At 67.0% G+C, this 56,634-nt stretch carries 51 protein-coding genes (1 of these 51 running past the window's edge); 26 read left to right on the top strand and 25 right to left on the bottom strand.

The window, feature by feature from the left end:
* Together EZH22_RS21425 and EZH22_RS21420 are read left to right on the top strand one after the other, a co-directional pair.
* On the top strand, window positions 1-1,879 hold the 3' portion of the coding sequence (locus EZH22_RS21425; RefSeq protein ID WP_210352027.1) for a hypothetical protein. It extends 20 nt beyond the left edge of the window; the window shows 1,879 of its 1,899 coding nt (coding positions 21-1,899); its start codon lies off the left edge, out of view; the stop codon is at window positions 1,877-1,879.
* A complete protein-coding gene (locus tag EZH22_RS21420; RefSeq protein ID WP_203192459.1) occupies window positions 1,876-3,507 on the top strand; it encodes a hypothetical protein in 1,632 nt (543 codons plus the stop codon). The genes EZH22_RS21425 and EZH22_RS21420 overlap by 4 nt, the downstream gene beginning before the upstream one ends.
* A 15-nt stretch (window positions 3,508-3,522) precedes the next feature.
* Here the strand turns inward: EZH22_RS21420 and EZH22_RS21415 are convergent, their stop codons facing one another.
* Complete coding sequence (locus tag EZH22_RS21415) at window positions 3,523-4,647, bottom strand: NAD(P)H-dependent flavin oxidoreductase (RefSeq protein ID WP_203192458.1); 1,125 nt, start codon at window positions 4,645-4,647, stop codon at window positions 3,523-3,525.
* Between the two features lie 140 nt (window positions 4,648-4,787).
* Between EZH22_RS21415 and EZH22_RS21410 the strand changes: the two genes are divergently transcribed.
* From EZH22_RS21410 to EZH22_RS21395, 4 genes are all read left to right on the top strand, one after another.
* Window positions 4,788-5,672, top strand: a complete 885-nt coding sequence (locus tag EZH22_RS21410; RefSeq protein ID WP_203192457.1) for a LysR family transcriptional regulator — start codon at window positions 4,788-4,790, stop codon at window positions 5,670-5,672.
* A gap of 117 nt (window positions 5,673-5,789) precedes the next feature.
* The gene (gene egtB / locus EZH22_RS21405; RefSeq protein ID WP_203192456.1) at window positions 5,790-7,070 is read left to right on the top strand and encodes an ergothioneine biosynthesis protein EgtB; all 1,281 of its coding nucleotides are present in this window, start codon (window positions 5,790-5,792) and stop codon (window positions 7,068-7,070) included.
* Window positions 7,067-8,038, top strand: a complete 972-nt coding sequence (gene egtD / locus EZH22_RS21400) for an L-histidine N(alpha)-methyltransferase (RefSeq protein WP_203192455.1) — start codon at window positions 7,067-7,069, stop codon at window positions 8,036-8,038. Before egtB ends, egtD begins: the two co-directional genes overlap by 4 nt.
* A gap of 105 nt (window positions 8,039-8,143) precedes the next feature.
* On the top strand, window positions 8,144-8,386 hold the full coding sequence (locus EZH22_RS21395; protein WP_203192454.1) for a hypothetical protein: 243 nt from the start codon (window positions 8,144-8,146) through the stop codon (window positions 8,384-8,386).
* A 302-nt stretch (window positions 8,387-8,688) separates the two neighbouring features.
* On the opposite strand, the gene EZH22_RS21390 is transcribed toward EZH22_RS21395, so the two are convergent.
* Window positions 8,689-8,997, bottom strand: coding sequence for a hypothetical protein (locus tag EZH22_RS21390; RefSeq protein ID WP_203192453.1), 309 nt, complete (start codon window positions 8,995-8,997; stop codon window positions 8,689-8,691).
* Between the two features lie 141 nt (window positions 8,998-9,138).
* Between EZH22_RS21390 and EZH22_RS21385 the strand changes: the two genes are divergently transcribed.
* The 6 genes from EZH22_RS21385 to EZH22_RS21360 all read left to right on the top strand — a co-directional run bounded on the left by EZH22_RS21385 (window position 9,139) and on the right by EZH22_RS21360 (window position 17,117).
* Window positions 9,139-10,914 (top strand): potassium/proton antiporter, encoded by a 1,776-nt coding sequence (locus EZH22_RS21385; RefSeq protein WP_203192452.1) that lies wholly within the window; start codon window positions 9,139-9,141, stop codon window positions 10,912-10,914.
* A 79-nt stretch (window positions 10,915-10,993) separates the two neighbouring features.
* Complete coding sequence (locus tag EZH22_RS21380; protein WP_203192451.1) at window positions 10,994-11,314, top strand: hypothetical protein; 321 nt, start codon at window positions 10,994-10,996, stop codon at window positions 11,312-11,314.
* A 63-nt stretch (window positions 11,315-11,377) separates the two neighbouring features.
* Window positions 11,378-12,565, top strand: coding sequence for an aminotransferase (locus tag EZH22_RS21375; RefSeq protein WP_203192450.1), 1,188 nt, complete (start codon window positions 11,378-11,380; stop codon window positions 12,563-12,565).
* Window positions 12,566-12,818: 253 nt separating this feature from the next.
* Window positions 12,819-13,436, top strand: a complete 618-nt coding sequence (locus EZH22_RS21370; protein WP_203192449.1) for an efflux RND transporter periplasmic adaptor subunit — start codon at window positions 12,819-12,821, stop codon at window positions 13,434-13,436.
* A complete protein-coding gene (locus EZH22_RS21365) occupies window positions 13,409-13,969 on the top strand; it encodes an efflux RND transporter periplasmic adaptor subunit (protein WP_203192448.1) in 561 nt (186 codons plus the stop codon). The genes EZH22_RS21370 and EZH22_RS21365 overlap by 28 nt, the downstream gene beginning before the upstream one ends.
* 4 nt (window positions 13,970-13,973) lie before the next feature.
* On the top strand, window positions 13,974-17,117 hold the full coding sequence (locus EZH22_RS21360) for an efflux RND transporter permease subunit (RefSeq protein WP_203192447.1): 3,144 nt from the start codon (window positions 13,974-13,976) through the stop codon (window positions 17,115-17,117).
* Window positions 17,118-17,215: 98 nt separating this feature from the next.
* Here the strand turns inward: EZH22_RS21360 and EZH22_RS21355 are convergent, their stop codons facing one another.
* The 3 genes from EZH22_RS21355 to cobS are packed head-to-tail and all read right to left on the bottom strand — an operon-like array spanning window position 17,216 to window position 19,038.
* The gene (locus EZH22_RS21355; RefSeq protein ID WP_203192446.1) at window positions 17,216-17,947 is read right to left on the bottom strand and encodes a TIGR02281 family clan AA aspartic protease; all 732 of its coding nucleotides are present in this window, start codon (window positions 17,945-17,947) and stop codon (window positions 17,216-17,218) included.
* A 4-nt stretch (window positions 17,948-17,951) separates the two neighbouring features.
* The gene (locus EZH22_RS21350; protein ID WP_408647622.1) at window positions 17,952-18,182 is read right to left on the bottom strand and encodes a DUF1289 domain-containing protein; all 231 of its coding nucleotides are present in this window, start codon (window positions 18,180-18,182) and stop codon (window positions 17,952-17,954) included.
* Between the two features lie 58 nt (window positions 18,183-18,240).
* Window positions 18,241-19,038, bottom strand: coding sequence for an adenosylcobinamide-GDP ribazoletransferase (cobS, locus tag EZH22_RS21345; RefSeq protein WP_203192445.1), 798 nt, complete (start codon window positions 19,036-19,038; stop codon window positions 18,241-18,243).
* Between the two features lie 209 nt (window positions 19,039-19,247).
* Here cobS and EZH22_RS21340 point away from each other — a divergent pair, with 209 nt between their 5' ends.
* A complete protein-coding gene (locus EZH22_RS21340) occupies window positions 19,248-19,763 on the top strand; it encodes a hypothetical protein (protein ID WP_203192444.1) in 516 nt (171 codons plus the stop codon).
* A gap of 10 nt (window positions 19,764-19,773) precedes the next feature.
* Here EZH22_RS21340 and EZH22_RS21335 read toward each other — a convergent pair whose 3' ends face one another.
* The 9 genes from EZH22_RS21335 to EZH22_RS21295 all read right to left on the bottom strand — a co-directional run bounded on the left by EZH22_RS21335 (window position 19,774) and on the right by EZH22_RS21295 (window position 31,557).
* Window positions 19,774-20,487, bottom strand: coding sequence for a GntR family transcriptional regulator (locus EZH22_RS21335; RefSeq protein ID WP_203192443.1), 714 nt, complete (start codon window positions 20,485-20,487; stop codon window positions 19,774-19,776).
* A gap of 143 nt (window positions 20,488-20,630) precedes the next feature.
* On the bottom strand, window positions 20,631-22,976 hold the full coding sequence (locus EZH22_RS21330; protein ID WP_203192442.1) for an amidase family protein: 2,346 nt from the start codon (window positions 22,974-22,976) through the stop codon (window positions 20,631-20,633).
* 41 nt (window positions 22,977-23,017) lie between these two features.
* Window positions 23,018-24,262 carry an MFS transporter gene (locus EZH22_RS21325; protein WP_203192441.1) on the bottom strand — a complete coding sequence of 415 codons (1,245 nt, stop codon included), beginning with the start codon at window positions 24,260-24,262 and terminating at the stop codon, window positions 23,018-23,020.
* Window positions 24,263-24,427: 165 nt separating this feature from the next.
* Window positions 24,428-26,020 carry an ABC transporter substrate-binding protein gene (locus tag EZH22_RS21320; RefSeq protein ID WP_203192440.1) on the bottom strand — a complete coding sequence of 531 codons (1,593 nt, stop codon included), beginning with the start codon at window positions 26,018-26,020 and terminating at the stop codon, window positions 24,428-24,430.
* A gap of 412 nt (window positions 26,021-26,432) precedes the next feature.
* The gene (locus EZH22_RS21315; RefSeq protein ID WP_203192439.1) at window positions 26,433-27,335 is read right to left on the bottom strand and encodes an ABC transporter permease; all 903 of its coding nucleotides are present in this window, start codon (window positions 27,333-27,335) and stop codon (window positions 26,433-26,435) included.
* On the bottom strand, window positions 27,332-28,276 hold the full coding sequence (locus EZH22_RS21310; RefSeq protein WP_203192438.1) for an ABC transporter permease: 945 nt from the start codon (window positions 28,274-28,276) through the stop codon (window positions 27,332-27,334). The genes EZH22_RS21315 and EZH22_RS21310 overlap by 4 nt, the downstream gene beginning before the upstream one ends.
* A gap of 139 nt (window positions 28,277-28,415) precedes the next feature.
* Window positions 28,416-29,390 carry an ABC transporter ATP-binding protein gene (locus EZH22_RS21305; protein WP_203192437.1) on the bottom strand — a complete coding sequence of 325 codons (975 nt, stop codon included), beginning with the start codon at window positions 29,388-29,390 and terminating at the stop codon, window positions 28,416-28,418.
* A complete protein-coding gene (locus tag EZH22_RS21300; RefSeq protein ID WP_408647743.1) occupies window positions 29,390-30,463 on the bottom strand; it encodes an ABC transporter ATP-binding protein in 1,074 nt (357 codons plus the stop codon). Before EZH22_RS21300 ends, EZH22_RS21305 begins: the two co-directional genes overlap by 1 nt.
* 479 nt (window positions 30,464-30,942) lie before the next feature.
* Window positions 30,943-31,557 carry a TetR/AcrR family transcriptional regulator gene (locus EZH22_RS21295; RefSeq protein WP_203192435.1) on the bottom strand — a complete coding sequence of 205 codons (615 nt, stop codon included), beginning with the start codon at window positions 31,555-31,557 and terminating at the stop codon, window positions 30,943-30,945.
* Between the two features lie 120 nt (window positions 31,558-31,677).
* On the opposite strand from EZH22_RS21295, the gene EZH22_RS21290 reads away from it, so the two are divergent.
* The 4 genes from EZH22_RS21290 to EZH22_RS21275 all read left to right on the top strand — a co-directional run bounded on the left by EZH22_RS21290 (window position 31,678) and on the right by EZH22_RS21275 (window position 34,908).
* Complete coding sequence (locus EZH22_RS21290; protein ID WP_203192434.1) at window positions 31,678-32,448, top strand: SDR family NAD(P)-dependent oxidoreductase; 771 nt, start codon at window positions 31,678-31,680, stop codon at window positions 32,446-32,448.
* 161 nt (window positions 32,449-32,609) lie between these two features.
* Window positions 32,610-32,993, top strand: coding sequence for a hypothetical protein (locus EZH22_RS21285; protein WP_231711087.1), 384 nt, complete (start codon window positions 32,610-32,612; stop codon window positions 32,991-32,993).
* Window positions 32,994-33,074: 81 nt separating this feature from the next.
* Window positions 33,075-33,995 carry a hypothetical protein gene (locus EZH22_RS21280; RefSeq protein WP_203192433.1) on the top strand — a complete coding sequence of 307 codons (921 nt, stop codon included), beginning with the start codon at window positions 33,075-33,077 and terminating at the stop codon, window positions 33,993-33,995.
* A gap of 106 nt (window positions 33,996-34,101) precedes the next feature.
* Entirely contained in the window at window positions 34,102-34,908 is an 807-nt protein-coding gene (locus tag EZH22_RS21275) for a response regulator (RefSeq protein WP_203192432.1), read from the top strand.
* Window positions 34,909-35,012: 104 nt separating this feature from the next.
* On the opposite strand, the gene EZH22_RS21270 is transcribed toward EZH22_RS21275, so the two are convergent.
* Both EZH22_RS21270 and EZH22_RS21265 read right to left on the bottom strand, forming a co-directional pair.
* Window positions 35,013-35,486, bottom strand: a complete 474-nt coding sequence (locus EZH22_RS21270; protein WP_231711086.1) for a globin family protein — start codon at window positions 35,484-35,486, stop codon at window positions 35,013-35,015.
* Window positions 35,487-35,533: 47 nt separating this feature from the next.
* The gene (locus tag EZH22_RS21265) at window positions 35,534-37,588 is read right to left on the bottom strand and encodes a PAS domain S-box protein (RefSeq protein ID WP_203192431.1); all 2,055 of its coding nucleotides are present in this window, start codon (window positions 37,586-37,588) and stop codon (window positions 35,534-35,536) included.
* A gap of 332 nt (window positions 37,589-37,920) precedes the next feature.
* Here EZH22_RS21265 and EZH22_RS21260 point away from each other — a divergent pair, with 332 nt between their 5' ends.
* Window positions 37,921-38,499, top strand: a complete 579-nt coding sequence (locus EZH22_RS21260) for a hypothetical protein (RefSeq protein ID WP_203192430.1) — start codon at window positions 37,921-37,923, stop codon at window positions 38,497-38,499.
* An 18-nt stretch (window positions 38,500-38,517) separates the two neighbouring features.
* Here EZH22_RS21260 and EZH22_RS21255 read toward each other — a convergent pair whose 3' ends face one another.
* From EZH22_RS21255 to EZH22_RS21230, 6 genes are read right to left on the bottom strand one after another with little or no spacing between them, the layout of a single operon-like run.
* Window positions 38,518-39,234, bottom strand: coding sequence for an SDR family oxidoreductase (locus tag EZH22_RS21255; protein ID WP_203192429.1), 717 nt, complete (start codon window positions 39,232-39,234; stop codon window positions 38,518-38,520).
* The gene (locus tag EZH22_RS21250) at window positions 39,234-39,959 is read right to left on the bottom strand and encodes an ABC transporter ATP-binding protein (RefSeq protein ID WP_203192428.1); all 726 of its coding nucleotides are present in this window, start codon (window positions 39,957-39,959) and stop codon (window positions 39,234-39,236) included. Before EZH22_RS21250 ends, EZH22_RS21255 begins: the two co-directional genes overlap by 1 nt.
* Window positions 39,956-40,732, bottom strand: a complete 777-nt coding sequence (locus EZH22_RS21245) for an ABC transporter ATP-binding protein (protein ID WP_203192427.1) — start codon at window positions 40,730-40,732, stop codon at window positions 39,956-39,958. The genes EZH22_RS21250 and EZH22_RS21245 overlap by 4 nt, the downstream gene beginning before the upstream one ends.
* Window positions 40,725-41,567 (bottom strand): branched-chain amino acid ABC transporter permease, encoded by an 843-nt coding sequence (locus EZH22_RS21240; protein ID WP_203192426.1) that lies wholly within the window; start codon window positions 41,565-41,567, stop codon window positions 40,725-40,727. The genes EZH22_RS21245 and EZH22_RS21240 overlap by 8 nt, the downstream gene beginning before the upstream one ends.
* Window positions 41,564-42,445: a branched-chain amino acid ABC transporter permease gene (locus EZH22_RS21235; protein WP_203192425.1), complete on the bottom strand. Its 882-nt coding sequence runs from the start codon at window positions 42,443-42,445 to the stop codon at window positions 41,564-41,566. The genes EZH22_RS21240 and EZH22_RS21235 overlap by 4 nt, the downstream gene beginning before the upstream one ends.
* A 39-nt stretch (window positions 42,446-42,484) precedes the next feature.
* Window positions 42,485-43,612, bottom strand: a complete 1,128-nt coding sequence (locus tag EZH22_RS21230) for an ABC transporter substrate-binding protein (RefSeq protein ID WP_203192424.1) — start codon at window positions 43,610-43,612, stop codon at window positions 42,485-42,487.
* 311 nt (window positions 43,613-43,923) lie between these two features.
* On the opposite strand from EZH22_RS21230, the gene EZH22_RS21225 reads away from it, so the two are divergent.
* The 5 genes from EZH22_RS21225 to EZH22_RS21205 are packed head-to-tail and all read left to right on the top strand — an operon-like array spanning window position 43,924 to window position 47,413.
* Window positions 43,924-44,493: a pyridoxamine 5'-phosphate oxidase family protein gene (locus tag EZH22_RS21225; RefSeq protein WP_203192423.1), complete on the top strand. Its 570-nt coding sequence runs from the start codon at window positions 43,924-43,926 to the stop codon at window positions 44,491-44,493.
* Window positions 44,494-44,495: 2 nt separating this feature from the next.
* Window positions 44,496-45,152, top strand: coding sequence for an RraA family protein (locus EZH22_RS21220; RefSeq protein WP_203192422.1), 657 nt, complete (start codon window positions 44,496-44,498; stop codon window positions 45,150-45,152).
* Entirely contained in the window at window positions 45,149-46,174 is a 1,026-nt protein-coding gene (locus EZH22_RS21215) for an FAD-binding oxidoreductase (protein WP_203192421.1), read from the top strand. Before EZH22_RS21220 ends, EZH22_RS21215 begins: the two co-directional genes overlap by 4 nt.
* Window positions 46,175-47,101 carry a carbon-nitrogen hydrolase family protein gene (locus tag EZH22_RS21210; RefSeq protein ID WP_203192420.1) on the top strand — a complete coding sequence of 309 codons (927 nt, stop codon included), beginning with the start codon at window positions 46,175-46,177 and terminating at the stop codon, window positions 47,099-47,101. It begins immediately after the preceding gene.
* A gap of 9 nt (window positions 47,102-47,110) precedes the next feature.
* Window positions 47,111-47,413: a YciI family protein gene (locus tag EZH22_RS21205; RefSeq protein ID WP_203192419.1), complete on the top strand. Its 303-nt coding sequence runs from the start codon at window positions 47,111-47,113 to the stop codon at window positions 47,411-47,413.
* 7 nt (window positions 47,414-47,420) lie between these two features.
* Here EZH22_RS21205 and EZH22_RS21200 read toward each other — a convergent pair whose 3' ends face one another.
* A complete protein-coding gene (locus tag EZH22_RS21200) occupies window positions 47,421-48,401 on the bottom strand; it encodes a LysR substrate-binding domain-containing protein (RefSeq protein ID WP_203192418.1) in 981 nt (326 codons plus the stop codon).
* A complete protein-coding gene (locus EZH22_RS21195) occupies window positions 48,398-49,195 on the bottom strand; it encodes a class I SAM-dependent methyltransferase (protein WP_203192417.1) in 798 nt (265 codons plus the stop codon). The genes EZH22_RS21200 and EZH22_RS21195 overlap by 4 nt, the downstream gene beginning before the upstream one ends.
* Before the next feature lie 253 nt (window positions 49,196-49,448).
* Between EZH22_RS21195 and EZH22_RS21190 the strand changes: the two genes are divergently transcribed.
* Window positions 49,449-50,141 carry an MSMEG_1061 family FMN-dependent PPOX-type flavoprotein gene (locus tag EZH22_RS21190; RefSeq protein ID WP_203192416.1) on the top strand — a complete coding sequence of 231 codons (693 nt, stop codon included), beginning with the start codon at window positions 49,449-49,451 and terminating at the stop codon, window positions 50,139-50,141.
* Window positions 50,142-50,165: 24 nt separating this feature from the next.
* On the opposite strand, the gene hglS is transcribed toward EZH22_RS21190, so the two are convergent.
* Window positions 50,166-51,527, bottom strand: a complete 1,362-nt coding sequence (gene hglS / locus EZH22_RS21185; protein WP_231711085.1) for a 2-oxoadipate dioxygenase/decarboxylase HglS — start codon at window positions 51,525-51,527, stop codon at window positions 50,166-50,168.
* Between the two features lie 285 nt (window positions 51,528-51,812).
* Here hglS and EZH22_RS21180 point away from each other — a divergent pair, with 285 nt between their 5' ends.
* Window positions 51,813-52,703: a DMT family transporter gene (locus tag EZH22_RS21180; protein WP_203192414.1), complete on the top strand. Its 891-nt coding sequence runs from the start codon at window positions 51,813-51,815 to the stop codon at window positions 52,701-52,703.
* A gap of 917 nt (window positions 52,704-53,620) precedes the next feature.
* Window positions 53,621-56,506: a VCBS domain-containing protein gene (locus EZH22_RS21175; RefSeq protein WP_203192413.1), complete on the top strand. Its 2,886-nt coding sequence runs from the start codon at window positions 53,621-53,623 to the stop codon at window positions 56,504-56,506.
* Window positions 56,507-56,634 lie beyond the last annotated feature (128 nt).

Here is a 56,634-nt window from a genome sequence, read left to right as displayed (position 1 = left end):
GCGGCGTCAGCCGCGCCGCTCGCGGTTCCGGGGCATCATGGGAGCGCTCGCGCCGCGCAGCCGCGCCGCGCGCATATTCAGCGCCATCTGCCTCGTGCTCATTGCCCTCGGGGGTGTTGCCGCCGTCACCCTCTACGCCCTCATCGCCACGGGCACCATCACCGCCGACATCGCCACCCCCTATATCGAGCGGGCGCTCGAGGATCGGATCGGCGGCGGTCACAAGGTGGACATCGGCAGCACCACCGTGGAGACCACCGGCGGCGGCGCGACGCAGGTGGTGGTGCATGACATCAAGGTTCTGGGTCCCGACGGGCAGCTGGTGGCGAGCGCCCCCAGCGCCGAGGTGGAGCTCGAGGGTTCGCTGCTCTCGCTGATGCCGAAGGCGCGGCGCATCGATCTCGTCGGCGCCGAGATGACTGTCCGCATCGCCGCTTCGGGGCACCTGGCGGTGACCACCGGCAAGGGCGCGAAACCCATCTCGGCTTCGTCGCTCCCGTCCGCGTCCGCACCGCGCGCCGATGCGCCCCAGGCGATGCCGCAGACGACCACGCCCGCCGCGGGCGGACCCGCGCCTTCAGTCCCCGGCGGGGCGTCGCAGCCGGCATCGGGCTCGCCGCCGACGGCGGTGGATATGGATCCGCTGAAACCCGTCTTCATTGCCCACTGGATGTCGGAACTGGAGGCCGCCGGCTTCGATGGCGGCGCGCTCGCCGATGTGGGCCTCAAGGACGGCACGCTGATCGTCGAGAACGAGAGTTCGGGCCGGCGCATCGTGTTCCAGCACATCAGCGTGCGCCTCGCGCGCCCACGGGACGGGGGGGCACAGCTCACCCTCACCACCCAGTCGCCGCAGGGCGTGGCCACCGCCGTGGCCCGGATCGGCGCCGCCAGGGATGGCGAGCGCGCCATCGACGTCTCCATCCGCAACGTCTCCACCCGCGACCTGCTCCAGGCCTTCACCCAGGATCACCGGCGCTTTTATATCGACACGCCCCTCAATGCCGCCGTCACCGCGCGGATCTCCCTGGAGGGCGACCTTCGGGCGGCGGACGCGAGCATCGACCTCGGCGCCGGCGCCCTGGGCAACGGCGAGGAGGTGGAGGAGCGCTTCGTCATCGACCGGGCGCGCGTCGCCGCCACCCTGGACCTCGCCCGCCGCGTCATCGTGCTCGCGCCGATCGAGGCCATCAAGAACGAGAACCGCGTCATCCTGCAGGGGGAGATGCCGGTGCCCGCCACGGCGCGGGCGCCATGGACCTTCCATATCCGGCAGAAAGAGGTGGTGCTGGCCGGCAAGGAAATGCCCGAGCCCGCGCTCGTCATCGACAAGGTGGACCTGGGCGGACGCTACGATCCGCCGAGCCGGCGGCTCATCGTCGACACCGGCTTCCTCGGCTCGGCCGCCGGTAGCTTTTCCTTCACCGCCATGTTCGATTTCGGGGTGGACGTGCCAACCCTGAAGTTCGACGGCACGGCCACGCCCATGCCGGTCGCGACCATCAAGCGCTTCTGGCCGGTGACCATCGCGCCCCCCGCACGCCAGTTCGCGCTGGAGAACGTTTCCGGCGGGACCGCCGACGGCATCACCGTCGCGGTGCTCCTGCCGCTCGACCTCATCGGGCAGAAGCAGGTGCCCATGCCGGAGGACGGCGTGCGCTTCACCATCAACGGAAACGGCGTCACGCTGCGTCCGGTCAAGGGCCTGCCGCCCATCGTCAACGCCAACCTCTCCATCCTCGTCACCGGCCGCTCGGTGCGGATCACCATGCCGGACGGCACTGCGGTGACGCCGCAGAACCGCAAGATCGCGGTGAGCGACGGGGTGATGCTGCTGCCGGACTACTTCCCCGCGAGCCCTCCGCGCAGATCCGCGTGAAGTTCGACGGTCCCGCCGACGCCGCCATCGAGGTGCTGGGCATGGAGCCGCTGAAGGGCCCCACCGGTACCGCCTTCGACCCGTCCACGACGCGCGGCAAGTTCTCCGCCCTGCTGCAGGTGAACATCCTTTTCCGCAAGGTGGGGCGGCCGGAGGATTTCGACTATTCGCTTGAGGCGACGCTCACCGATTTCGGCGTGGACAAGGTGTTCAAGGGTCAGCGCATGGAAGGGGCGACGGTGAAGGCCTTCGCCTCGCCGTCCGGCATCGTGCTGCGCGGCGACGGCAAGCTCGCCGGGGCGCCGGTGGCGTTCGAGTATGAAAAGAGGAAGGACGCGGCGGACTCCGACATCCGCATCTCCGCCACCCTCGACGATGCCGCGCGCGGGCGCCTCGGGGTCGACCTTCCCGGCGTGTCCGGCCCGGTCGGCGTGCGCATGGTGGGTACCACCAACAACAAGGACACCCGGGCCACCATCGAGACCGACCTGACCCAGGCGCGCATCGCCGACCTCATCCCCGGCCTCAGCAAGCCTGCCGGCAAGCCGATGAAGGCGCGGTTCGTGGTGAACGACAAGGGCAACACGATCCGCCTCGACGACATGGTGATGGATGGGTCGGGCACGCTGCTGAAGGGGGCGCTGGAGCTCTCCGACACCGGCGACCTCATCTCCGCCGTCTTCCCCACGTTCCAGCTTTCCGACGGCGACAAGGCCTCGCTCAAGGCCGACAGGGTCGGCGACGTGCTCAAGGTCCGCATCACCGGCGACGTGATGGACGCCCGGGGCATCATGAAGAGCCTCGTCTCCGCCCCGGCGGTGCAGCGCCGGACGCAGAAGACGCCCGACGTGGACCTGGAGGCGCGCATCGGCGCCCTCACCGGAAACAATGGCGAGGTGTTGCGCCAGATGGAGCTTTCCGTTGCCCGCCGGGGCGTGGAGACGCGGGATTTCACCCTTACCGCCAAGGTGGGCCGCGACGGCGCGGTGGCCGGCGAGATGCGCAACTGGCAGGGCCGCCAGCGGGCGCTGGTGGTGACCACCTCGGATGCGGGCGCGCTGCTGCGTTTCCTCGACATCTATCCCAAGGTGCAGGGCGGCGAGGCCTGGATCGTGGTGGATCCACCGCGCAGCGACAACACCCCGCAGGAGGGCGTGCTGCACGTGCGCGACTTCGCCATCAAGGGGGAGCCGGGGCTGGAGCGCCTGTCCAGCGCGGCGCGCGATGCCTCCGGCAAGATCGAGGACGGCACCGCCTCGTTCCAGAAGGCGCAGGCCCAGTTCGCCCGCACCACCGGCAAGATCGTGTTCAAGGAGGGCGCCATCTGGGGACCCTCGGTGGGCGCCACCTTCGACGGCACCCTCGATTTCGCCGGCGACCGGATCTCCATCCGCGGCACGTTCGTGCCGGCCTATGCCCTCAACAACATGTTCTCGAAGCTGCCGGTGATCGGCCTGTTCCTGGGCGGCGGGCCGAACGAGGGCCTCGTGGGCGTGACCTTCGAGATCGTCGGGCCTTTGGCGGGCGGGCCGACGCTGCGCATCAACCCCATCTCCGCGGTGGCGCCGGGCTTCCTGCGCAAGATCTTCGAGTTCAAGGATTCCAGCGACGCCCCGCCGACGCGGTGACCGCGGGCGTGCCGTTCAGGCGTGGCGGGTCATGCGGGCGAGGGCGTCGGCGGCAAGCTGCTGCGTGAGTTCGAATGCAGGAAGGCGCGGGGCGAGGCCGGCGGCCTGTCCGGACCAGAGGCTGGTGAAATCGCCCCGCCCTGCCGCCTCGGCCTTCTGCCTGAGCGGCACCAGCGCGCCACCGGCGAGCGGAAAGGCCGGCGCATCCGCCGACAGGGGACCCACCTCGCGCATCACCTTGTTCACCACGCCGCGCGCGGGCCGGCCGGTGAACAGGTTGGTGAGGGCGGTGTTCTCGTCGCCGGCCGTCTCCAGCGCGGCGCGGTGCACCGCCGGGATCTTCGCTTCCGGGCAGAAGAGATAGGCAGTGCCGACCTGCACCGCCGCGGCGCCGAGCATCAGGGCGGCGGCCACGCCCCGCCCGTCGGCGATGCCGCCGGCGGCGATGACGGGCACGTCCACCGCATCCGCCACCTGGGGCACCAGAGCGAAGGTGCCCACCTGCCGGGCGATGACGCCGGGCATGTCGCCGGCAATCTCTTCCGACAGGAACACGCCGCGATGCCCGCCGGCCTCGAAGCCCTGGGCGATGACGGCGTCGCAGCCGTGCGCGGCGAGCCAGCGGGCCTCCGCCACGGTGGTGGCGGAGGAAAGGACCTTCGCGCCGGTGGCCTTCACCCGGGCGAGCAGGTCGGCGGGCGGCAAGCCGAAATGGAAGCTCACCACCTCGGGCCGGCACGCCTCCACCAGGGCACAGAGCCCGGCATCGAACGGCGCGCGCCCGGCGACGGGGGGCGTCTCCTCCGGATCGAGGCCCATCTCCACGTAATAGGGCGCAAGGCGCGTGCGCCAGCCCATCGCCCGCGCCGGATCCCGCGCCGGCGGAGCGTGACAGAAGAAGTTCACGTTGAGCGGATGGCCGGGGGCTCCGGCGCGGAACGCCGCTATGGCCGCGTGCAGCTGGTCGGGCGTGTACATGGCGCCGGGCAGGGCGCCGAGGCCGCCGGCCCGCGCCACCTCGATGGCCAGTTCGGGCGTTCCGGCTCCCGCCATGGGGGCCAGCAATATGGGCGCCGCGATGCCGAACAGGTCGAGGATGCGCCGGTCCGTCCAGCGTGCGGGTTCGATCGGCTTGGTCATGGCGCCCACTCCTGTCTCGGGCCGGCGCGCCGGCGCGGCCCGCTCGCTCATAAGTCGAGAGACGGGCGGCAGTATGAGGGAAGACCATATTCATTGAAATTGAAACATATTGAATTTATTGTTCTCATCTGATGATGGAAATGCGCGACTTCCAATTCCTTCAGGCCGTGGCGGAGACGGGGAGCATCACCCGCGCCGCCCAGGTGCTGGGCTGTGTCCAGTCCAACGTCACCACCCGCCTCAAGAAGCTGGAGGCGCGGCTTGGCCAGCGGCTGGTGGAGCGGATCGACGGGCGCATGGTCCCCACCGCCCTCGGCAGCCTCGCCCTCGATTATGGAACCCGCATCTTCCGCCTGTCGCGGGAGGCGGAAGCGCTGTTGCAATCCGCCGGGGAGGCGTTGCCGCCCCTGCGGGTGGGAACCATGGAAACCACGGCCGCCGTCCGCCTTCCAGCCCTGCTGAAGCGGATGCGGACGGATCTGCCGAGTCTGCGCCTGCAACTGCGCAGTGGCACAAGCGGGGAACTGGTGGCCGAACTGAAGCGCGGCACCCTCGATCTCGTGCTCGTCGCCGAGGATGCGGCGGACGCTTCCTTCGCCTCCACGGTCCTGTGGCAGGAGGAACTGGTGGAAGTCCGCCCGGCCGGCGGCGAGGCGGACAGCGCGCTGGTGGTGTTCCGCGAGGGCTGCTGCTACCGCGAGCGGTGCCGCGCGGTCTTCGGCGAAGCACCCGTGCTGGAGCTGGGCACCCTCGACGGCATCATCGGCTGCGTCTCCGCCGGCCTGGGCCGCACCCTGCTGCCGGCCTCGGCGGTGGAGCGATGGCGGGCGCTGGGGGAGGTGGCCACCCGGCGCCTTACCCCCGGGCCGGTTTTGGTGTCGACCATCGCCTTGTGGCGCCCTCACAGCCCGTCCCGCGCGTCCATCGAGGCCGTCGTCGCGCTGGCGCGCGCCTCGGAAGATCGCGTCTCGGGGGATATGACCGGGAGCCTCCCGAGCCACGCGCCCGGACCCATGCCCTCGTAAAAATCCGGCGGTGACCGTAACCTTCGCCGCTCCAAATCCGGAAGTCGTCCGTAGAACCATGTGACCGGCGCAGCGTTGTCTGCGCAGGGGGCACATCCGCCGGCGTCGGGAGATGCGATGAGACTCAAGGATATGGATCGCCCGCGGGACGTGTCCCGCGCGGCGACGCAGGCGCGCTTCCACGTGGTGCGGCGCCTCACGGAAGATCTGGCCCACGATCTGCATCCCGAGGACCAGACCGTGCAGTCCATGCCGGACTGCAGTCCGACCAAGTGGCACCTCGCCCACGTTTCCTGGTTCTTCGAGACCTTCATCCTGGCGCCGCATCTGCCGGGCTACGCGGTGGCGGATCCTCGGTTCGCCTTTCTTTTCAACTCGTACTACGAGGCTGCGGGGCCGCGTCACGCCCGTTTCGCGCGCGGCCTGATCACCCGGCCGACAGTCGAGGAGGTGGCGGGGTATCGCGCGCGGGTGACGGCCGCCATGGATGGGCTGCTGTCGCGCGCGGACGACGGCGCGTTCGAGCGCCTCGCGCCGCTGCTGGAGATCGGCATCAACCACGAGCAACAGCATCAGGAACTGATCCTGATGGATATCCTGAACCTGTTCGCCGCCAATCCGTTGAGGCCCGCATACAGCCCGTTCCGGGCGCACGCCGCGCGGATTGCCGCGCCGGTGTCGTTCCACGAATTCCCCGGTGGCATCTTCGAGATCGGCCACGATGGGCCGGCCTTCGCCTACGACAATGAGAGCCCGCGCCATGCGGTGCTGCTGCGCCCCTATCGCCTGGCGTCGCGGCCGGTGACCAACGGCGAGTGGCTCGCCTTCATGGATGATGGCGGCTATCGCCGTCCCGAGCTGTGGCTCGCCGACGGTTGGGCCCGGGTGAAGGCCGGTGAATACGAGGCGCCGCTCTATTGGGAGAAGGACGAGGCGGGCTGGCAAGCCATGAGCCTCGGCGGGATGCATGCGCCGGACCCGGCGGCGCCCGTCGTCCATGTCAGCTATTTCGAGGCGGACGCCTACGCCCGCTGGGCCGGCCGGCGCCTGCCGAGCGAGGCGGAATGGGAGTTGGCCGCGCGGGGGCACCGCGTGGCGGGCAATTTCCTCGAAAGCGGTGCGCTGCGGCCCCTGGCGGCGGACCACGGGGAGGGGCTGGGCCAGCTCTTCGGGGATGTCTGGGAATGGACTGAGAGCCCCTACGTCGCCTATCCCGGCTACCGCCCGGCGCCGGGCGCCATCGGCGAGTACAACGGCAAGTTCATGTCGGGCCAGATGGTGCTGCGCGGCGGCAGCTGCGCCACGCCGGCCGACCATGCGCGCGCCACCTACCGCAACTTCTTCTATCCCCACCAGCGCTGGCCCTTTGCCGGCCTGAGGCTCGCGGAGGACGCATGACCGACCTTTCCACGCTCCCCCGCCCGCAGGCGCGACCTGCGGATGCCGTCGCCGGCTTCTGTGCCGACGTGCTGGCGGGCCTCGCGGGCCGACCCAAGGCCATTTCGCCCAAATATTTCTACGACGAGGCCGGCTCGCGCCTGTTCGACCGCATCTGCCGTCTGCCGGAATATTACCCGACCCGCACCGAGCTGGAGATCCTTTCGGCCCACGCCGGCGACATCGGTGCGTTCGCGGGGGCCGGTGCCGCCCTGGTCGAGTTCGGCTCCGGATCGAGCGAGAAGGTACGGCTGCTGCTCGACGCCATGCAGGCGCCGGCGGCCTACGTGCCCATCGACATTTCCGGCCCGCACATGCGCGCCGCCATCGCGCGCCTCGCCCGCGCCTATCCCGCGGTTGCCATGCAGCCGGTGGAAGCCGATTTCACCCGCCTCGCAGCGCTTCCGCCCATCGGCGCGCCGGGCCGCAAGGTGGGCTTCTTCCCCGGCTCCACCATCGGCAACTTCACCCCTGAGGCCGCAGCGGGCTTTCTCGCCGGAGCCGGCGCGATGCTGGGGGCGGGAGCGGCCTTCGTGGTGGGCTTCGACCTTGCCAAGGACGCTGAGATCCTCGACGCCGCCTACAACGACAACCAGGGCGTGACCGCCGCCTTCAACCTCAATCTGCTCGCCCGCATCAATCGGGAGCTCGGCGCCGACTTCGACCTCGCCGGCTTCCGCCACCGGGCCTTCTACGATCCGGCCGCTGGCCGGGTGGAGATGCATCTGGAAAGCCTCGCGGCGCAGACGGTGCGCATCGCCGGCACGCCCATCGCCTTCGCGCGGGGAGAGACCATCCACACGGAGAATTCCTACAAGTACGCGCCCGCTGCCTTCGCCGAGCTGGCGCGCGGCGCGGGTTGGCGGGAGCGGGCGCTGTGGACCGATGCGCGCGGCTGGTTTGCCGTCGCGCTGCTGGAGCGGGGATGAGGCGCGAGCCAACGCGCGTGTGCGGCAAGACGGGCCGGGCAAGGCGGGCGTGCATTCACGAAACCGGTCGAAACCAAACCCGACGGGCTACGTTGTCGGGATACCATGGCGCGATTTTGGAACAGCGATCTGCATCACCCCATCTGGCTCCACGACGGGACGTGGCTCGCCACGCTGGGGGACTGCGGCCGGCACCTGCTCCAGCGATTTGCACAAGGAGACGGCGGGCCGCAGCTCAATTCGGCGCTGAAGGCGCTGCTGGAGGCGGCGCAGGCCGGACGACCGGAGGACATTGCCTTTGCCGAAAGCCATGTGCGCCGGTTCTTTCACGCCAAGGCAATGCTGTGACCCGCTGCGCTGAGACAACCGCCTTGACGCCGACGTCTTTTGCGCGCCCGTTGCGGGGATGATCTGCGCCGAATGCAGCCGCTGCGGGCGGCGATCCATCCTTTCCGGCCATGCGCCGCAAAGCCTCGTCTCCGAAGCCCTCGTCTCCGAATCCGGGTCGGGTGTGCCCGACACGGCGGCGGCGCCACCGCGCTTGCGGTGCGACCTGTGCGGGAGCCGGCGGGTTCATGTGGTGGAGGTCGACTCGCCGCTCCAGGCCATATCGTTTGTGGCGCGACGGGGAGCCGGTCGATGAGGCCCGCTCAGCTGAAGGGCGGATACGGCCGCCATGCCGATGTCGCCTGCGCCTGCAGCGGCACCGCGTAGGCGTCCGTGGGCGCGATCAGAAGTCCGGAGAAGTAGATGGGCGCGCCGGTGATGCAGCGACCATTGGCATCGAGCGCATAGACGCCGACCCAATCGCAATGGCAGCAGTCTGCCTCCGCCATCTCGAAAGCGAGATCGCGGTCGTGACAGACCGTCTCGCCTTCCACCGTGAGAACGCCTAGCTCAGTACGCACCATAGACGTGACTAGATACGCGCACGGAATGCCGCTCAACGACATTTCCACGTCCCTTTCCGCCCCCCGGACCGGTCCGCTCGCGACACGTGCGCACGCCCCGCACACTCGCGACGTGACGGACCTTACGCCGCGAGGCCTTCGGACGCTACTGTTGAGTTGAGGTTGTCCAGTCTGGCGTGTCGGGGTGTTATGGGTTCGGTGGTGATTTCAAACGCGGTGCTGCTGGTGGTGGCGGCGCTGGTGGTGGTGGGCACGCTCTCAAGCCTGCTCGCGGCACGTTTCGGCGCGCCCATCCTCCTCGTCTTCCTCGTCATCGGCATGGCCGCGGGCGAGGGAGGGCCCGGCGGAATTCACTTCGATGACTACTGGGCCACCTACATGGTGGGCTCGGCGGCGCTGGCGGTCATTCTTTTCGACGGCGGCCTGCGGATGCGCGTCGCCAGCATGCGCGGTGCGATCCTGCCGGCGCTCGGCCTGTCCACCGTGGGCGTGGTGTTCACCGCGGGCCTCGTGGCGCTGGTCGCCGCGCCGCTTCTCCACCTGTCGCCGATGGAAAGCCTGCTGGTCGGCGCCATCGTGGCCTCGACCGACGCCGCGGCGGTGCTGTTCCTGGTCCGGGCGCAGGGGCTGCATCTCGGCCGCCGGGTCGGCTCGGTGATCGAGATCGAATCCGCCACCAACGATCCGGCGGCGGTGTTCCTCACCGTGCTCCTGGTGGAGCTTCTCACCAGCAACATGGCCGACCCCGGCTTCATGGTCGTGTTCGGCGTGCTGCGCGAGCTGGTGCTCGGTGCGGTGCTGGGTGTCGCCGGCGGCTTTGCCCTCGTTTCCCTGCTCAATCGTGTGGATCTGCCCGGCGGGCTGCATCCCGTCATGGTTGTGGGCGTCGCGGTCCTGCTGTTCGCCCTCACCTCGCTGCTGCACGGGTCCGGCTTTCTCGCCGTCTACCTCGCCGGCCTCGTGCTGGGAAACCGGCCGGTGCGGGCCATCGCCTCTATCACCTCGTTCCTCGACACCGTCACCTGGCTCTGCCAGATCGTCATGTTCGTGATGCTGGGCCTGCTGGTCTCGCCGCAGAAGATCATACACTACGGCCTGCCGGCGCTCGGGGTCGCGGCGTTCCTTATCGCGGTGGGGCGGCCGGCGGCGGTGTTCGCCTGCCTCGCGCCCTTCCGCTTCTCCTTCAAGGAGAAGCTGTTCATCTCCTGGGCAGGCCTGCGCGGAGCGGTCTCCATCTTCCTCGCCACCATCCCCATGCTGGCGCACCTGCCGCAGGCAGAGGTGTATTTCAACATCGCCTTCACGGTGGTGCTGGTCTCGCTCATCCTGCACGGCTGGACCATGGCGGCGGTGGCCCGCCGGCTCGACGTCGCCCTTTCCGACCCGAAGCCGGGCATCCGTCGGTTCGAGATCGACCTGCCGGGCCAGACCGACATGGAACTCGTCGCCTACCCGGTCACGGAGGGCACGCCCGTGGCCGGCCAGAGCACGCTGCCCAACTGGGCGCGGCTGGTGATGGTGGTGCGCGCCAACCAGACCCTGACCCCGGAGGCGGCCGGCGCGCTCAGGCCGGGCGACTATGGCTACGTGCTCGCGCCGCCCCGGCGCGTCCACCAGCTCGATCGCCTGTTTCGGCCCCAGGAGGCGACCGCCCTCGACGACAGCGCGGCCTTCCCCTTCGTCGGCGAGGTGAAGCTCGGCGACCTCGCCGTCTTCTATGGGCTGACGGTGCCGACCGGCGAACACGCCTTCACCATCGCCGAGGCCTTCGCCGACCGCTCCGACGACCATCCGGCGCCGGGCATGCGCATCGCCTACGGGCATGCGGTGATCGAGGTGCGCGAGGTGGTGGAGGGGCGGGTGACCTGGGCCGTCCTACGGCTCGAGGCAGGGCGGCTGAAGCGCGGCATTGCCCGGGCGCGCCGCCTGCTCGGCCTGTCGCAGCCGGACAGCGACGACGATTGATGCCGGCTTCGCCACGTTCCCGCCGCGCCGGGGCGGCAGACAGGCCGGCGCAAACGGGGCCGATCGCGGGAGGAACCACATGAGGCTGTTCATGCGCCGGCGCGGCGAGGCCGGGCCCGAGCGCGATGCCGCCCGCCGGCTCGCCGACCTGGTGCGCGAAACCCTCTCTCTGGAGGAAGCGGCCACGGTCTCTGTCTCGGAAATCTCCTGCGGCGATCCAGCCTGCGGCGGCGCGGAGACGGTGGTCCTCGTCATGCGGCCCGGCCGCCGCACCGAGGCCGCCAAGGTGCTGATGCCCATGGCGCAGGTGACGGCGGAGGCGCTGGTCGCTGCCCTCGCGCCGCTCGGGGCACCCGCCCCGGCAGGCGGCGGGCTTCCGCTGCCCAGCGATAAGGGCTAAAGGGCGCGAGCTTCGCGTTTCCGTCCGCGCCCGCGCGGCGCCTTGCCTTTGCGATCGACCGTCATGTCCCTGCCAGCCGCTCATCCCGCCCGCCCGCTCAACCCGATCTATGCCGAGCTGCCGACCACCATCTTCGAGGTGATGTCGCATCTTGCCCGCACCCATGATGCGGTCAATCTCGGTCAGGGCTTCCCCGACGATCCCGGCCCGCAGGATGTCCGGCGCAAGGCGGCGGAAGCCGTGGTGGATGGTTGGAACCAATATCCCCCCATGATGGGGCTGGTGGAGCTGCGCCGCGCCGCTGCGGCGCATTATCGCCGCTGGCAAGGGCTGGAGCTCGACCCGGACAGCGAGGTCATGGTCACCTCCGGCGCCACCGAGGCGATCGCCGGGGCGTTGCTCGCCCTGATCGAGCCCGGCGATGAGGTGGTGCTGTTCCAGCCGCTCTACGACGCCTATCTGCCGCTGGTGCGCCGCGCCGGCGGCATCGCGAAGCTGGTGCGGCTGGAGCCTCCGGCGTGGAACATCACGCGGGAGAAGCTTGCCGCCGCCTTCTCCGAGCGCACCAAGCTGGTCCTGTTCAACAATCCGCAGAACCCGACCGGGGTGGTGTACTCGCGGCAGGACCTGACGCTGCTCGCCGAATTCTGCGTCGCGTTCGATGCATATGCCGTGTGCGACGAAGTGTGGGAGCACGTCATCTTCGACGACCTCGCCTTCGTCCCGGTGATGGCCCTGCCCGGCATGCGCGAGCGGACGGTGAAGATCTCCTCCGCCGGCAAGATCTTCGGCATGACGGGGTGGAAGGTGGGCCTGGTGTTCGCAGCACCTGCGCTGATGAAGGTGCTGTCCAAGGCGCATCAGTTCCTCACCTTCACCACGCCGCCCAACCTCCAGGTGGCGGTGGCCTACGGGCTCGGTAAGTCGGACGACTATTTCACCGGCATGCGCGCCGGGCTCCAGCGCTCCCGTGATCGGCTGGCCCGGGGCCTTACGGATCTGGGGTTTTCCGTGCTTGCGTCGAGCGGCACCTACTTCCTGTCCATCGACCTCGCCCCGCTCACCAACGCGGCCGACGACGAGGCCTTCTGCCTCGATCTGGTGCGCACCCACGGGGTGGCGGCGATCCCGGTCTCGGCATTCTACGCGGAAGATGCGGTGCGCAGCGTGGTGCGCTTCTGCTTCGCCAAGCACGACACGACAATCGACCGGGCCCTCGAGCGCCTTGCCAAGGTTCCGGGCCTGCGGTGAGGCTCTCTGCCAAAAGTGACCTTTGGGAGTTCGGCGCAAGGTTGCAGCGGAATTGCCGGGTTTCGACTGCTCCGCTCACGAAATCGTCATCCCACCCTCCGGAAGGCCGCGTACAGGTGACCAAAGCTTAATTGGACGCGGCCGCCGATTTCATGTTGCATCGCCGCGCAGGTCTTTTCATTGCCATGCTGAAGCATGGAGAGGTCGTGGGACTGGGCCTCGTCGAAAGGCCCGGATTTCGGTGAGAGGTCGCATGACCGTCCAGAAGGCGTCGCGTTCCGGTCGTATCTTCCTTGCCTTGGCGGTGGTCGCCGCCGGAGCTGGCGGCTACTGGTTGTGGGAGCACAAGCCCTGGGTCGTCGCGGCGGCGAAGACGCAGGCTGCCCCCTCCGAGCGGGTGGTGGCCGTGCTCACCGGGCAGGCGGAACGCACCGCGCTGCCGGTGCGGGCGGAGGCCCTCGGCACGGTAGAATCCATGGTTACGGTCCCGGTCCGCTCGCGGGTCGCGGCGGCGGTGGAGAAGGTGGGATTCGCCGACGGCGCCTTCGTGAAGGCTGGCGATCCCCTTTACGTCCTCGATTCCCGGGTCATCGACGCGCAGATTCGCCAGGCGGATGCAACCCTCGCCCGCGACAAGGTGCAGCTCGAAAAGACCCGACGCGACGTGGACCGCTATACCGGCCTTGCCTCCCGCAATGCGGTGTCGCAGGTGCAGGTGGACGATGCCCGCACCACCGCCGACGTGCAGAAGGCGACGGTGGAGCAGGACGAGGCGAACCTGCAATCCCTGAAGGTCCAGCGCGGCTATTACGACATCACATCCCCGTCACGGGGCGCATCGGCGTGTCTTCGGTTCGGGCGGGCACGGTGATCCGTGTGGACGACACCCTCGCCACGGTCCGTCAGCTTAAGCCCATCTACGTCGCCTTCGGTCTTCCCGAACGCTATATCGGCGAGCTGCGCGCCGCCAAGGACGCCAAGGTCTCGATCACGCTGCAGGGCTCCGGGGAGGTCATCACCGGCGGCGCGGTGGCGGTGATCGACAACACCGTGGACCCCCAGACCGGCACGCTGACGGCCAGGGCCGTCTTCCCCAATGACGACGAACGGCTGTGGCCGGGCACCCTCGGCTCGGTCACGGTGACGCTGCGGGTAGAGCAGAACATCGTCGCCGTGCCGAGCGAGGCGGTGCAGGCCGGGCAGGATGGATCCTTCGTCTTCGTGGTCGCCGATGGCAGGGCGAAGGTGCAGCCGGTGAAGGTGGGACGCACCCTGGAGGGGCGGACAGTCGTCCTGACCGGGCTCGACGGGGGCGAGACGGTGGTGACGGACGGGCAGCTTTCGCTGCGCAACGGCAGCCGGGTGAACGTGCGCAACCGCGCCGCGCCCGCCACCGGGAGCTGAGCGCATGCTGGCTGAAACCTGCATCCGCCGCCCGGTAATGACGACGCTGCTGATGCTGTCGCTCGTCGTCGCCGGCCTGTTCGCCTACCGCCAGCTGCCGGTGGCGGCATTGCCGCGAGTGGACTTCCCCACCATCAACATCACCGCGACGCTGCCGGGCGCCAGCCCGGACACCATGGCAACGGCGGTGGCGACGCCCATCGAGCGCCAGCTGGCCACCATCGCCGGCATTTCCTCACTGACCTCGTCGTCGACGCAGGGTTCCACCTCCATCACGGTGCAGTTCGACCTCAATCGCAATATCGACGCGGCCGCCCTCGACGTGCAGTCGGCCCTCTCCGTGGCGCAGCGACAGCTGCCGCAGGAGATGACCACGCCGCCGAGCTACCGGAAGGTCAATCCGGCGGATGCCCCGGTGCTGCTCCTCTCCGTCTCGTCGGGCACCTTGCCGCTTTCGGCGGTGAACGAATATGCGGACACGCTGATCGGCCAGCAGATCTCCCAGCTTCCGGGCGTGGCGCAGGTGCAGATCTACGGCACGCAGAAATACGCCGTGCGCATCCGCGTCGATCCCGGCGCGGCCGGCGTGCGCAACATCTCGTCTGACGACATCCAGGGCGCGGTGGAGGCGGCCGCCTCCAACACGCCGCTCGGCATCGTCTCCGGCCCCAAGCAGGCCCAGACCATCGACATGGGCTCGTCCAAGGCCGACGCCACCCAGTTCCGCCGGACCATCGTCGCCTGGCGCAACGGCGCGCCGGTGCGGCTGGAGGAGATCGCCACCGTCTCCGACGGCGTCGAGAACGAGCGGGTTGCGAGCTGGTACAACGACACGCGCGGCATCGTGCTCGCCATCGTCCGCCAGCCGGATGCCAACACGGTGAGCGTGGTGGACGAGGTGCGCGCGCGCCTGCCGGAATTTCGCGCGCAGGTTCCGGGCGCGGTGAGCATCAATGTGATGTTCGACCGTTCCGTCTCCATCCGCGAGGCGGTGGCGGACGTGCAGAAGACCCTGTTCGAGGCCATCGTCCTCGTGGTGCTGGTGATCTTCCTGTTCCTGCGCAACGTGCGCGCAACCATCATCCCGTCCCTGGCGCTGCCGCTCTCTATCATCGCCACCTTCGCGGTGATGTGGCTGTTTGGCTATTCCATCAACAACATGACGCTGCTGGCGCTCACCCTGTGCGTCGGCTTCGTGGTGGACGACGCCATCGTCGTGCTGGAAAATATCTACCGCCACGTGGAGAACGGGGAAAAGCCCTTCCGCGCCGCCATCCTCGGATCGCGGGAGATCGGCTTCACCATCATCTCCATGACTCTGTCGCTGGTGGCGGTGTTCATTCCCGTGCTGTTCATGGGCGGCGTGGTCGGGCGCGTGTTCCGCGAATTCGCGGTGACCATCTCGGTGGCGATCCTCGTCTCCGGCCTCGTCTCCCTCACGCTCACGCCCATGCTGTGCGCGCGGGTGATGAAGGCGCCGAACCATCACAAGAAGCCGTCAGCCTTCTTCCGCATCACCGAGAGCATGTTCGACGCCTGGCTCGCCGGATACCGGGTGAGCCTCGATTTCGTGCTGAGGCATAGGCCGGTCATGCTGGTCGTGACGCTCATCACCATCGGCCTGTCGGTCTACCTCTACATCATCATCCCCAAGGGCTTCTTCCCGCAGGAGGACAACGGCTTCCTCATCGGCACGGTCGAGGCAGCCACCGACAGCTCCTTCGACGCCATGGTGGAGCGCCAGAAGCAGGTGGCGGCGGCGGTGCGGGCGGATCCCGACGTGGACTACCTGGTCTCCACGGCCGGCGCCACCGGCAGCAGCCGCACCACCAATTCGGGACGCCTGTTCATCGCGCTCAAGCCCAAGGGGCACGGCGCCGGCGAGCGCACGCTCACCGCCAACGAGGTGATCCAGAACCTGCGCCGCCGCATGACGCAGGTGCCCGGGGTCAACGTCTTCTTCCAACCGGTGCAGAACATCTCGGTGGGCGCCGTCGCCTCCAAGAGCCAGTTCCAGTACACCCTGCAAAGTTCGGACACGCAGGCGCTCTACCCGGCCGCCGCCACCATGGAGCAGCGCCTTGGCAAGCTGCCCGGCCTCAGGGACGTGACTTCGGACCTGCAGATCACCAATCCGCAGCTCACCATCGTGCTCGACAAGGACAAGGCGGCGGCCCTCGGCATCACCGAGCAGAAGCTGCGCGACGCCCTCTACACCCAGTTCGGCACGCGGCAGATCGCGACCCTGTTCACCTCCACCAACCAGTACGCCATCATCGCCGAGGTGCAGCCCCGCTTCCAGCGCGAGCCGGGCGACCTCGGTCGCGTCTACCTGCGCACCGCATCGGGTGCCGTGGTGCCGTTGGAGACCATCGCCGACATCCGCCGCACGGTGGGACCGCTTTCGATCCAGCACCAGCAGCAGCAGCCGTCCGTCACCATCTCCTTCAACCTCGCGCCGGGGACCTCCCTGGGCCAGGCGGTGGAGGAGATCGAGGCGGCCGCGCGCGAGGCCGGGCTGCCGGCCAGCATCGTCACCGGCTTCCAGGGCACCGCCCAGGTGTTCCAGGATTCGCTGTCCAACCAGCCGCTGCTCATCCTCGCGGCGGTGGTGGTGATCTATATCGTGCTGGGCATCCTCTACGAGAGCTTCATCCACCCAATCACCATCCTGTCCGGCCTTCCCGCGGCGGGCATCGGGGCGCTGCTGACGCTGATGGCGGCAGGGATGGAACTGTCCGTCATCGCCATCATCGGCATCATCATGCTGGTGGGCATCGTCAAGAAGAACGCGATCATGATGATCGACGTTGCGCTTGAACGACGACGCGGCGGCGCGGCGCCCCTCGACGCCATCCGCGAGGCGGCGCTGCTGCGCTTCCGGCCGATCATGATGACGACGCTGGCCGCCATCTTCGGCGTGCTGCCCATCGCCATCGGCGCCGGGGCGGGATCCGAGCTGCGCCAGCCCCTCGGCGTCGCGGTGGTGGGCGGGCTGCTGTTCTCGCAGCTCCTCACCCTGTACATCACGCCGGTGATCTATCTCTACCTCGACCGGCTCGATGCGATCGTGCACCACGCCGTGTCCGGACGCCACGACGAGCCCGTCAAGCCCGCCGCCGTGCCGGATCGCCTGGCGGCCGAGTAGGGCGTTCCAGCAGGATCGCACAAGGGTGGGGAGGGTTGAGCACATGCTCCGCCCGTCCCGGCTTCTTTCTGGCGGCTTTAAAGAGCAGGGCGCTTTCGTCAGCGCCCGGCAACCGCCGCGCCGCGCATCACCAGCCGGTCGCCGCGAAACTCGAAGGCCTCCAGGCGAGACAGGAAGCTCATCCCCAGGAGGCTGGTGCGCAACATGCCGGGCGGAGAGACCAGCGCCGGCACCCGCCGTTCCACGATGTTGCCCACCACCACGCTGTCCAGCACCACCGAGGCGGCCCGGGTGCGCCCGCCGGCGGTATCCACGGGCACGTCATATTTGAGGAAGTCCACCGGCAGGCCCGCAGCCTGGGCCGCCTCGTGGGTGAGCACCACGGAGGTTGCCCCGGTGTCCACCAGCATGTTGAGACCGGTGCCGTTGACGGCGGCGCGGACGCCGAAATCGCCGGACGCCGCGCGCGTCACCTCCACCGAGGCGATGCCGGGGCTGCGGGCGACGTTCACCGCATAGCCGGGGGCGATCTCCGCGAGTACCCGCTGGCCCACCTGGGTGAGGGGCTCGCGATAGGTGTAGCCGAGGGCCAGGACCGCCGCGAGCACCAGCCAGAACAGGGCGGCCAGAAGGGATTCGGCGATGCGCCCGCGCGCCACCGACCACAAGGCGGCGCCGACGAATATGGCGATGGAGAGCTGTCCCACCAGGGCGCCGAACTGGTTGAGGTCGAGGCCGGCCACCTGGCCCTGCTCGTGGTGCACGGCCAGCACTACCACGCCGCCAAAGAGGCCGACGAGCAGGATCCAGAGGAGGAGGTCGCTGCGCATTGGCTCAGTCCGTGAACGCGTCCGGCGCGCTCGCCTTCAGGCGGTCGAGGCGCTCGGGCAGGGCGGACATGATGGCGGCGCGCGTGGCGTGGGAATAGGACGCCCAGGAGCCGATCTCGCGCAGGGTTCGCCCGCAGCCGATGCACAGGCTGCTCGCCGGCTCCACGACACACACGCGCACGCATGGCGTGGCGATGGCGTCCTGGCAGGGCGCGGGCTCCGGCGGCATGGACATCGGGTCGTGGCACCCCTCGTTGCGGGTTTCCGGCGCGGGCCCGGCGACTCGCGCCGGTTCACCTGCCCCGAAAGATAAGCACCCCAATGAGGAAGACAATCTCTGCCACTTGTTGCGTCGCACCCGCCACGTCCCCCGTCTGGCCGCCGATGAGGCGGCCGGAGAGGCGCACCATGAAGAACAGAGCGAGGAGGGGCCCCACCAGCCCGGCGAAGGCCGCGCCTATTCCGAAGCTCGGCACGAGGACGACCGCCGCCACCAGGGCGGCGACGAGGCCGCAGGAGAGCGCCGCTTCCGCCGACGGCTGTCCGAAGGCAGCGCCGGACCCGTCGGCGCGGGCCGGGGGGAGGGCGAGCAGCAGAAGGATGCCGGCGGCCCGCGAGACCGCCGACGCGGCGACCAGCGTGAGAGCCGTGCGCAGTGGTCCGCTCGCCGTCACCAGCGCCTCGAGCGCGCCGATGCGCAGGAGCAGGGAGAGGCCCAGGGCGGCCGTGCCGTAGGTGCCGATGCGGCTGTCGCGCATGATGGCGAGCTTCTGCGCCCGGTCCCGACCCCCGCCGAGGCCATCGGCCGTGTCGGCGAGGCCGTCCTCGTGAAAGGCGCCGGTGGCGAGCACGAGCGCGGTCACCGCCAGCGCGGCGGCGAGGAAGGCGGGCAGCTTCAGCGCCACCGCGGCAACGAGCACGACGCCGCCCACGAGACCGATCACCACGCCCGCGAGGGGAATGGCGTAGGCGATGCGGTCGAGGTCCGGCGCCGCATGGGCCTCCGCCGGATGCCCCCCGGCGGGGAGCGGAATCCGGGAATAGAAGCGCAGGGCGGCGGCGAGGTCCTTGGCGATCCGATGGGTCGGCATGGTGTTCCGGCAGGCCGTGGCAGGGGGCGCCGGACCCCACGCCCGCCGCCCGCCCTTGGGAGCCTTATTCGTCGCCGCGGTCAAGTGCGGCGGAGATCGGCAGACGACCGCGCCGGGAACGCATGCCGGTTTTGTTGCATTTGCCGGCCGCGGGATGGGGCCCTTCGATCGTGATAGGCGGAGCGCGGTTTCCCCGGCATCATCCGCGGATGGCAGATCCCTCGTCCCCCTCCCGCCGCCGCCCGGCGAATCCATTCCTGGCCGGGGTGCGCCTCGCCTTCCGGATCGTGTGCGGGATCGTCATCCTGCTCGACGAACTGGTGCGGCCGCTCTACCGGCCGCTCCTGCGCTGGCTCGCCGGGCTCGAGTTGATGCAGGCGCTGGAACGGCAGGTCAGCCGCCTCTCGCCCTACCTGATCCTGATCCTGATCGCGGTGCCCTATCTTATCATCGAGCCGCTCAAGTTCGTGGCTCTGCTGTGGATCGCCGATGGGCACGTGCGCACCGGCACGGCGCTTTTCCTGATTGCCTACCTGGTGAGCTTCGTGCTCATCGAGCGGATCTATTCCGCGGGGCGCGAAAAGCTGATGACCCTGCCGTGGATGGCCTGGCTCATCGAAACCATCGGGGCGGTGCGGCGGTCCATCGTGTCCTGGCTGAGGCTCGCCGAACTCAAGCTGAAGGCCCGTGCCCTCTGGCGGTGGATGCGTCTGCAGATGAGGTGACGCGGCGGCGTCAGCGAACCGCCGCCTTGCGTTGCCGGGCGGGCAGGCGCGGCGGCGCGGCGAGCATGGACACCTCCATCTTCGACAGGGCCTCGCGCACCCGCTCCTTGGAGCGATGCACGTGGGAGCGGATCAGCTCGTCCGCCAGCGCCGCGTCGCGCTGCTGCAGGGCGTCCACCATGGCCATGTGGCCCTTTTCCAGGTCCTTGATGCGCACGATGCGCAGCTGCGACAGGCTGAGGACGATCATGCGGTCGAACTGGGAGATGACCCGGATGCTCGCCTCGGCCAGCTGCTTGCGGCCGGAGGTGCGGGCCAGGGCGATATGGAAGCGCCGGTTGTAGCCGAGGAAGTCCGCCGCATCGCTCGGACGGATCCGCGCGGCGAGGCGCAGGGCCTCGAAATCCGCATCGCCGGCACGGGCGATGGCGACGCGGGCGCATTCGCGCTCCAGGAGGTCGCGCATGTCGTAGAGTTCTTCCGCGTCTTCCCACACCAGCGGGCGCACGCGGTAGCCACGGCGGGGCAACACCTCCACCAGGCCCTCGAATTCCAGCTTGAGGAGCGCGTCGCGGATTGGCGACTTGCTGATGCTGAACTGGTCCGCGAGCTCGTTCTCGCGCAGTTCCTGGCCGGGCAGCAGCGCGCAGGTGACGATGTCGTGGTGCAGCCGACGGTAGATTTCGTGGCGCAGCAGCTTCTGTTCTCTCGTCACGTCGAACACGGCCGGCTCCACTGGTCGGGTGTCATGATGCCTGCCGCTGGGCCGTTGTGGCACACGGCCTCTACGGCATGCCACCCAAAGGGGTCCGCTGCAATACTGCCGAAGGGCCGGAGCCGTCCCCGGTCCTTCGGCGGGCGGCCACCTCAGGCGGTGGCTTTGGTGGTCACATTCATGGGGATCGGCCCGAAGGCCGGCGGTGGCACGCGCCGCCGGGAGGCGGCCTCGTAGGCGGAAGCGACCTTGAGCTGAATGTCCTCCTTGCCGGGCTCGGCGCGGAACACGAGGGAGAAGGGCAGGCCGGGTTCCGGGATGGTGGTGGGCGTCGAGGATGGCGCCGACACGTAGCGCGTGCCGTCGGCGGTGAGCTTGAACACCGGGTCGTAGACCGTGGTCACGAAGCCGGCCGGCACCAGCATCTCGCTCAGCCCTGCATTGGGGCCGCTGAGGGATTCCGGTCTCAGGTTGCTCGGGATGTCGTACTGGTAGGCGTGGCCGATGAGGCCCGGAGCCCACGGCGTGTGCAGCCGCACCAGGCAGTCGAGCTTGTTCTCCAGGATCACCATCATGTCCACCCGGCGCAGCAGCTCGCGCAGCATGATGCGCTCGTTGACGCCCTGCCGGCCGCCGAGCGGATTGCGCGGATCGGCGATCTCCTCCCAGTTCCTGAAGGCGGAGCGCTGGTCGTCGCCCCAGAACTTGGAGCGCGCATTGAGGCTGGCGAAGTCGGTGATGGTCTCGCTGAAGCCCTTCTGTGCCCAGTCCGCCGCGCGGCGGGTGAGATACTGGGGAATGTGGAAGCGGAAGGTGTTGGCCAGCTCCTGGTGCTGGATGGTGCCGAGGTCGAGGTTGACAGGCGGCGTGATCCGGCCGTCCGCCAGCGCGACGCAATAATCGATGGGCGTCATGGTGCCGGAGCCGAACACCTTGCCGGGCATGAACTCGGTGGGCTGGATCGCCGCAACGAATTCCTTGAACACCGGCTGGCCGTCCCGACCGAGGCGGAACAGCAGGTCCGGCATGAACACCGGCACCAGCCGCGCCAAAGCGGTGCGGAAGTCCACGCTCATCTGCTCGATTTCGGGATCGGGGGTCCACAGGGGATCGGAGGATTCCACCAGGGTGGCGCCGAGCGTCTTGCCCAGCACCTCCTTGATCTCCTGCGTGGCGGCCGAGACGATGGGCTCCTCGGTCCTGGAGTCCCTCGGATAGGTCATGGACTCGCGGATGACGCCGATGCGCACGCCGTCCAGCGCGCCGGGCGGGGCCGAGGTGGCCACATGGCTCACGTAGGGCGTGGCCAGCACCGAGGAGCGCGGCACCGTGGTGAAGGGGTCGCGTGGATCGTAATAGCCCTTCTCGGGGTCCTTAAGCGCGTCGAGGATCTTGGCGCAGTCGCCGATGGTGCGGGCGTGAATGCCGGTGCGGTCGCAATAGATGTCGGCGCCGATGGCGCCGCCGTCGAAGCCGAGCATGGCCTTGTGGGGCAGGATCAGTGCCACCGCATTGTGGTTCGACGGCCCGCGGCAGGAGGCGCGGGTTTCCTCGCCCAGGCTCGCCATCACCAGGTTGGTGGACACCGAAAGGGCCGAGCCGGAGCTCGATCCCAGCGAGGCGGCGCGGGTGGTGTCGTAGGGGTTGGAGGGGTTGCCGCCCCAGGTGGAGCGCTGGTAACCGAGGGTGGAGGGCAGCACTTGGTCTGGCGCGTGCCGGCCGCCGGGATCGCCGGCACGGCCGTTATATTCGGTGTTGATCGCCTTGGCGAAGATGATGGCGCCCTTGTTGCGCAGCTGCTCCACCAGCACGTGGTCGCGCGCCGGGAAGTCCATGTCGTAGGCCGCATCGCCGCCGCCGGTGGACCGCATGTCCTTGGTGTCGAAGGGATCCTTGAAGGAGAAGACGACGCCGTACATGGGCATCTTCTCGAGGTCCGGATCGGTGCCATACGTAGCGTCCAGCTCGGCGGCGCGCTCCAGCGCGTCGGGCAGCTGGCGGAAGAACTGGCACACCGGCGGCGCGCCGGGGGGCAGATCACCGAGGGAGGGGTGCAGGTCGAACGCGCCCTTGCAGGTCACCGAGCGCTCGCCGCGGATATTCAGCGTGCCGATGGCGTTCACCTGGCCGGCATTGGGGATGCCGACGATCATGCCGAACTGCTGCATCACCTCCGGGTCGGAGGCGGTGGCTTCCATGCGGCCGAACTCCAGCGGCGGCCCCTTGTACTTGTAGAGGTCAGGCAGGATGTCGGAGACCTTCACCGTCTGCGTGGGAAAGGTGAGGGGCTGCGTGGCGCGGACGGTGCCGGTGGCCTCGGCCACGGGCGCGCCGTCCGCCGTCACCAGCATGCTGGCGACGCCGTTATAGGCGCGGCAGCGGTCGATATAGTGTTGCACGATGGCGACCACAGTGGTCTCGCCGGCCTGGATGGCCGCCTGCATCTCCGCGATGGTCGCTTCTTCCAGGCGGAAGGGCACGCCGAGGGATTTGGTCATGACTTCGGTCCTCTTCTTTGCACGATCCATTGCGCGGGCACTCAAGCCGCTTCCTTGGCGAGCGGCCGGGTGACCGCCTCCAGATTCAGTTTCCACAGGAGCGGCGCCCGCAGGGCGACGGCGCCGACCACGAACAAGGTGACCACGCCGCCGAGGCACAGGGTGGCGCTGGCGCCGATGAGGCTTGCGGTCATGCCGCTCTGGAACGCGCCCAGCTCGTTGGACGAGCCCACGAATACCGACTTCACCGCGGCGATCCGCCCGCGCATGGCCTCCGGGGAGGCAAGGCGCAGGATGGCATGGCGGATCACCATGCTCACCCCGTCGCAGAGCCCGGCGAGGAAGAGGGCCGCGAGCGAAAGATAGAACGTTCGGGACAGGCCGAACACGATCACGCTTAGCCCGAACACGGCGATGATGCAGTGGAGCGCCACCCCGGCGCGGCGGGCCGGCAGCAGCCGGGTGGCCGCCAGCGCCGCGGTCAGGGCTCCTGCTGCGCTCGCCGAACGCAGGATGCCGAAGCCGATCGGGCCCACGTGCAGGACGTCGGTGGCGATGGCTGGAAGCAGCGCGTTGGCGCCGGCGAAGAACACCGCGAACAGATCGAGCACCATGGAGCCCACCAGCACCTGGCTGGCGAAGACGAAGCGCACGCCTTCGCCGATGCGTTGCAGGGCGCGCGCGTCCGAGGTCCTGGGCGGGGGCGCGTGGCTCTTCACTCCGGTGAGGATGGTGAGGCAGGAGACGGCGAACAGGGCCGCGATGAGGCCATAGGTGACGGCCGGCCCGAAGGCCGCCCAGGCCAAGCCCGCCGCCGCCGGTCCCGCCACCTCCGCGGTGCGCCCCGCCGAGGCGAGGATGGGCACGCCGCGCAGCACCATGTGCCGGGGCAGAACCTGCGCCTCCAGCCCGACCGAGGCCGGGTCCTCGAAAGCGCGGATGGCCGATGCGAGGAAGGCCACGGCATAGATGACCGGCAGCAGGGCGCCTTGCTCCATCTGGGAGATCAAGGCGAGGACCCCCGCCAGCAGAGTGAACAGCCCCAGGGTGGTGAGGACGAGGGTGCGCCGGTTGTGGCGGTCGGCCACGTCGCCGCCGTAGAGCACCAGGGAGATGCCGGGCACCGCCGCGGTCAAACCGAGGAGGCCGAGATTGAAGGGGTTGCGCGTCAGTTCGTAGACTTGGAAGCCGAGCAGCACCGTCAGCCCCGACATGCACAGGCGCGAGAGGGTGTTGCCGGCCAGGAAGGAACGGAACTCCGCGTTCCGCAGCAGCTGGATGATCACGATGGGACTTTCGCTTCGCGGGACAGGCCCGGGCCGGGCGCCACGCCCGGCCGTGGCGGGGCATCCCCCGGACCGGTGCGGACCGGACCGCACCACCGTCCGGTCGGCACCGGGATCTTGGCCTGGGGTGGGAGCCGCCGGGACCGACGTCGAGTGCCCTGCCGTTCAAGGCTCCACCGTCACCTGGGTGAAGTCCTGGTACCAGCTCTGGGCCTGCCTGAAGCCCTTGACCTTCGGGCTCAGCGCGCGTGGGTTGAGGTCGTGCACCACGAACACCCATGGGGCGTCGTCGACGATGAGCGCATGGGCCTGGGCGATGAGGGCGTCGCGTTCCTTCGGCTCGAAGGTCGCGAACGCCTTGTCCATCAACTCGTCCACCTTCGGGTTCTTGTACAGGCTCCAGTTGGACCCGTTGGGCGGGAAGGCGGCCGAGTGGAAATTCAGGAACAGCTGGGAAGGGTCGGAAATGGGCAGTCCGTGATTGATGGCGTCGTAGCGGGACGACCCGGGCTGGTCCACGCGCTGGCGCATGGCGCCGAGCATGGTGCCCCAGTCCACCACCTCGTATTCCACGTCGATGCCCAGTTCCTTGTAGCTCTGCTGGACGAACTCGGCCATGGGCAGGGGCACCATGTTGCCGGAGCCGGCGGTGGGGACCTGCACCTTCAGTTTTAGCGGCTTGCCGCCCGGGCCGTAGCCGGCTTCCTTCAGCAGGGCCTTGGCCTTTTCGGGGTCATACTTGTAGGTCGCCTCCGGCTGGCCGAACAGTCTGAACGTGTCCGGCCAGGGGCCTCGGGCCGGGATCGCCGTTCCGGCCAGCATTTCCACCAGGGCATCCCGATCGAGGCCGTAATTGAGCGCGAGCCGCACCCTTTTGTCGTGGATGGGGGAATTGTCGCTGTTGTTGGCGTGCCATGCCCAGATGTGCGGATAGGGCTTGGTGACGATCTGAAAGCCCGCGCCCTTCAGGCCGGGAATGCTGTCGGGGGCGGGATATTCGATCCAGTCCACCTGGCCCGAGCGCAGGGCCGCGACGCGGGTGTTGGCGTCGGGGATCGGCATCAGCACCAGCTTGGCGATCTTGGGGATGCGGGTCTTGTCCCAGTAGTCCGCGTTGCGCGCCAGCTCGATGGAGGTGCGGGGCGTGACGCGTTCCACCTTGAACGGCCCAGTGCCGGCGGGGCGAATGCGGAAGTCCACCCAGTTGCCAACCTTGGCGTATTGCGTGGGGCTTACCATGAACACGCGCGAGATCAGGTACGGCAGCATGGAGAAGGGCTTGGCCGTGTAGAGCGCGACGTGCGTGTCGTCGATCTTCTCGTACTTCACCACCGAAGAGGTGTAGGTGCGGTAGCTGCGCGACTGGGCCTGGTCGAACTGCGGCGCCTTGTCGTTGAGGTGCCGGTCGAAGTTCCAGATGACGTCGTCGGCCTTGAAGTCCGTGCCGTCATGGAACTTCACGCCCTCGCGCAGGGTGAAGATCCAGCGTGTGTGGTCGTTGGGGTCGATGTGCCACTCGGTGGCAAGCCCCGGCGTGAGATCGGCGAACTGGTCGGTCTTGGTGAAGTCCCAGTTCACCAGCGCGTCATAGATGGGATAGCCGGCGAAGCGGCCGCCCTCGCTGCCGTTGTCCGGGATGCCCCCGGTGGTGGGGACGTCCGACGTGGTCATGCCGACGCGCAGCGTCTGAGCGCCGAGTGGCCCCACGGTGAGGCCGAGCGCGAGCGCAGCGGCCAGGAAAACTGACTTCGATCGCATGAACACCTCTGAGATGTGCGGGCAACGCTTCCTCCCGGCGGATGCTTCAGGCGCCGGGGAGGCCCGGACCTGCGCATGCCGTGCGACACGGCGGCCTTGCGCCGTTCTTTGGGGTTGGATCACCACCGGGAGAGGATGGCTGGTCGGCCATGCGGTGGAATAATATGAAGATCTGTTTCCGGATCGGACGGTTGAATTTCCGCATACATGGTCAATATGGGGCATGTCAGCGCTCGCTCATGTCAGGTGTATCTGATTGAGGTGCGCCGTTTCACTGCCTCACTGCTGATCGTATCAGCTCAGACACAAACGGGCGTGCGAATTAAAGCAATTCATGTCCGCTTCCGCAATGAAAAAATACTATACCCATTCGTTTTGTGACCGCGGCGGCGGGTGAGCCGCAGCCATCCCGTCAGTTCTTCACGTCCATGGCGGTGCGTAGGCCGTCGCTCGCCATGTTGAAGCAGATGCTGGTCACGAAAATGCAGATGCCGGGCAGCGTCGCCAGCAACGGCTGCGAATAGATGGCGGTGCGCAGAGTGTTGAGCATCAGGCCCCATTCCGGCTCCGGCGGCTTCACGCCGAGGCCGATGAAGGAGAGGCCGGAGGCCAGGATCATGGACACGCTCACCAGCGCCGTCGCATAGACGAAGATCGGCCCGAGCACGTTGGGCAGCACGTGCACGCGCACCACGGTGAGCGGGTTCGCCCCGGTGGCCCGTGCCGCCTCCACGTAATCGAGGTTGCGCGTGCTGGTGGTGACGGTCTCCGAGATGCGGATCATCATCGGGATGAAGACCATGGTCATGGCGACGATGGCGTTGCCGATGCCCGGCCCCAGCGCCCCGCTGATGGCGACTGCCAGCAGCACCGAGGGAAAGGCATAGAACACGTCGGTGGTGCGCATGATCAGCATGTTGACGCGCCCGCCCGCATAGCCCGCGGTGATGCCGAGGGCGCCGCCGACGACGAAGGCGATGACCACGGGGGTCAGGCCCACGAACCAGGACAGCCGCCCCCCGTAGATCAGGCGGGTGAGCATGTCGCGACCGAGCTCGTCGGTGCCCAGGATGTGGCCGGGATAGCCCACCGGCTTCAGCCGCCGCGCCATGCTGCCCTGGAGCGGATTGTAGGGGGCGATCAGCGGCGCGAGCACGATGACCAGCGCCATGAGCAGGAGGACGGCGAGGCAGGCCATCGTCAGCCTGTCGCGCAGCAGCCTCTTGCCGACCTCCCGCCAGTAGCTGGATCGCGGCGGAGCGGCGGCGCGACGGGATACGGCAAGCTTGGTCGAAACGGAGGAAGCGTCTGTCATATCCGGCGCATCCTTGGGTCGAGGGCGGTCTGGATCAGGTCGACGACGAGATTGAGGGCGACGAAGATCATGGCCAGCACCAGGGTCGCGCCCTGGAGCACGGGGATGTCGCGCTGGAAGATGGCCTGGTTCAGCATCATGCCGGTGCCCGGCCAGGCGAAGACCGTCTCCACCAAGATCGAGCCGCCCATGAGGTAGCCGAGCTGAAGGCCCATGACCGCCAGCGCATTCGGAGCGGCGTTCTTCACCACATGGAGCAGGATCATGCGGCGGCTGAGGCCCTTGCCCCTCAGCGTGGTGATGAAGTCCTGGCCGAGAATCTCCACCACGACCCCGCGCACGGTGCGCGTCACGAGGCCCGCCGGAATGACCGAAAGGGTCACAGCCGGCAGGATGAGGTGGCGGATGTGGGTCCAGTCCCACGCCCAGTCCCCTGGGCCGGCGCCGATGGACGGCAGCCAGCCCAGCAGCACCGAGAAGACGATGACGAGGACCATGCCCAGCCAGTAATGGGGGACCGACACGCCGGCGACGGCGAAGCCCACCGCCGTACGGTCGATCCAGGTGCCCCGGAAGACGGCGGCGAGCCCGCCGAGCACACAGCCGATCACGAAGCCCAGCCCCGCCGCCGAGGCGGCGAGGATGAAGGTCTTGCCCGCCGCGCTGGCCAGCTCGTCGCCGACAAGGCGGCGGTTGGCAATGGAGCGCCCGAAGTCGCCCTGCACCACGTGGGCGAGCCACAGGCCGAACTGGATCGGCAGCGGCTTGTCCAGCCCGTAGTCCTTGCGCACCAAGGCCACAGTCTCGGCCGAGGCGTCGGGCGGCAGGATGGCGTCGATGGGATCGCCGGGGGCGATGTGCACCAGCATGAAGCAGACAAGGCTCACCGCCAGCGCGATGGGAATGGCGTAGAGCACGCGATGGATGGTGTAACGCAACATGCAGGGACTCCCGTGCGGTGGCCGCCAGCCGATGACGGGGGCAGGAGCCGGGTCCCGTCGGTCCCGGCCCCCGCTTCATGGCATCGGGGCGCATGCCGTGTCTTCGAGCGGACGCACCTTGTTTGCGCCTGAAGCCCCCTCAAGCGCGGTGTTCCACATGGATGCAGCGGGCGGCGCGGCCCGGCTCCGGCGCGCGCAGTTGCGGCAATTCGGACAGGCACAGCCCTTCCGCCTCGCCGCAGCGGGGGGCGAAGGCGCAGCCATCCGGAAGATCGCGCAGGTCCGGCGGCGCGCCGGGAATGGTGGTGAGCCGGGTGCCACGCGAGCCCTCGCGCACAGTGGCGCCGAGCAGGCCGCGGGAATAGGGGTGGAGCGGGGCGGTCATCATCTCCAGCACCGGCCCTTCCTCGACGAAGCGGCCGGCATACATGACCGCGATGCGGTCCGCGATCTCTCCCGCAACGCCGAGATCGTGGGTGACGAAGATCATGCCCATGCCCATCTCCTGCTGGATCTCGCGCAGGAGCATCAGGATCTGGATCTGCACCGAGGCGTCGAGGGCGGTGGTGGGCTCGTCGGCCAGAAGCAGCTTCGGGCGGCAGGAGAGGGCGATGGCGATCATCGCCCGCTGCCGCAGGCCCCCGGACAGCTCGTGGGGGTAGGCCGCCAGCCGCCGCCTCGCCGATGGCACCTGCACCATCTCCAGCAGTTCCAGCGCCCGCTGCTTCGCATCCCGGCGGGAGACGCCCTCATGGCGGACGATGGTCTCGGTGATCTGGTGGCCGATGGTGAACACCGGGTCCAGTGCCGTCATCGGCTCCTGAAATATCATGGAGACGAATGGCCCCCGCAGCGCCGCCATCTGCTCCTCGGAGGCGGTGACCACGTCGTGTCCGCCCACCTCGAGGGCGCCGGACATGATCGTCTTCGAAGCCGGGTTGAGGCGCATCAGGGCGCGCAGCGTCACCGACTTGCCCGAGCCGCTCTCGCCGAGGATGCACAGCACCTCGCCGGCATCGAGATCGAAATCGACCCCGTTGACCGCGTTCACGGCGCTGGCGTTCTGGACAAACCGCACCTTGAGCTGGCGGGCCTTCACAAGGGTTCCGGACATCACGCCACCATGCGGCTTGCGAGGCTGTGCCCGCTGGAGGGGAGGATTGAGAGGCAGGCGGCCGCGTGGCGGTTCCGGCCAGTCGCGGACCCCATGCCGGTCAGCTCGGGCAGGCAGGTCGCGCACACCGGCTCGGCGAGGGGGCAGCGGCTGATGAAGCGGCAGCCGGGAGGCGGATCCACCGGATTCGGCGGGTCGCCCAGGAGCGGCGGGGCGGTGCGCCGGCGGCGCGGGTCCATGGACGGCCGGCTGGCCAGCAGCGCGCGCGTATAGGGATGCGCCGGCGCCCTGAAGACCTCGTCCACCGGGCCGATCTCGGCGACGCGGCCGAGATACATGACCAGCACCCGGTCGGCCATGTGGTGGACCACGTTCAGGTCGTGGCTGATGAAGAGATAGGTGAGGCCGAACTGTTCCTTAAGGTCGATGAGCAGGTTCAGCACCTGCGCCTCCACCGACTTGTCGAGGGCGGACACCGGCTCGTCCAGGATGACGAGGCGCGGCCTCAGCGCGAGGGCGCGGGCAATGTTCACCCGCTGGCGCTGGCCGCCGGACAGCTCGTGGGGATAGCGCCGGGCATACTGGGCGGAGGCGAGGCCCACCGCCTCGAGCAGTTCGTGGGCGCGGGCGACGGCCTTGCCGCGGGAGAGCCCGTGCACCATGGGCGGAAAGGCGATGGATTCCTCGATGGAGAGGCGCGAGTTGAGTGATGCGTAGCTGTCCTGGAAGACCATCTGCGCCTGGCGACGAAAGTCGTTGATGGCGAGCGCCGAGGAGCCCACGAGCTCACCGTCGAACACCACCTCGCCGGACGTCGGCGGCATCAGCCCCATCAGCAGGCGCGAGACCGTGGACTTGCCGCAGCCGGATTCCCCGACGATGGCCAGGGTCTCGCCCTTGATGATCTCGAAGTCCACGCCGTCCGCCGCCTTCACCTTGGCATCGCCGCCGAAGAAGCCGCGCTTCAGGGGAAAGTGCTTGGTCAGTCCGCGGGCGATGACGAGCGGCTGAGCCGGGCCGCCGCGATCGCGTGCCTGCTCCATGTCCTGCAAATCCGCGTCCCCTTCGGTAATATTTCACGAAAGGTGCAATGCAACGGATGTGCCATTCCGGTGGAGGCTCGAAAGCGCATCGGCGCGCCGGCGGCGGAACAGCCCGGGGCCGGGATCGATGCCGGTTCAGCTCCCGCTTGCCGCCCGGCCGCGAAGACCTGAGGCCACAGGCAAAGAGCGGCTCCAGTATCCGTTCGCTGCCCAAATTGAGGACGGCATGCCGTCCGCATGGGCAAGTGGCGGGAATTTGGACTTCAGCCGGAACAGTCGCCGTCGACGCTTTCCGCGAATGTTGTGGAACCTTCAACCGCGGCGATCAATGCGCGTGCCCACGCCAAAAATACACCGGCGGCAGGTGCTTCATCTGAACGTAACAACGACACACGGCTTTTCCCACAGGGCGTGCATCGCCTTTTCCGCGCCCGCAATTTTCGGCGCGGCAGTCCTCGGTCCGTTGCAGGTCTCGTTCGGCCCGGCTTTGGGAGCTTCTCGCTACAGGTTCAGCCGCCGCCAGAGGGGTTCGGCTCGACCCCGACATCACCATCGCCTTCCCGAAGTCCCTGCCTCGTCAACCAGGCATGGGTGGCGTCAAGCACCTCCTGCGCGAACGCCCTGTCGTCACTGAGGCGCGACAGGACGAGCGCACCGACCATGGCCGCCCAGGTGCCGATGGCGGCCTCGCGCCGCTCAGCGTCGTTCCGGCCGGGGGCCGTGGGAGCGAAGGCCTCGATGGTGCGCTGGATGGCTTCGGTCGTGACGTGCCGCGCCGGCGCCGATCCGCGCGCGAGCTCCGGCCCGAGGGAGGCGAACACGCAGCCGCTTCCGGCATTGTCCCGGTGTTTTTCGGTCAGGTAGGAGGCGGCAAAAGCAGCGAGATTCTGGCCGGCGGAACCGGCATTCCCCTCGCGCCCGTCTTCCAGCGCGCTGGCAACCGCCCGCGCGACGAGATCGTCTTTGTCGGCGAAATGGCGATAGAAGCCGCCATGGGTCAGCTTCGCCGCCTGCATGACCTCGGCCACGGTCACGCCATCGACGCCGCGCTCGCGAAAGAGCCGCGCCGCCGCAGCCAGGATCTGGCGCCGGCTTTCATCCTTCTCGGTTCGGCTCCGCCTCATCGCTGCTCTCCGTTCCAATCAAAAATAGATGATCACAAACCTCTATTCAAGATGATGATTATCATCTAAATGAGTCGGGATACGGCGCACCCCGGGGCGCCCTGGAACGGGAGACAGATGATGACGACTGCATTGATCACCGGCGCGTCCAGCGGCATCGGCGCCGTCTACGCGGATCGGCTGGCCGCCCGAGGGCTTGACCTGGTGCTGGTGGCGCGTGCCGCCGACAAGCTCGAGGAACGCGCCGCCCGCCTGCGACAGGCATATGCGGTCGCGGTGGAGGTGCTGCCGGCGGACCTCACCGAGCCGACGCAGCTGGCGCAGGTCGAGGCTCGGCTCGGGGGCGCTCCCATCGGGCTGCTCATCAACAATGCCGGCGCCAACCTGCCGGGGACCTTCGACACGGCCGATGCCGCAGATCTGGACTGGCTGATCCGTCTCAATGTCACCGCGCCCACCCGGCTGGCTCGCGCCGCGATCCCTGGGATGGTGGCACGAGGGGAGGGGGCGATCGTGAACATCGGGTCCGTCGTCGGGCTCGCCCCCGACATCTTCCCCGACACCTACAGCGCCACCAAATCCTTCCTGCTGACCCTTTCGCAGGCGCTGGCGACCCAGTTCGGCCCCAAGGGCATCTATGTGCAGGCCGTCCTGCCGGCTGCGACGCGGACGGACATCTGGGCGCGTTCCGGGCGCAATGTGGACGACCTGCCCGCGGTCATGGAGGTGGAGGATCTCGTGGATGCCGCCCTGAACGGCTTCGATCGCCGGGAGCCCGTCAGCATCCCGGTACTGCCTGACGCGGCCCAGTGGGAGGCATTCGAAGCGGCGCGCCGGGCGATGCTGCCGGGCTTTTCACATGCCAAGCCAGCCGCGCGCTACGCCTCCTGATCGCTCGTGGCCGTGGCCCCGGTGCGGCGGGAATGCCGCACCGCATCGGGGCCTCGCGGGCAAATGTTTCAGCCGCGTGGCGCGGCCTCGGGTCGGGGGCGAAAACGGCGCGAAACACGCGGGCGCTAGGGTGGCCGCATCAATGGAGCTGGGAGCTCACCATGCGGACCCTCACGACCCTCGCCTTTGCGCGCGCCACGCGCCGCCTCACCGCGACCCTGGTTGCAGCCGGCGCCATTCTCGCTTTCGCCTTCAGCGCAGCCGCGGAGCCGGGCGTGAACCTTTTCAAGATCATCACCGTGCGGGACGAGATCGTGGTCGGCGTGGGGCCGAAGGAGGCGGAGGCCATCGGCGGAAATGACGTGACCGCCCTGGGCCGCGCCCTCAAGGGCAGCGGCGAGCTCACCGTGTGGCAATATGCGGTGCGCAAGGGCGCGGACGGCGAGCTGGAGCAGGCACCCCTGCGCCGCATCAGCATCCTCGGCCACGACAGCCTCAGGGTCGAACCCTACGCGACGCGCCTGCGCGTCGTCGCGCCCAAGTGAGACTCGCCCAAGTGAGGTGTGCCGGATGAAATCCATCATGGGGGCAGACCCCCATATCCTGCGCGGCGCGGCGCGGCGCAGGTGGCCCTCGTCTCCGGCGTCGCGCTGTGGCTCCTGGCGCCGCTCTCGGCATGGGCGGAAGAGGCGGCCTGGGTGGCCGAGACGAAGGCGAAGCTACCACCCGGCATCGTCCTGGGTCGCATCCCGCCGCTGGACGCGGGCACGCAGACGGCTTCTATCCCCGCCTATCCCGCAGCGGCGGATCAGCCCGCCAGCGCGGGCAGTGCGTTCGATCCCGGGCAGATGCTGGATGTGACGCTGAAGACCGAGGGCGGCATCTTGTCCGTCGTCGCAGCAACCCTCAGGCCACGCCGTCAGGACGAGCGGCCGAATGACGACGTGGACGACAGCGAGATGGAGCTGCTGCGCACCCTCGCCGCCATGAAGAAGGCCGAGCCGGAGGTGGAGCCGTGCCACATCTTCGGCTGGGCGATGCACAACGGGCGCAAGGGCATCGCCGTGCGGGCGGCGCCGTCCGGCAAGGCGAAGGCCGTCGGCCGCCTCGCGCCCCTGCACCGTACCGCCGAGTCCGACCAGGGCTCGGAGCCGGGATGGCGCGTCGAGTTCGAGATCACCGGCTACAAGGACGGCTGGTTTCGCATTTCTCACGCGACACCGCCCGGCGCGCCCTATGGCGACCCGCCGCCGAAACGCTATCCGAAGACCTATTCGGGCACCGGCTGGATCCGGACATCGGAAGCCGGCGGCGCCTACGCCAACACGCAGATGCCGGTGCAGCATCTGTTGCAGGCACCCCATGTGGACGCGCAGGATTTTGTTCCGGGATCAGATGTGGCCGGACCGGACGGAAATCTCTCCATCGACGGCACGCTCATGCGCCTTCATGCCTGCTCGGCCAACTGGGCGCTGACCACGAGCCGGGACGGACGGCGCGGATGGTGGCGCGGCATCTGCTCCAACCAGGTGACGAACTGTAGTTGACCCAGGCCTGCCGGACGGGCCTCAAGCATCTTCCGTCCCGTGGCATCGAACACTAAAATGCCCGCTTGCGGGCATTGGGGCAGGGGGAGCGCCTTCGGCGCGGGGCATGGCAGAGGATGAAAAAGGCTGGCGCGTTGTCGTCGTGGACGACGAGGAGGCGCTCCGGGAAACCGTTTGCGAGTACCTGACGGGGCAGGGATTTTCGGTGCGCTCCGCTTCGGGGGGGCGGGAACTTGATGTGCTGCTCGCAGCCGAGGCCGCCGACCTTATCCTGATGGACGTGCACATGCCGCGGGAAGACGGGCTTTCCCTCGCCCGCCGCATCCGCTCCGGCGGGCCGACGCCGATCATCATGCTGACCGCTGCGGACGACATCGTGGACCGGGTCGCCGGCCTGGAAGTGGGCGCGGACGACTACGTGGTGAAGCCGTTCGACCTGCGCGAGCTCAAGGCCCGCATCCGGGCGGTGCTGCGTCGCCATGCCCTCGTGCCTGCCGCTCTCGCACCTTCCACTCCCGCGCCACCAGCGTCGGAACCCCGGCCGAACGGCGGGGCGCCGGCGGCGGATCTCGGGACGGAGACTGCAGAATCGGCAAACCTCGTGCCGTGCGGCGTGGCCTTTCTCGATCTCGACGCCCACTGCCTGGTGCGACGGGACGGGGTGCGGGAGATGCTGACCGCGATGGAATTCGATCTCTTGAAGGTGTTCACGCAGAACCCGAACCGGGTTCTCACCCGCGACCGGCTGCTCGACCTCGCGCACGCCCGCGACAATGACCCCTTTGACCGCAGCATCGACGTGCGGGTGACGCGCCTGCGCAAGAAGATCGAATCCGATCCGGCAAAACCCCAGGCCATCAAGACCGTGCGGGGCGTCGGCTATCTGTTCGTCCCCGGGCCCCGAGGCGCCTGACGAACGCCTCCGGCCGATCGGTGCGACCGGCCGGAGGGCTCGACACAAGACGGCGTTGCGGGGATATCGCCGTCCAGCGTTCGAAGGGAAAAGGCTGCGGCGCGCTACACGGCGACGGCGCGTTGGTGCTCGGCGGCCCGGTCGGCCGCTCCGGTCATGACCGAGGCGACGGTCCCGTAGGCATCGGTCCAGGCCGCGCGCAGCTCGGGTGTGAAACGGGCGCCGAAATAGAGCGACAGGGTCTCGATCAGCGCCACGCCGACGGTATCATAATGAGTGTTACGGACGCCGTAGGCGGTGTGGCGCACGGCCAGATCTTCCAGCACCGGCACCACGGCCGGCAGGTTCCGGAGCGAGTTCACCACCAGGCGCAGGGCGGCAAAAAGCTTCTGACCCTGCTGCGTCATGTCGGTGTCGCCGAACAGTCGCCTGAGGGACGGGTCGTGAACGAACAGCCGCTCGTAGAACAATGCGGCCGCTGCCTCTCCAACGGAGTGGACCTCGGCGAAGCTGGTCTCGAGAAGGAGGATCTGGTCGTTGTGCATGGGCCGTCCCTGTGGCGTGAACACCGGCACCATGGACGGCTTGTGTTGCGGGAGGCGTTCCGGCGCCTGTCCGCCGTGTTTCAAGTGTTGCCGGCGCCCGCCGCGGCCTTGGAGCCGGAGAGGTCGCGCAGGAAGGCGCGTACGTCTTCGGGCGTGAAGGGCTTCTCGATGAGCGGGCAGCCGGAGCGGGCCAGAAAGCGGCCGGCCGACGGCCCCAGCGTGTCGCCGGAAATGAAGCCGATGCGGGTGGTCAGCTCGGGGTGGTGGGCCAGGAGCCAGTTGTGGAGGCTGGGCCCGTCCCCGTCCGGCATGCGGATGTCGCACAGGATGGCGACGAACGGCGTGGGCGCGGTCCCCTGGTGCGCCCCCGAGATGCGCCTTTGGGCCTCGCGCCCGCTGTTCACCACCTCGGGCCGGTAGCCCGCATCGTCGGCGATCTCGGCCAGCAGCGCCGCGATGTCGGGCTCGTCGTCGACGATGAGCACGGATCCGAGGGAACCGGCGGCAATGGCTGCCGCCGTCGCCGGCGTGGCGGTCGCCGCCTCGGGGAGCGCCACGTCGAGGGGCAGCCGCACGGTGAAGCAGCCGCCGCCGCCCGGCGCCTCGGTGAGCTCCAGCGTCCCGCCGTGCGCCTCGATCAGGCCGCGCGAGACGGCGAGGCCGATGCCGGTGCCGGCACCTTGCGGCTTGGTCGTGAAGAAGGGGTCGAAGATGCGCGATCGGATGCCTTCGGGAATGCCGGGGCCATTGTCCGCAACCTGGATCGAAATGACCCTGCGCGTCGCGTCGGCGGCGACCGAGATGGTGATGCGACGCTCGCCCGACTGTTCCTCCAGGGCCTGCTGGGCGTTGACCAGCAGGTTGAGCAGCACCTGGTGGATCTGCCCGGCGTCCAGCATCAGCAGCGGCAGGCCGGGCGCGATGGCGACGGAGACCTTCACCCCCGAGGCGCGCATGTTGTAGCCGAGCAGGTCCACCGCCTCCTTCACGACATCGGCGAGGTTGGTGGCGCGCCGCTCGGCTTCCCGCTGGCGGGCCATGTCGAGAAAGCTGCGGACGATCCGGGCGCAGCGGTGGGCGGCGGCCTCGATGCGGTCGCAACGCTGCAACACCTTTTCGAAGCCGGGCAGGCCGTTTGCTTCCCTGATCACCTGCTCGCGCAGCAGCATGGTCTGGCCGGTCACCACCGAGAGCGGATTGTTGAGCTCGTGGGCGACGCCTGCCAGCAGCGAGCCGAGGGCGGCGAGTTTTTCCTTCTGGTGCAGGGCGTTGCGCTGGCGCTTGATCTCCTCCTCCGCCGACTTGGCGGCGCTGAGGTCTCGCATGTGGGCGGCGAACAGGCGACGCTCGCCCCGGGTCACGTCGGTGATGGCCAATTCGATGGTGATTTGCCGGCCGTCGGACAGCAGCGCCGGCAGCTCCAGCCGCCGTCCGACGACGCGGCTGTCTCCCGAGGCCAGATAATGCCGCATGCCTTCGGCATGCGCCGCACGGAAGTCGGGCGGGATGATGAGGTCGGCGATGGGGCGGCCGACCGTCTCGTCGCGCCGGTAGCCGAAGATCTGCTCGGCCGCCGGGTTGAAATCGACCACGAGGCCGGCTTCGTCGACCACCACGATGCCGTCGATGGCATTTCCCACGATGGTGGCATGGTAAGCATCCGCCTCGATCTGCTGCTCGATGCGCCGGGCGATCTCGATTTCCTGGTGCTTCAGGTCGGTGAGGTCGCGGGCGACGCCGAAGCAGCCCACCACCGGTCCCTGCGGATCGGCACGGTAGGGGGTGATGACCTCGTCCAGGAACCGCCGCCCGAGGGCGCCGTAGTCGACCCAGCCCTGGCGGCGCACCGGTTCGCCGGCAAACACGCGGGCCATCAGCGGCTCATAGGTCGTGAGGGTCTCCGGCGCGAGGAACTCCTGTACATGCCGGCCGATCACCGCTTCTCGCGGGCGGCGGACGAAATCCACGAACTCGTCGTTGGCGAACCGGCACGTCCCGTCCGTGTCCACCAGCACGGCGCGGCCCGGAATGGATTGGAACAGCGCGGTGAAGAGGTGCAGGTCCGCCGGCTGGACCAGGCCTTCCACATTGGCGGCGGCTGCCGCCGCTGCATCGCCCCAGGTCGTAGATGCCATCGCCGCCCCCTGCGCTGCCCGCCCGTCGCGGGCGGTCGTGTAAGGCATCATTGTTTCGCGACGGTTTCAACTTGGCTGTACCGGATGGGGCGGCATTCGGCAGGCGGTTGCCGGCCAGCGGGCAGGGCAGGGGAGGGGCGGGCCGCTTCGGTCCATCGGCGCTGCCTGTCGCAGCGGCTTCCTTCGCAACCGCGCCAGGCTTTGATGGTGCCGCCAATTTCCATATGGCAGGGAGTTCGCGCCGGCAGCGGGATCCGGCGAGCCTCAGCGGATGGAGACCGGCATGATATAAGACCTGTAGCCATCCATTTCTGCTATAGCGAATTGCTGCGATGATCCTCACGCCTGCTCATGAAATACCCTTGGCCGTCAGACGAAAGGCGACCGCCATTCATGAGGCCGGGCACGCCCTGGTGGCAACCTTCCTGATGAAGAATGTGACCGAGGTGGTGCTTCGACCACCGCATGGGCTAAGTGGAGAGACGCGGTTCGAGAGCGAGCCCACAGTGTTTTTGGATTTGAATGTCAAGGCTGACCGGCGCTTCGCCGAGGACGCCTTCGTCATTCTTCTGGCTGGACAACTCGCTGAAGCAGAATACTGGAAGAAGCTGGCCCCGCTCTATATCCCGCTCGTGGACTCCCATCGCGCCGATGACGCCGAGATCAACAAGCTGCGGTCGCAACTCGATCTGAGCCCCGACCACGATGCAATGTTCGTCGGTTACTGCACGGACAAGGCCAAACGGATCGTATCGCACGAAAATTCACAAGCCGCGATCGAAGAGATCGCTACGAGGCTTGCCGAGACCCTTTCGATCGGGAGAGGCGAATTGAATGAGGTCCTGGCTCGACACGATGTCGTCCAAGGGAAATTGCGGTTCGTGCTGCACCCCTGGCAGAGGCGCACGTAATAGCAACGGGCCGATGCCTCAATTCGGCATTTTGCCGACCGTCAGGCCGCCGCATACATAAAGCAGTTGCCCCGTCACGTAGCTTGACGTTTCGGATGCAAAAAAGGCCACCGCCGACGCGACTTCTTCCGGCTCCCCCACACGCTTCGACGGAATGCCCGCCAGGTTGGCCCTTGTCCTGGGATCGTCCAGCGGATTGTTGACGAGAAAAAGTTCGGTCCGGATCTGACCGGGGCTCACCACATTGACCGTGATGCCGAACGACGCAAGATCAATCGCCATGGTACGCGACAGGCCGACCAGCGCGGCCTTGGTCGCCGAATAGCCGCCCCGGCCCGGCTTGCCGAGAATGGCGCCACTGGCGATATTGACGATGCGGCCCCAGGATTGCTGCTTCATGCGCGGCAGAAATGCCTGGATGGCCTCGACCGTCGCCTCGACATTGACGCTCCACATCTCGTCGAGCGCGTCCTTGGTAATCGAGCCGGTCGGCTCGATGCGTGCGGCGCCGACATTGTTGATGACGATGTCGATGCCATGCCGGTCAGCGATCGTGGCGAAGGTCCTGGTGCGCTGTGCGGTGTCGTGGAGATCGCACTTGAAGAACGTGCCATCGAACTGCGCCGGTTCGTGGCGGGCGATGCCAACGACCTCGGCGCCGGATGCCGCCAGGTTGCGGGCGATTGCGGCGCCGATGCCGCGGGTGGCTCCGGTGACGAGTGCGGTTCGGGCCATCACAGACAATCCCCCTCTCCGCCGAGATAGGCGGTCGTGATCCTCGGATCGTTCGCCAGCTGCCGGCCCTCGCCTTCGATCACGATGGAGCCGGTCTCCATCACGTAGGCGTAGTCGGCGAGCTCCAGCGCCCGCAGCGCGTTCTGCTCGACCAGGAGCACGGTCGTGTCCGTCTGGCGCAGGTCGGCGATGACCTGGAACACCTCATCGACGATGTTCGGCGCCAGTCCCATGCTCGGCTCGTCGAGCAGCAGCAGCTTGGGATTGGAAATCAGCGCGCGGGCCATCGCCAACATCTGCTGTTCACCGCCGGACAAGAGCCCCGACAATTGGGTCCGCCGCTCCTTGAGGCGCGGGAAGGTCTCGAACATGGCGTCGCGCCGGTGCCCGAACTCCGCTCGAGGGAGCCGGAAGCCCCCCATGCGCAGGCTTTCCTCGACGGAGAGCCGCTGGAAGGTCTCCCGGCCTTCCGGAACGTGGGCGATGCCGCGCGCCGCCATGCCGGCCGGATGGCGGCCGGTGAGTTCGTCGCCGAAATAGCGGATGCTGCCGGCCTTGGCTTTGACGAGGCCGGAGATCGCGCGCATCACGCTGGTCTTGCCCGCGCCGTTGGCGCCGACGAGACAGACCGTCTTGCCGGCCGGAACGTCGAGACTGACGCCCTTGACCGCGGTGATGCCGCCGTAGGCGAGGACCAGATCCCTGATCTGAAGCGCCGGGTTCATGCGCTTTCTTTCATGCTGGCGGCGGAAGAACCGAGATATGCGTCGATGACGCGCGGATCGTTCCGCACCGCGAGCGGCGCGCCGTCCGCCAGCACCCTGCCGAAATTGAGCACGGTGATCTTGTCGCTGAGCTTCATCACGAAATGCAGATCGTGCTCGACCACGACCAACGTCAGCCCGCCCTGGCGCAGCGTGACGAGGAGCCTTGCCAGGTCGCGGGTCTCGCTCGGGTTCATGCCGGCGGCCGGCTCGTCCAGCAGCAGCAAGGCCGGATCGGATGCCAACGCCCGTGCGATCTCGACACGGCGCTGATGGCCGTAAGACAGCGCCGTGACCGGGCTGTAGGCCACGTCCGCGAGCCCGACCAGGGCGAGGATCTCAAGGCACCTCCCGTGACATCGGCGCTCCTCGGCGCGGCCCTTGCCGATGCCGAGGATCGACAGCACCGGATTGGCGAAGAGCGTGGGATGCATGCCGCACATCACGTTCTCGATGACGTTCATGCCGGAGAACAGGCGGATGTTCTGGAAGGTCCGCGCCATGCCGCACGAGGCGCGGCGGTGGAGCGGCAGCTTGGTGATGTCGGCACCGCCGACGAGGATGCGGCCGGCGTCGGGCCGCTGCACGCCGGAGATGACGTTGAACATGGTCGTCTTGCCGGCGCCGTTCGGGCCGATCAAGGCGTGGACGGTGCCCCGTCCGACCTGAAACGACGCGTCGTTGAGGGCCATCAGGCCGCCAAACCGGACGGAGATGTTCTTGACCTCAAGCATGGCGCCGGGCCTTCGGCACGCGCCAGGACACCAGGCCCTCGGGCCGGAAGGCGACCACGAGGACGATGATGAGGCCGTTGATGAGCGACCGGTAATCGGCGAGCCCGCGCAGCGCCTCCGGCAGGCTGGTCAGGATCGCCGCGCCAAGCACGGCGCCGATGGGCGTCGAGATGCCGCCCATGATGGCGAAGCTCAAAATTGTGACCGTCGCCTCGAAGCTGAAGTCCTCGGGGCTGATGGAGGAGTGTGAATGCGCGTTCAGCACGCCGGCGGCGCTCGCGACCATCGCGGCGACCACGACCACCGCCATCTTGTAACGGAAGACGTTGATACCGAGCACCTGCGCCGCCGTCTCGTCGGACCGGATCGCCTCCATCGCCCGCCCGACTTTCGAGCGGATCGCGGCGAAGCAGCCCACGATGCAAATCAGCACGGCGCCATAGATGAGCGCGGGCGAGGCCGACGTCGGAATTCCGTTGAGGCCAAGGGCGCCGCCGAGCGGCTCCGAATTGATGATGACGGCGCGCAACACTTCGCCAAAGGCGATGGTGGCAATCCCGAGATAGACGCCGGAAAGGCGCAGCATCGGCCAGCAGATGGCGAAGGCCACCAATCCCGACACGGTCATGGCCAGCACAAGCGTCACCGGCAAGGCAAGCCCGCATTTCAGGCTGAGCATCGCGCTCGTGTAGGCGCCGATCGCCATAAACGCGCCTTGCGCGAGAAACATCTGGCCCGTCGCCAGCACGAGGTAGACCGACAGCGCCAGGAGACAGTTGATGCCGATCGACAGGACCAGGCTTTCATAGGTCCACCACAGATCTTCGAAGCTCATGGCCGCCTCGCATTGATCTGCTTCACCAAGCCATTGGGGAAGACCCAAAGTGTGAGGAGAAGCAAGGCGAAGGTCAGAACCTCCCGGTAGAGCGACGAACCGTAGGCCGAGGTGAGAATTTCCATGATGCCGAGCGCAAGCCCGGCAATGGCGGCGCCCGGCAGGCTCCCCAGGCCGCCGATTATGACAATGGCAAAGCCGCGAAGCATCATGAACTCGCCCATATAGGGTTGGACAGCATTGAAGTTCAGCCCGATCAGCATGCCCGCCGTCGCCGACAGCGCGGCGGCGAGAAACGAAACGCCGAGCGTGATCAGCGTCGGATTGATGCCGACGATGAGCGAGGCGCGCTCGTTGTCGGCCGCGGCGCGGATCGCAATGCCCCACCGCGAGTACCTGAGAAAATAGACGAGCCCGCCGATGAGCAGCGGCGAGATCGCCAGAATGGCGATCTGCACGCCGGTGATGGAGATGTTGCCGAAGCGGTACAGCGCGCTCGGGCCGAAGTCGTTCGGGAAGCGGCGGGCTTCGACCCCGAAGGCGTGCGCCAGCACGGAGTACAGGAACAGCGCGGCGCCCATCGTGATGATCAGAGAGGCCAGATAGCGCCCGTCCCGGCCCTTGAGCGGCGTCAGCACCACCCAGTCGATCGCCGCAGCGATCAGGCCGACCACGCAGACCACCGCCGGCACGACCGCGACGAAAGGCAACCCGAAAGTGGTGGCGAGCACAAGGGCAGCATAGGCGCCTATGGCGAAATAGACGCCATAGACCAGATTGATCACGTGAAGCACACCGAAGATCAAATTGAAGCCGATCGAGAACAGGCAATAGATGGTGCCCAGGACCAGCCCATTGAGGAGTTGTTGCGCCAGCATCGTCTCACCTTCGTCGACCGCGCCCCGTCCGGGCTGGCTTTACTGCACGATCTTGAAGGCGCCGTTGACGACCTCGAAGGTCACGGCCCCGTCGGACAACGCGGCTTCACGGTTCTGGTCGAAGCGGAACGGACCCATGACGCCTTTGAATTCGACGTTCTGCAGGGCGGTGCGGATCGAACCCGTGTCGATCGTGGCGCCGGCGTTCTTCAGCGCCTGAGCCACGAGCTTCATCCCGTCATAACCCTGGGCGCCGAACTGATCGGGCACTTCACCGTATTTGGCCTGATAGGCGGCGATGAACGTCCTGTTGGCTTCGTCTTCCTTGGCGATCGACCAGGGGCCGCTCACCATCGCGCCTTCGGCGGCCGGGCCGGCGAGTTCGATGATCTTCGGCGAATTGAAGCCGTTGCCGCCGATGAAGCGAACCTTGGACAAGCCGAGACGGCGCGCCTGCGTCAGGATGGACGCGCCGGCATCCGGATAGGCGCCGACCAGCACGCTGTCGACGCCGAGGCCGGCGAACTTGGTGAGCTGCGCCGAGAAGTCCGAGTCCCTGGAGCTGAAGGCTTCGACCGCGACGACCTCGATGCCGTTGGCGGCGGCTTCCTTCTTGAAGATATCCGCCGAGCTTTTCATGTTGGAATCGTCGTTGGCGAACAGGATCGCCGCGCGCTTGATGTCGTACAGCTTCTTGGCGCGCTTCAGGCTGGCCGGGATGAGGCGATCTTCCGGCAACGAGGCGCGGAACGAGAATTCGCCGATCGCGGCGATACCTGGCGCCGTCGCGGTCAAAGCGACAGATGGCACGCCGCGCTGGTTGGCGATCGGCGTCGCGGCGAACACCTCGGTGCTCAGCGTCGGCCCGATCACCAGCACGACCTTGTTTTGGCCGATGACCTTACGGACCGCATTGATCGCTTGGTCCTTGCTGCCGGCCGTATCTTCGGTGAACAGCCTGATAGGACGGCCGTTGATGCCGCCTGCCTTGTTGATTTCCTCGGCGGCGAGTTCGATGCCCTTGTTGGCGTTCGCGCCATATTTAGACTGCGGGCCGCTCAAAACCTGGACCACCCCGAGGGGGATCGGGTCGGCGTCGTTGGCGAGCGCCGGCATCGCCAACGCCAACAGAAGCGCGCCGAGACAGGCGGATTTGGACATATTCATCGGAATAAAATTCCCTCTGTTCCGATTTGTCGTTGCCGCCGACGATGCCCGGAAACTTTCGCACCCCCAATTCCAAAAATCTCAAGTCAGAAATGCGAAAGCTTTGAGCCACATGGAGTGCCCGTCAAATCACCAGACCCGCACAAATAAGCGGCGATATCGTGCGGCATTAGGAGAGAATTGCCTATTCCTGGACAGGGGTGGCGAGACTTGAGTTTTTTGACATCCTTCATTCGCAATTTGTCGCGCGATTAGCAATCGGTGCCTCTGTTAGTCAAAGGGGCCTCGATCATCTCAATCCGGAGAGGCTGATGTCCCGGTTTTACGACAAGATTGACCAATCTTTTTCCGAGTTCATCGATAGACGAAAGATGTTCTTGGTCGCGACCGCCCCCCTGAACGGGCGCGTGAACGTGTCGCCAAAAGGCATGGATACCTTTCGCATCGTGAGCCACAACCGCGTCGCTTATCTTGATGTAACTGGAAGCGGAAACGAAACTGCGGCGCACGTCAGTGAAAATGGCCGCATTACGTTCATGTTCATGAGCTTCGGCAAGCAGCCGATGATCTTGCGGCTTTACGGCGTCGCCACCATCGTGCAGCCCGGCGAGGAAAATTGGGACGAATTTTACGCTCTGTTCCCGAAGCTGCCCGGCGTGCGCCAGATCTTCGTCGCGGACATCTCGTCGCTGCAGACATCCTGCGGTTTTGGCATTCCCGAATACGAACTCAAGAAGGAGCGCAGCACGCTCAACCAGTGGGCCCGCGCACAAGGCGAAGGCATGGTCGACTACTGGGCCGATCATAATCTCGAAAGCATCGACGGCCTGCCGACGAAACTCAAGATCGAGGGCCGCGAAGGCCTGGAAACTGACGCCTGACCATGTATGACGCGCAAACCATCGCCTTATTCAAGGACGTGTCGACGACGGCGCTGTCCGATGCCCTCGATGCGGTCACGAGCAGAAAGCTTTTCATCAGCCACAAGGTCCGCCGTCTCGCGGGCAGCCGCATGGTCGGTCCTGCGGTTACGCTGATGACCGCGGCGACCGCCGAACGCGCGCCGCATAATGTCGGGATCAAGCTGCTCGACACGACGGCGCCCGGTAGCGTCATCGTCGCGCAGCTCGAGGACGAGACCGACGCCGCGCTCTGGGGCGCGCCCGAGATCGCAGTCGCGATCCGCCGCGGCCTTGCCGGCTTCGTCGGCGACGGCGCTGTCCGGTCCGTATCCCAGGCGGCCGGTTCCGATTTCGGCATTTTCGCCACCAACGTCACCCCCGCCGGCGGCTTCGGCCGGCTGAAGACGATGTTCAGCGACCAGCCCATCGAATGCGGCGGGATCGAGATCAATCCAGGCGATCTCATCGTCGGTGACGATGACGGCGTCATCGCGGTTCCGCGGAAGCTGGTGCCGGACATCGCCGCGACGGTGAGGCACTACGAAGGCCGCCAGGCCAGGATGATCGCAGCCTGCCGCGCGCTCGGTTCGATCAAGGAAGCGCTGGCCCTGCACGGGACCGTCGAGGTCCAGCGATGACCGGCACCAGCGTCGAGCTGACTTTCAGCGATCGGGAGGTCGTGAGCTTCATCGCGGACAAGAGTGTGTCGCTGCTCGAGGCCGCCAGGAAGAACGGCGTTCACCTCGCCTCCGACTGCCTGAGTGGCACCTGCCAGACCTGCAAATGCGCCATGACCGGCGGCGAAATTGCCTATGAGGATGAACGTGCCATCAGCCTCGACGACGGCGCGCGCGCGGCGGGCGCGATCCTGCCGTGTCAGGCGAAACCCGTCTCGGACGCAATCAAGCTGAACTTGCCCTACACGCGCACCTCGCAGCTCCCCCGGCGTGCGCGCAAATTTCTGATCACCGCGATCAAACGTGTTTCCGACAGCGTGTTCGAGGTCATCGGCAAATGCGAGGGCGGCCGCATGTTTGCGTATCTTCCGGGCCAATACGTCAATCTGACTGTGCCCGGCACCACCATCATCCGGTCCTATTCGATGATGACGCCGCCCGAGCAGGACGAAATCGGCTTTCTCATCCGCACGCTGCCGAACGGCGCGATGTCGACCTATCTCTCCACGTCGGCGAAAGCCGGCGACGTGCTGCCCATGACCGGTCCGTTCGGCACCTTCTATCGCCGCCGCGAGACCGGGACCTGCATCATGATCGCCGGCGGCACGGGCCTTGCGCCGGTGCTCTCGATGCTGCGCGAGCGCGCCCGGCGGCGAGACACCGCCGGCCCCATCGTAATCGCCTTCGGCGTGAACACCGACCGTGACCTTTTCTATCGCACCGAACTCGAAGCGCTCAAGGCGACCTTTCCCGACCTGCACGTTCTCGTTGCCGCCATGTCGCATGGCGATGGCTGGCGGGACAGCACCGGCACGGCGGTCGACCTGCTCACCGGCGACCTGGTCGGCGTGCCATCCGCCGCAACGGCATATCTGTGCGGTCCACCTCCGATGGTCGAGAGTGCCCGCCACAAGCTGCTCGAAATGGGCGTGTCGCGCGCGCAGATCTTCGCCGAAGAATTCCAGCCAACGGGAGCCAACTAGATGGCCGTTTCACTCCTCGCCGCCGCGGCGCAGCTCGCGCCGGTCTTTCTGGACCGCGACGCCAGCACCGAGAAGGCCTGCATGACCATCGCCGAGGCCGGCAAGGCCGGCGCGCGGCTCATCGTCTTTCCGGAAACCTACCTGCCCGGCTATCCGTACTGGAACCTGGTCCGGGATCCCTTCACCAACAAGCGCACCTTCTTCCGCCGCCTGTTCGATCAGGCCGTGACGCTCGACAGCCCGACCGTGAAGCTGCTGAGCGACGCGGCCCGCAAGGCCAAGTGCATGGCGGTGGTCGGCATCAACGAGCGCGACGGCGGCACCTTGTACAACAGCCAGCTCATCATCGACGCCAATGGCGAGGTCCTGGGCTGCCGGCGCAAGCTCGTCCCGACCCATCACGAGCGCATGACGTGGGGGCGCGGAGACGGCGTCGATCTCGATATCTATGACACCTCGGTCGGCAAGCTTGGCGCCCTCATCTGCTTCGAGCATTCCAACCCGCTGTACCGCTACGCCGTCCAGGCGCAGGGCGAGCAGATCCATGTCGCCAACTGGCCGGGCGGCATGCCCTGGATCGACAACATCATCGACGCGGCGGTGCGCCACTATGCGTTCGAGGGCCAGTGCTTCGTCATCTCGACGACCGGCGTCCTGACCCAGGACATCATCGATCAGTTCGGAGAGTCGGCGCGGGGCAAGCTGCAGCCCGGCGGCGGCTGCTCGGCGATCGTCGCGCCGGGCGGAAAAATTCTGGCCAAGCCCGAGCACGACGGCGAAACCGTGCTCTACGCCGAGCTGGATTTCGATTCCATAGCCGACATGAAGGAGATGGTCGATTCGATCGGCCACTATGCGAGGCCGGACGTCGTCCAGCTTCATCTGACCAAGACGCGGCGATCGCCGCTGATCGTGACCACAGGCTGAAGCAGCGCCATGATCTTCGTGGTTCATCGCATCGACGCGCCGGGTAAGTCTGCCGAGCGGACCCGCCTGCGCGCCGCGCACATCGACTATCTCAAGGCATTTGAAGACCGCATTCTTGCGGCCGGCCCCTATTGCGATCCTGAGACCGGCGAAGACCGCGGCAGCATGTTCCTGATCGAATGCGACACCCTCGCGCAGGCGCGAGCCTTCGCGCAGGACGATCCCTTCACCGGCGCCGGCATTTTCTCCGACCTGCAGGTGTGGGAATGGACCCGGCGAATGGGCTCGCTCGCGTTCTCGCCGAAGGGCTGAGCCGCGCTCAAGGTTTCGAGGCAAGCTCGAGTTGCAACCAGTCGCGCAGGATCGCAACCGAAGGTGCGCTTTCGGCGTCGGCCATCGTGTAGAAATAGTAGCCGCGCGTCGCGACCGCGAGACTTGAAGCGAGCGGCTGCACCAGCCGGCCCGTCTGCAGTTCGTCCATGATCTCGACCGGGTCGGTCAGGATCACGCCCAGCCCCTCGATGGCCGCCTGGAGGGCGAGGATCTGGCTCGAAAATGACAGGGTCCGCTGCTCGCCCGGCAAAGTGAGCCCCGTGGTGTTGAGCCAGAGCTGCCAGTCGTCCGGCCTGTCGTCGGCTTTCAGGACGCGATTTTTCCGGACGTCCGCCGGTGCTGTGATGGCCTGGTCGATGCGGCGCTGGATTGTCGGGCTGCAGGCGACGCCGAGGTGCTCGGCGAACAGCAGCTCCCCCTCCAGTTCCGGCCAGTCATTGGCGCCGACGTGGATGAAGCAGTCGACAGTCGCGCTGCGTTCCACCTCGCGCCCGACATGGGTCGCCACGCGGATCTCGACGTCGGGATACATGGCGTAGAACTTGCCCAGCCGTCCGAGAAACCAACGCATGGCGAACGAGGCCGGCATGCTGATCGTCAGGATCTGCGGGCCGGTTCGCCGCCGGAATTTCTCGACCGTACTTTCGAGCTGCTCGAAGACGGCCGTCAATCCGGGCAGCAACGCCTCGCCGTCGCGCGTCAGTTCGAGACCGCGGCCGGTGCGGCGAAACAGGGCGACCTGCAATTCCGCCTCGAGATGGCGGATCTGGTGACTGACCGCCGACACCGTGATGCAAAGCGCGTCGGCGGCGCCTTGCATGTTGAGATGACGTCCGACCACCTCGAAGGTCCGCAATGAGCGCAGCGACGGCAGCCGGTCACGGCGCGCGAGCGATCCCGGCTTGGCCGCGCCTTCAGCGCTGGCGAGCCGCTTCTCCAACTCCGCTGGGTCGATGGCGTTCGTCACTTGGCTCCCATCATTTTGGCTCCCAATCGCGCGTTGAAGCGCAGGTGATGATAGTCCGCGGTCCAATGACCGCGTGAAGTTTTCATGGTGCGCGACATAAGCTGCTCGGCTTCTTCGCAGGCCTCTTCGCGCTGCTCCGGCGGCAAGGCGTCAAGGAACCATCGCCCCAGCTTCTCGATCCAGGCCTTGGCACCGGAGGGCATCGGCGTCGGACGATGGAACGCATGCACGGAATCAATGACGAAGCCGGCGTGCTCGAGTGAATCGCAAATTTCCTCGGCGGTCAGAAATTCCCACGGGATGTGCGCACCGCCATCGATGCCGCGGCGATCGAGCACGGCCACGAGGCCGGTGGTGATGGCGGCAATATTGCCGTGGCTGCCGAGCTCGGCGGCGAACCGCCCGCCCGGCTTGAGCGCGCGCGCGACGCCTTCGATCGCGGCTGGAACCGGCCGCATGAAATGCAGGGCCGCATTGGAGAAGGCAGCATCGAATTCGCCCTCGAACGTCAGCGCGCGGCCATCGATCAGCCGTGCGTCGATGCGGTTCTGACGCGACGCTTCGATCATCGCCGGGTCGATATCGATGCCGACAACCTCGGCCCCGCTGGCTTGCACCAGGCGTGAGAGTGTCCCGTCACCGCATCCGACATCCAGAATCTTCTCGCCGGGCTGCGGCGACAGCAGCTTGATGACCGAAGTGCCATAATCGGCGACGAAGCGCGCCTCGCACGCGAAATGCGTGCCCGGCGCCGAAGGCGTGTTGGGCACGAGAAGAAGCTGCGGCCGATCCATTGCGCGATCTCTTTTCAAGTATAAGTCTGTCGCCGAAGCCATAAAATTGGTCGAGGGATGATACGCCGGGATCATCGTGCCACAGGCATCGTTCATGGTGCGTCGGAACCGGCGCCGGCGCTAGCGCTATCGCCTTGAAGTCTCCTCAAGTCAGCCTTGGAAGTTTCGCGATATGGCAGCGGCGCGCGGTCCGGCAAGGTCGCCGGACCGCGCGGGCCTCGATCGCCCGCGTCCCGACTGCAAGGGCTCGCCAATGCAACCGCCGCACCAAGCCGGATCATCCCTCGAAACGCCCACCGTCTTCGGCGCCGTGGTGCGCACCGAGGCACGGCTGCGCGAAATCGTGCCGGCGCCATCGGCGAAGATCACATCGGCGAAAGTCCAGCACAGGCTGGACCCGCATTGCGCGATGTTCTTTGCCCTGTCTCCTTACCTCGTGATGGCAACGAGCGACAGCGAGGGCCGTTGCGATTGCTCGCCGCGCGGCGGCACGCCGGGTTTCGTCAAGGTGCTCGACGACCGGCATCTTCTGATACCTGAGCTGAGCGGCAATCGCCGCACCGACACATTGCGCAACCTGATCCAGAATCCGGAAATCGGCCTGATGGTCCTGATCCCAGGCTATGAGGATTTCCTGCGCGTCAACGGCGAAGGCTGGGTGGTCGAGGATCCGGCCGTGCTGGCGCAGGCCGCGGTCTTGGGCGCCGCGCCGAATATCGGCATCGGTGTGCGCATTCGCGAAGCCTACATGCACTGCGCGAAGGCCGCGAAACGCTCCCGCATCTGGAATTCGGAAGACTGGCCGAATGCGGGCCGGATGGCCGAGATGGCCGTCATACTGCGCGATCATACGCGCGGCAGCATCGGCGATGGCAGCGTCGAGGCGATCCAGAAGATCCTCGACGACAGCTATTCCAACCGACTGTTCACCTCATCGAAGTGGTGAAGTGCGCCCCCACGCCGACCCGCGTCAGCGGCCGAGCGCCGCCAGGGCTTCGCGTCGCGACGCGGCTTCCGATTCAGCATAAAGCGCGAACTCGTCATGTACGCTGGCGCCCAAGGCCGACTCGAAGGCGACGCGGCTCGAGGCACCGTCATAGCTTTGCCGCTGGGCCGAACCGAGGTTCGACTGGAAGATGCCGGCGGCGCTGACCGGCAGGAAGTCCTCGTAGATGATGGGCGAGATGCTGAGATAGCCGGCGGCGATGAGTGCATCGACCGACTGCCCCTCCACCTCGGCGCGGGGCGCAGCCTTGCCCGTCGCCGTCGCCTCGTAGCGGAAGTAGGCGAGGCCTTGTGCGCGCAAGGTCGGCGCGTCGTCGGGAAACGCCGCGAAGGCGAGCGCCAGGGCCTCGTCGCAATGCCTGGTCCCCGATGCCAGAAATCCGGCGAGCATCGCGTCATAGCGACGGCGCCCTTCCGGCGTCAGCGCGATGCCGCGCTGTTCGATCTCGCCGAAACGCGCGGTGTGGGTCGAGGCTGACGCCTCGCCCTCCGCCGTGACGAAGTCGACAGGCTCTTCCAGCGCCTTGAAGCTGGTTTGCCGAAGGAGAATGGCGCAGTGGCGCCGCGGCGGCCCTTCGATGATCTCTTTCGGCGAAATGCCCCAAGCCGGCATCCGGCGCTGCACCGCGTCGATGTCCAGCGTCCGAGGCGTCAGATGATTGATGTGCGGTCCTTTGAAGCAGACCACGTCCGCGATCAGGCGATGCGTGTCATGCAGGGCCCGATAGGTCTGGTAATCGACCGGGGACTGGCGATGCCAGCGGAAGGTCTCGAGCGCCTCGCGCACGAATTCCTCCCCCTCAGGCCGTGTCAATCCGCCCTGACGCTCGCACAGGTTGATGAGCGCCAGGGTGCGCGGCGTGAAGATCGACCGGCGGGCGAGCAACTGCTCTGCCCGTTCGCGCAACGCTTCGTCCTTGATCAGTTCGAGACGCAGCAGCGAGGTGAACACCCGGAAGGGATTACGCCGCAGCGAGGCGTCGTCGATGGGGCGGAAGGCCGTGGCGTGCACCGGAGTGCCGGCGCCGACGAGGTCGTAATAGCCGACCGGATGCATCCCCATCACGGCGAAGAGCCGCCGGATCGTCGCCAGTTCGTCGGCTGTCCCGAGCCGGATGGCGCCGTGACGCTCCACATCCAGCCTGTCGATCTCGTCCGCCCTCGTCATCGCGCGCATGAGGTCGGGATTGGCCGCCAGCACCTCGCCATTGATTTCCTTGACCAGCTCAAGCAGCGCGCCGTACTGCGGGACTTCCCTGCGGTACATGTCCGACATCGCGCGCGAGAACTGGCTCCGGATCTCGTCAGACGATACGAAATTCGACATCACGAAACCCTCTAGCTTACATGTTTCTGGCTGCCGGCCGATCATGTTTCTCGTCTTCGAGCGCATTTCCGGGCCTGAACTTCCACAAGACGACTGCGCGTACAGATAGTCGCGTGCGGTGCGCCGCACCTCTTTAATTTGTTGCAGAGCGACTCGCAAAAATCTCAACGCGTGAATGTTGATTGCCCACTACACCTGCCCTCTGTCATCGGATTAGACAGCAGCGCTGGCCGATGCCGTAGACAGATTGCGCCTAGCCATCGCTCAATTGAGGCACTCCGTTTCATGCTCTGGGCAGTTTTCACGATCATCGCCGCCGCCGCGCAGACGGCCCGCAATGCCATGCAGCGTGAACTGACGGCGAAGCTTGGCACCGCCGGGGCGACGCACGTCCGCTTCCTGTTCGGCTTTCCGTTCGCCGTGCTGTTTCTCATCGCGACGATGGCCGCGACTAGGCTGCCGCTGCCATCGCTCACAACGCCGGTCTTCTGGCCCTGGGTCGCCCTCGGCGCGCTGTCGCAGATCATCGCCACCGCGCTGATGCTGGCCGCCATGAACCACCGGTCTTTCGTCGCTGCCACCGCCTACATCAAGACCGAGCCGGTGCAGGTCGCGATTTTCGGGCTTGTTTTCCTGAACGACCGTATCGGTCCCGGCGCTGCCGCGGCGATCATCGTCGCTACCGCTGGCGTTGTGATCATGTCGATGAAGCCGGCGGCCGCCGGCGCCGCGCGCCTCGGCTCGACCCTGCTCGGCCTCGGAGCGGGCGCGATGTTCGCGCTGTCGGCCATCGGCTATCGCGGCGCCATCCTCGCGCTCGGCTACCCGGACTTCGTGATGGCCGCGACCTTCACGCTCGTGGTCAGCCTCGGCATGCAAGCGATCGCACTCACCATATTTCTCGCCCTGCGCGACCCGCGCGTATTGCACATGATTTTTCGCTTGTGGAGGCCATCATTGCTTGCGGGCTTCATGGGGGCGCTGGGATCCCAGTTCTGGTTCCTGGCATTTGCAATCACCGCTGCAGCAAACGTGCGCACCTTGGCCGTCGTAGAAGTATTGTTCGCGCAGGCGATATCGAAGTTCGTTTTTAAGCAAGCAAGTTCGCTTCGGGATGTTGTCGGCATCAGCCTGATCGTCGTCGGCGTCGTCCTGCTGCTTTGGACTACGCATTAGAGTTGATCTGGGTCAATTCCGCTTATGCCCGGTGAACAGGGCCTTTCACAAGGCGGGCATCAGCCGGGGCCGGCAAATTACGGAGCGGCCTTCGGCACGCTTGCGGCCCGGTTCGCAGCCCCCTTGGGATGGGGAGAGGTCCTGCGCCTTTCGGGACAGCTGCACGACGTCGGCAAGGCTTCGCGGGAATTCCAGGGCCATGTCGCCGGTGACCTCCTGTCGGGCGGCGACCATTTTTCCGCAGGGTCATCTATGTCACTCCCTACACGGGGCGTGGATCGAAACATCGAGCCGGCGCTGGCGTGCGTCAATGTCCACGGTCGCCCCCCATGCGGGGGCGTGGATCAACCTCACGGTACGGGGGGAATGAGATCCGACGGAACGACCGGTCCCACTGTACATAAGTCTGGAATTGAGCGCGGCTCGATGAGAGGTCGTACGATGTCCGTGCCGGTTCCTGGGTGACCATCCTTGGGCAATTGCAGCCCTCTGGAACGTGCCCAGGCGCCGGCTTTTACTTTTATTGAAGTTAAGCGCCCGGCCCCCGCGTGGTCCGGTTGAGAATGGCATCGTCACGCCGGAAATGCATATCGCGCAGGATGATCAACTCGGGTAGGGGCAGTGCGAGGCGCGGCCAGATGCCCGGCCCAACTTTGGCGGGAAAACCGACCGATAAACTATTCCCGGATGTGGCTCCTGAATGGCTGCGAAATATGGAGCCGCGATCGCATGTAGCAATTCAACCACCGCCTTGGAAATCGCTCAGAAACATATTTCCCAGCGTAATATTACCTTGGGTAATGTCGAGCTGTTCCCCGGCATATCTAATAACTTCTCTCGAATGTTCCATGGTGGGTAGACCATGACACCGTCAAGCGCTACTCATGCTTGCATCGCTTGTCAGGGAAGTTGCAGACATGGCCGCGAAGAAGACCCCCACCTTTGGTGCGCTCGACCGGAACAAGACGCTGGCCGAAAACACTGTGAACGCCGGGCCGGCGGTGCTGGATTCCAACGTCACGCTCAAGAACCCGGACGGCACCGGCTTCCAGGGCGGCAGCCTGAGCGTGAAGCTGGCGAGCGCGGGAGCGGACGACCATCTCTCCATCGCCGAGGTCGGCGGCATCACCCTTGAGACGGACGTCGGCATCGGTACGACGTCCGTTTTCTACAACGGCGTGCGGATCGGGACGGAGACCCAGTTTGGCGAGAACGGTTCGGCGCTCACGGTCAGCTTTGACCAGCCGGTGAGCAATGACGCCGCCACAGCACTTGCCCGTGCCATCGCCTATTCCAGCTCGAACAACGCGCCGACCACCGCTGCCCACGCGGTGACCTTCACCGCCATCGACGCCGAGCACACCTCGACATCCGCGAAGATGCAGCTGAAGGTGAAGGCGGAGAACGACGCTCCGGTATTCTCCAACTTGGGGCCCGTTTCGTCCCACATCCTGTCGACGGCCTCGGAAGGCGTCGCTATCGATGGCGACGCGCACGTTTCCAATCCTGATGGAACGGGATTCAAGAATGGGAAGCTCACCGTACATTTAAGCGACAGCAATACAGATGATTTGATTTATCTGTCAGACGGCCCCTTCAATATTGTCGGGACGAAGCTGTATCTGGACGGAAAGGTTGTCGGCACGGTATCAGCCGACGGAGTGGCAGGACATGATTTTTCCCTAACATTTAAAAGCAATTTCGCGATTTCTGACGCTCAAATGAGTGGACTTATAGATCAGATTACCTACCGAGATCGGTCGTTAAGCCCCGAGCCTCAAACAAGGGATGTGACGCTTACCGTCACCGATACAGAAAAGACATCAACCGCCGCGCATCTTACACTCGCATTCGAAAATCGGGCGCCGACAATTCTCTCATCCAGCCCGGCGGGCTCCATCTCGAAGATTGCCGACGGCTCCTTTAGCCACGACATTTCAAGCGTCGCAGTTTCTCCCGACGGCACCAAAGTGGCTTTTGAGTCGACGGGCGAGATTGGCGCAACACGTATCACCCTGGACGACCTCAGCACCGGCCAAGTCACCATCCTGGCCTCGGACCTCACTGCCGCCGCGAGCATCCTCGGCACGACAGACATCGCATTCTCGCCTGACGGGCAAAAGATCGCTTTCGTGTCGACTGCATCAAACCTCGTAGCAGGCGACACGAACGGGGGAAGCGATGTCTTCATCAAAGACTTAAGTACGGGCGCAGTGACACGCGTCTCGACAGGTTCAACGGGAAAGCAGATTTCCGGAAACAGTGGAGACCCAGGATTTTCACCCGACGGTACTAAGATGGCATTCGTTTCTGGCATTCAAAATCTGCCCGGAGACACCGATGGCAGCGGCCTTTATGTGAAAGATCTCAAAACCGGTATCGCCACCCAGGCAGCGATCAACGGGGCGGACCCCTCGCACACGACACGCGGCTTCAATGCCACCTTTTCACCGGACGGCACCAAACTCTTGTTCGTTGCCTGGGGCGATCAATCGGGCCCGAAGTTCGGTGGCGACAGCCAGTGCATATACATCAAGGACCTCAACAGTGGCGACGTGACGTTCGTTACCGCAGCGAGCGCCCATCAGGTGCTCCCCGTCTTCTCGCCGGACGGCACCAAGATCGCCTTCGTGTCCAATGAAAGCTCCGTCGTGCCGGGGGGCGAGATGGGGGGCACCCACCTCTACCTGAAGGACGTCCAGACCGGCGAAATCATCTGCGTGAGTTCACCCGACGGGGTTCTCCCGAATGACGGAGCCGTCGGCGACACCTTCTCCTTCTCGCCGGACGGCACAAAGATCGTCTTCTCGTCCTCTGAATCGACTTTGCCGGGCAACACCGGGGGCGCCTCGAACATCTTCGTGGCCGACCTCGAGACCGGGGCGATCACCCGAATCGCATCCAACGCGAACGGTGCCAGCAGCGACCCCGTCTTCACGCCCGATGGCGCGCACATCATTTTCGTATCCGACGCGACCAATCTCGTCGCCAACGACACGAACAATGCCTCCGACCTCTTCATGGCCTCGCTGCCCACCTCCTCGGTCACCAGCGCCACACTCACCGAAGACGCCGCGCGCAAGACGCTGAATGCCGCCGGCACGTTCTATTTCGCCGATGCGGATGCCAAGGACACCCACACGGTGAGCGTCGCCGCGTCGGACGGGGCGCTGGGGACGCTTTCCGCCAAGGTGGTGAGCGACATGAACGGCACCGGCGGCGTGGTGTGGTCCTATGTGGTGGACGAGACCAAGGTGGAGCCGCTGGCGGCCGGTGAGACGAAGGTCGAGACCTTCGCGCTGACGCTGGACGACCACCACAGCGGCACCGTCACCCAGAACGTGACTGTCACCTTGACCGGGACGGGCGACGGCAGCGCCGCGCCTGCGATCTCAACCATGGCTTTCGTCGCGGCGGAGGCCACGCCGGAGCGCTCTGCGGGGCCGGATCTTTGGACAACCGTGATCGCCAGCCTGTCCGGTGCAGGCGAGGGGGTGCCCGGCCTCCTCGCGGATCTGGAAACGCGCGTGGCGGCGGCGCTTCATGCGCACGGCCCTGCCGCCTCCGCAGGATCGGCCGCTCATCTGGAGCAGGATGTCTCGGACCTCGGACATCTTGTCGCCAGCCACCTGTCACCGGCGGTCTCCGACCTCCTCGACACCCTGTGGAGCCACATTCCGAGCCACGCGCCGACGGCGCCGACAACAACGGCCCACGATCTGGCGGACGGGGCGGAGGCGCTGGCGGCGCGGCTCTGGGACGCCCTACACGTCAGCCATGACGGCGGGCATTCTCTCGTCTAGAACCTAGGCCGTTCAGATTGCGATGCTGGGCGGCCGGACGAGCGCCCCATTCGGGGTAGCATTTTAGGGGTTTGCATCCTAAAGGAAGAAACAGGCTGCGCCCCCGTGCGAGCGCGGCCTTCGATCAG

This window comes from Xanthobacter dioxanivorans (genome assembly GCF_016807805.1).
Classification (GTDB): Bacteria; Pseudomonadota; Alphaproteobacteria; order Rhizobiales; family Xanthobacteraceae; genus Xanthobacter; species Xanthobacter dioxanivorans.
Note: the sequence above shows the minus strand (reverse complement) of the source record. Positions and strands in the feature narration are given on the sequence as shown.

Excerpts from the sequence above, each read along its gene's own strand:
- EZH22_RS21315 (WP_203192439.1), bottom strand. The coding sequence starts at position 27,335 with ATGACAGACGCTTCCTCCGTTTCGACCAAGCTTGCCGTATCCCGTCGC.
- EZH22_RS21255 (WP_203192429.1), bottom strand. The coding sequence starts at position 39,234 with ATGGCCCGAACCGCACTCGTCACCGGAGCCACCCGCGGCATCGGCGCC.
- EZH22_RS21380 (WP_203192451.1), top strand. The coding sequence starts at position 10,994 with ATGAGGCTGTTCATGCGCCGGCGCGGCGAGGCCGGGCCCGAGCGCGAT.
- EZH22_RS21180 (WP_203192414.1), top strand. The coding sequence starts at position 51,813 with ATGCTCTGGGCAGTTTTCACGATCATCGCCGCCGCCGCGCAGACGGCC.
- EZH22_RS21295 (WP_203192435.1), bottom strand. The coding sequence starts at position 31,557 with ATGAGGCGGAGCCGAACCGAGAAGGATGAAAGCCGGCGCCAGATCCTG.
- hglS (WP_231711085.1), bottom strand. The coding sequence starts at position 51,527 with ATGTCGAATTTCGTATCGTCTGACGAGATCCGGAGCCAGTTCTCGCGC.
- EZH22_RS21360 (WP_203192447.1), top strand. The coding sequence starts at position 13,974 with ATGCTGGCTGAAACCTGCATCCGCCGCCCGGTAATGACGACGCTGCTG.
- EZH22_RS21260 (WP_203192430.1), top strand. The coding sequence starts at position 37,921 with ATGATCCTCACGCCTGCTCATGAAATACCCTTGGCCGTCAGACGAAAG.
- EZH22_RS21220 (WP_203192422.1), top strand. The coding sequence starts at position 44,496 with ATGTATGACGCGCAAACCATCGCCTTATTCAAGGACGTGTCGACGACG.
- EZH22_RS21205 (WP_203192419.1), top strand. The coding sequence starts at position 47,111 with ATGATCTTCGTGGTTCATCGCATCGACGCGCCGGGTAAGTCTGCCGAG.
- EZH22_RS21410 (WP_203192457.1), top strand. The coding sequence starts at position 4,788 with ATGCGCGACTTCCAATTCCTTCAGGCCGTGGCGGAGACGGGGAGCATC.
- EZH22_RS21415 (WP_203192458.1), bottom strand. The coding sequence starts at position 4,647 with ATGACCAAGCCGATCGAACCCGCACGCTGGACGGACCGGCGCATCCTC.
- EZH22_RS21230 (WP_203192424.1), bottom strand. The coding sequence starts at position 43,612 with ATGAATATGTCCAAATCCGCCTGTCTCGGCGCGCTTCTGTTGGCGTTG.
- EZH22_RS21290 (WP_203192434.1), top strand. The coding sequence starts at position 31,678 with ATGACGACTGCATTGATCACCGGCGCGTCCAGCGGCATCGGCGCCGTC.
- EZH22_RS21195 (WP_203192417.1), bottom strand. The coding sequence starts at position 49,195 with ATGGATCGGCCGCAGCTTCTTCTCGTGCCCAACACGCCTTCGGCGCCG.
- EZH22_RS21350 (WP_408647622.1), bottom strand. The coding sequence starts at position 18,182 with ATGTCCATGCCGCCGGAGCCCGCGCCCTGCCAGGACGCCATCGCCACG.
- EZH22_RS21355 (WP_203192446.1), bottom strand. The coding sequence starts at position 17,947 with ATGCGCAGCGACCTCCTCCTCTGGATCCTGCTCGTCGGCCTCTTTGGC.
- EZH22_RS21215 (WP_203192421.1), top strand. The coding sequence starts at position 45,149 with ATGACCGGCACCAGCGTCGAGCTGACTTTCAGCGATCGGGAGGTCGTG.
- EZH22_RS21235 (WP_203192425.1), bottom strand. The coding sequence starts at position 42,445 with ATGCTGGCGCAACAACTCCTCAATGGGCTGGTCCTGGGCACCATCTAT.
- EZH22_RS21265 (WP_203192431.1), bottom strand. The coding sequence starts at position 37,588 with ATGGCATCTACGACCTGGGGCGATGCAGCGGCGGCAGCCGCCGCCAAT.
- EZH22_RS21270 (WP_231711086.1), bottom strand. The coding sequence starts at position 35,486 with ATGGTGCCGGTGTTCACGCCACAGGGACGGCCCATGCACAACGACCAG.
- EZH22_RS21245 (WP_203192427.1), bottom strand. The coding sequence starts at position 40,732 with ATGCTTGAGGTCAAGAACATCTCCGTCCGGTTTGGCGGCCTGATGGCC.
- EZH22_RS21330 (WP_203192442.1), bottom strand. The coding sequence starts at position 22,976 with ATGACCAAATCCCTCGGCGTGCCCTTCCGCCTGGAAGAAGCGACCATC.
- EZH22_RS21285 (WP_231711087.1), top strand. The coding sequence starts at position 32,610 with ATGCGGACCCTCACGACCCTCGCCTTTGCGCGCGCCACGCGCCGCCTC.
- EZH22_RS21310 (WP_203192438.1), bottom strand. The coding sequence starts at position 28,276 with ATGTTGCGTTACACCATCCATCGCGTGCTCTACGCCATTCCCATCGCG.
- egtB (WP_203192456.1), top strand. The coding sequence starts at position 5,790 with ATGAGACTCAAGGATATGGATCGCCCGCGGGACGTGTCCCGCGCGGCG.
- EZH22_RS21340 (WP_203192444.1), top strand. The coding sequence starts at position 19,248 with ATGGCAGATCCCTCGTCCCCCTCCCGCCGCCGCCCGGCGAATCCATTC.
- EZH22_RS21305 (WP_203192437.1), bottom strand. The coding sequence starts at position 29,390 with ATGTCCGGAACCCTTGTGAAGGCCCGCCAGCTCAAGGTGCGGTTTGTC.
- EZH22_RS21385 (WP_203192452.1), top strand. The coding sequence starts at position 9,139 with ATGGGTTCGGTGGTGATTTCAAACGCGGTGCTGCTGGTGGTGGCGGCG.
- EZH22_RS21370 (WP_203192449.1), top strand. The coding sequence starts at position 12,819 with ATGACCGTCCAGAAGGCGTCGCGTTCCGGTCGTATCTTCCTTGCCTTG.
- EZH22_RS21175 (WP_203192413.1), top strand. The coding sequence starts at position 53,621 with ATGGCCGCGAAGAAGACCCCCACCTTTGGTGCGCTCGACCGGAACAAG.
- EZH22_RS21275 (WP_203192432.1), top strand. The coding sequence starts at position 34,102 with ATGGCAGAGGATGAAAAAGGCTGGCGCGTTGTCGTCGTGGACGACGAG.
- EZH22_RS21395 (WP_203192454.1), top strand. The coding sequence starts at position 8,144 with ATGGCGCGATTTTGGAACAGCGATCTGCATCACCCCATCTGGCTCCAC.
- EZH22_RS21240 (WP_203192426.1), bottom strand. The coding sequence starts at position 41,567 with ATGAGCTTCGAAGATCTGTGGTGGACCTATGAAAGCCTGGTCCTGTCG.
- egtD (WP_203192455.1), top strand. The coding sequence starts at position 7,067 with ATGACCGACCTTTCCACGCTCCCCCGCCCGCAGGCGCGACCTGCGGAT.
- EZH22_RS21190 (WP_203192416.1), top strand. The coding sequence starts at position 49,449 with ATGCAACCGCCGCACCAAGCCGGATCATCCCTCGAAACGCCCACCGTC.
- EZH22_RS21210 (WP_203192420.1), top strand. The coding sequence starts at position 46,175 with ATGGCCGTTTCACTCCTCGCCGCCGCGGCGCAGCTCGCGCCGGTCTTT.
- cobS (WP_203192445.1), bottom strand. The coding sequence starts at position 19,038 with ATGCCGACCCATCGGATCGCCAAGGACCTCGCCGCCGCCCTGCGCTTC.
- EZH22_RS21375 (WP_203192450.1), top strand. The coding sequence starts at position 11,378 with ATGTCCCTGCCAGCCGCTCATCCCGCCCGCCCGCTCAACCCGATCTAT.
- EZH22_RS21320 (WP_203192440.1), bottom strand. The coding sequence starts at position 26,020 with ATGCGATCGAAGTCAGTTTTCCTGGCCGCTGCGCTCGCGCTCGGCCTC.
- EZH22_RS21225 (WP_203192423.1), top strand. The coding sequence starts at position 43,924 with ATGTCCCGGTTTTACGACAAGATTGACCAATCTTTTTCCGAGTTCATC.
- EZH22_RS21250 (WP_203192428.1), bottom strand. The coding sequence starts at position 39,959 with ATGAACCCGGCGCTTCAGATCAGGGATCTGGTCCTCGCCTACGGCGGC.